Raw genomic sequence first — 52,986 nt, 5'->3', positions numbered from 1 at the left:
ATCAAGGCCCTGTCCTCGGAAGCCATCGCCTCGTCCTTCATCATCGGCAGCCTGCCGCCCGGCGTCGTCACCCTGATCAGCGTCACCTCGCCCAAATACATGGTGCCGATGTTCACCGATCCGCGCGGCAACATGATGCTGATGGGGGCGGTGTTCTGGATGAGCTGCGGCATCTTCGTGATGCGCAAAATGATCAACTTCAAGTTCTGATGGCCGCGCCCCGATGAGCATCGTCGACGTCGTCACCAGCCCGGACAACATCCTGACCGCCTTCGTGGCGGCGGTCAGCTTCGCCACCATCGTCACGGTGGCGGGGCCGGCCCTGAAGGGCAACAATCTGGAGGGCCGGCTCAAGTCGGTGGCCAACCGGCGCGAAGAGCTGCGCAAGCGCTCGCGCGAGGCCCTGGCCAAGAAGTCGACCACCGCCGGCTCGCTGCGCCATGTCGACGAGGGGATGTACAAGAAGGTCGTCGACCGCCTGCAGCTGTCGCGCCTGCTCGAGGACCCGCAGGTGGCCGACAAGCTGGCCCAGGCCGGCTATCGCGGCCCCCGGCCGATCTCGACCTTCTACTTCTTCCGCTTCGTCAGCCCCTTCGTGCTGGCGGCGACGGTGGCCTTCTACCTCTATGTGATCAACGACTTCGGCCTGCCGGCCATGACCCGGCTCAGCGCCTGTTTCGCCGCTCTTCTGTTGGGATATTACGCCCCCAACCTCTACATCTCCAACGCCGCCACCAAGCGGCGGGAATCGATCGTCGGCGCCTTCCCCGACGCCCTCGACCTGCTGCTGATCTGCGTGGAAAGCGGCATGTCGATCGAGGCGGCCATCCAGAAGGTCAGCGCCGAAATCGGCGGCACCTCCATTGAGCTCGCCGAGGAACTGGGCCTGCTGACCGCCGAACTCAGCTATCTGCCCGAGCGCCGCCAGGCCTATGAGGGCCTGGCCAAGCGGACCAACCATCCGGGCATCAAGTCGGTGGCCACCGCCATGATCCAGGCCGAGCGCTACGGCACGCCGCTGGGCGCCGCATTGCGGGTCATGGCCAAGGAAAACCGCGAACTGCGCCTCTCCGCCGCCGAGAAGAAGGCGGCAGCCCTGCCGGCCAAGCTGACCGTGCCGATGATCCTGTTCTTCCTGCCGGTGCTGTTCGTGGTCATCCTGGGCCCGGCCATCATCAAGGTGCAGGACATCCTCAGCCACAAGACCAACTAGGCTCCTGAGCGCGCGCGCCGGGCGGGACTTTACACCGTAAGAATTTTATCTCATAACCTTACGACGTAAGAATGGGGTTGTGCGGTGACTCAAGCGACAACGGCCGATCTCGAGGCGATCGAACGCGACGCCTGGCTGGACATGTTCGACGCGGCGCCGGCGCCGTTCGCCACGGCGGCGGGCCTGGCCTGCCGACGGTTTGGCGAAGCGTCCGGGTTCGCGATCCGCCTGGCGCCGACCGTGCAGTTCAACCGGGTGCAGGGCGAGGGCGTGGCGGCGGCCCCGGATGACCGCCTTGACGCCATGCTGACCTGGCTGCGGGAGAGCTGCGGTCCGGTCTGGGCGCTGCAGGTCGTGGCCCAGGCCGGAGAGGCGGTCGCCACGTCCAGGCTGGCCGAGCGCGGCCTGGTCCCGAACGGCTCCTGGACCAAGTTCGTCCGGCCCGCCGGTCCGGCAGCGGCGAAGACATCCCTCACCATTCTCAGGATCGGCGCGGACCGGGCCCAGGACTTCGGGGGCATGGTCCAGGCCGGCTTTGGCGCGCCGCCGCCGTTCGCCCCTTGGGCGGCGGCCCTGGCGGGACGGTCACGATGGACCACCTACGTCGCCTATGACGGCGAGACGCCGGTCGGGGCGGCCGCCATGTTTGTCGATCGGGGCCTGGCCTGGCTGGGTCTCGGCTGCTGCCTGCCCAGCCATCGCGGCCGGGGCGCGCAGCCGGCCATGCTCGCCGCCCGCATCGCCGACGCCCAGGCGCTGGGCGCCCGGGCCGTGGTCACCGAAACCGGCACGCCGCCCCCGGGCGAGGAGGAGGAGCACCCTTCGTTCCGCAATATCGTTCGCGCGGGTTTCGAGCCCGTCTATCGGCGGATCAACTACCGGCCCTCCTAGGGTCCGTACACAATACCGCTCATCCCCGCGAAAGCGGGGACCCAGGCTTTTTGCCGTTGAGGGCAATGCCGACCGGTCTAGGCGGCTGTAAGTCCGCTACGAAAAACACCTGGGTCCCCGCTTTCGCGGGGATGAGCGGATTGGGGAGAGTGCCGGCCTAGCGCCCGCCGCCGGCCCGCACGCTGTCCCAGCTGCGCCCGCCCGGAGGGGGGGTCTGGCCGGTGGCGGCCTTGAGCCAGGCGATGTTGTTGGCGACCATTTCGGGCGGCAGGTCCTGGCGGGCCAGGGCCTCGGCCTCGGACATCCGGCCCTGGAGGCCAACCACCAGGGCGAGGTCCTGGCGGGTCTGGATGCCCGAGCCGGGCAGGCTGGCGGCGCGGCGCAGCAGGCGTTCGGCCTGGGGCAGGTCGCCATGGCCGGCCCAGTACATGGCCATGTTGGTCAGCACGGCCGGCTCGTTGGGGGCCAGGCTCAGGGCCTGTTTGTAGGCGGCCAGGGCTTCGCCATCGCGCTCGGCCTGCTCATAGGCCACGGCCAGCAGCGACAGGGGCCGCCAGTCGCGCGGGGCGACGGCCTGGGCCTGGCGGGCCGGTTCGATGGCGTAGAAGCCCTTGCCCTGGGCGATCCGGATCCGGGCCAGCTCCAGCAGGGCGTCGAGATTGCCGGGCTGGCTGATCAGCACCCGCTGGGCGGCGTCGGCGGCGTCGTCGAACTGGTTCATGGCCCGCAGCGACTGGGCCAGGCCCAGATTGGCCTGCACGTCGGTGGGATCGATCTGCACCTCGCGGGCCCAGAAGGTGGCGCGGCCCAGGGGGTCCAGCCGGGCGGCCTCGGCGCGCTGGGTCGGGGTGGCCTTGGCCGGCATCGGCAGGCCGGCGGTCTGCATCGTCGGGCGGTCGGCGGGGGTCATGGCGCCAGCGACCGGCGCGGCCGGCTTGGGCTTGGAGCCGGGCCACGCCAGGGCAGGCGTCGACAGGCCCGCCAGCAGGGTCAGCAGGGTTGCGGCCAGGAGCGGCTTGCGACACATGGACATTACAGACCTCCGGGAGCGTCGCCGCACCATGCCGCCCCGGGGTTCAAGGAATCGTTAAGCATAATTTTCGCGAGGCCCCCGCCCATGCCTGACTCCCTGATCGCAACGGCCGCCGGCGCGGTGGTCCAGGTCCTGGCCGTGACGCCGGAGGGGCTGGAGGCGGCCCTGGCGGCGGGTGGCGACTTCCTGCGCGGCTTCGCGGGCCTGGGCGAGTTCAAGGCCAAGGCCGGCCAGGTGCTGGCGGTCCCCGGCGAGGACGGCCAGCTTTCCAAGGTGCTGTTCGGCCTGGGCGACAGGCCCGAGGCGGCCGCCTTCCGCGCCCTGCCGGGCAAGCTGCCGGCCGGCGAATACGCCATCGCGGCGGAGGGCCTGGACCCCGCCGCCGTCGCCCTCAGCTTCGCCCTGGGCGGCTATCGCTTCGACCGCTATCGCAAGGCCCGCGAGCCGGGCGCCCGGCTGGTGGTGGCGGACGGGGTCGACCTGGCCGAGGTCCGCAGCCTGGCCCACGCCTGCGCCCTGGCCCGCGACATGGTCAACACGCCCGCCAACGACCTGGGGCCGCTGCAGATCGAGACCATCGCCCGCGAGATCGCCGAGCAGTATGACGCGACCATCGCGGTGGTGACCGGCGACGCCCTGCTCGACGAGAACTACCCGGCCGTCCATGCGGTCGGCAGAGCCGCCCATCCCGACCGCGCGCCGCGGATGATCGAGATTACCTGGGGCGATCCGGCCCATCCCGTCGTCGCCATCGTCGGCAAGGGCGTGGTGTTCGACACCGGCGGGCTGGATATCAAGCCCTCGGCCGGCATGCGGCTGATGAAGAAGGACATGGGCGGCGCCGCCCACGCCCTGGCCCTGGGCCGGATGGTGATGGCCGCCGGGCTGAAGGTGCGGCTCTCGGTGCTGGTCCCGGCCGTGGAGAACGCCATCAGCGGCGACGCCATGCGACCGGGCGATGTGCTGAACTCGCGCAAGGGCCTGACCATCGAGGTCGGCAACACCGACGCGGAAGGCCGGCTGATCCTGGCCGACGCCCTGACCCGGGCCGAAGAACTGAACCCCGTCCTGACCATCGACATGGCCACTCTGACCGGCGCGGCGCGGGTGGCGCTGGGGCCGCAGGTCATCCCCTTCTACACCGCCAGCGACGCCCTGGCCGGGGAGATCGCGGCGGCCTCGGCCGAGGTCGCCGATCCGCTGTGGCGCATGCCGCTCTGGGCCGGCTACGAGGACGCCCTGGACGGCGACATCGCCGATGTGAAGAACGATCCCGACGGCTGGGCCCAGGCCGGCTCGGTCACCGCCGCCCTCTTCCTGCAGCGCTTCGCCCCGGCCATGGGGGAATGGGCGCACCTGGACATCTTCGCCTGGAACCCCAAGGGCCGGCCGGGACACCCGGTTGGCGGCGAGGCGCAGGCGATTCGGGCGCTGTATGCGGTGTTGAAGAAGCGGTTCGGCTGATTGAACTCCCTTCCTCCTCGATGGAGGAAGGGTTGGGGATGGTGGTGGGGGCACAGCGTGTCCGGAAGCACGCGGGGAGGCGACCACGCCACCCTGAGCCCATCACCCAAATTCCGAGTGCACACCACCAACCCTGCCCTTCCTCCATCGAGGAGGAAGGGTTCTCAGAGGCGTCCTACTTCTTCACCGGCGCCGGGGCGGCGGTGGCCGAAGGCGTGGCGGCCGGGGCGCCAGGGGTTCCCGGCGTGGCCGAGGCGGCGCCGGCGGCGGTTCCGGCCGCGGCCGGTGCGGCGGCTGCGGGCGCGGCTGCGGCGGGCTTGGGCGCGGGGATCGGCAGGGTCGAGCCCAGGCTGTGCAGGTAGGCGATCATGGCGATCCGCTCTTCCGGCTTCTTCAGGCCCACGAAGGTCATCTTGGTGCCCGAGACGTCCTTGCCCGGCGCCTTGAGGAACAGATAGAGGCGGTCGTAGTCCCATACCGGGTTCTTGGCCCCGAAGTCGGTCATCGGGGCCGAATAGGCAAAGCCGCCGTGCGAGCCGGGCTTGCGGCCGACCACGCCGAACAGGTTGGGGCCGGTGCCGTTGGCCCCGCCCTGGGTGAAGGTGTGGCAGCCGGCGCACTTGGCGCTGATCGCCTGGCCGGCGGCGATGTCGGCGGTCGGCAGGACCGTGCCCCAGTCGGGCGGGGTGTCGGCGACTTCGCCGCCGCCGCCAGTGTCCTCGACCACGGCGATGGCGTAGCCGGGCTTTTCCGGGGGCTCGCTCTCGAAGAGGATGCCGGTCAGCTGGCCCAGGCCCAGGATCACCAGCCCGGTCGCCAGCCCGGCGCCCAGAATCTTGTTCAACTGCAGATCGCTCATGTCCGCCCTTAACAGCCCTCGATGGGCTCGCCGGCCGGGTTCGGAGGAGGCGAGCCGAGTCAGGAGCGAAATGGTCGCCCCGTGTTGCGCAGGCGTCTCTTACACGCTACCGCCCCCGGTGCAAGACGGGCGCCTGCCCGAAATGGAGCCTCGCGCCGAACAGTCCGTCATGAAGCCGCTTGTCCTCATTCCCGCCCGCCTCGCGGCCACCCGGCTGCCGAACAAGCCGCTGGCCGATATTGGCGGCGTGCCGATGATCGTCCGTGTGCTGCGCCAGGCCGAAAAGGCCGGGGTCGGACCGGTGGCGGTGGCGGCGGGCGACCCGGAAATCGTCGAGGCGGTGGAAGCGGCGGGCGGCCGGGCCGTGCTGACCGACCCGGGCCTGCCGTCCGGCTCGGACCGGGTGCTGGCGGCGGCCGACCAGCTCGACCCCGCCGGCGAGCACGACGTGATCGTCAATCTGCAGGGCGATGTGCCCTTCTTCGACCTGGCCATGCTGCGCGACTGCGTCGGCCTGCTGGAACAGCGGCCGGACTGCGACATCGCCACCGTGGTGGTGCCCGAAGCCGGGCCCGCCGACCGCGCCGACCCCGACAAGGTCAAGGCGGTGCTGGCCCTGCAGCCGGACGGCCGTTCGGGCCGGGCCCTCTATTTCACCCGCTCCACCCTCTACGGCGACGCCCCGATCTGGTGGCATATCGGCTTCTACGCCTATCGCCGCGCCGCGCTGCGCGCCTTCACCGCCGCCCCGCCCTCGCCGCTGGAAAGGCGCGAGAAGCTCGAGCAGCTGCGGGGCATGGAGCTGGGCATGACGATCTGGGCCGCGGTCAGCGACGCCGCCCCGGTCGAGGTCAACAACCCGGCCGACCTCGAATTCGCCCGCGCCTACGCGAAAGCCCATCCCCAATGAGTCCTCGATGACTGTCCTCAAGAAGATCGCCTTCCAGGGCGAACCCGGCGCCAACAGCCATGAGGCCTGCCGCGACTATTTTCCGGGCTACGTGGCCCAGCCCTGCCCGACCTTCGAGGAGGCCTTCGAGGCGGTGAAGTCGGGCGACTGCGAGCTGGGCATGATCCCGGTCGAGAACTCCATCGCCGGCCGGGTCGCGGACGTGCACCACCTGCTGCCCAGCTCGGGCCTGAGGATCATCGGCGAGAAGTTCAAGCCGATCCGCTTCCAGCTGATGGCCAACAAGGGCGCCAGGTTGGCGGACATCAAGACCGTTTCCAGCATGGCCATCGCGCTGGGCCAGACCCGCAGGTCGCTCAAGAAGCTGGGCGTCGCCACCGAGGCGGTCGGCGACACGGCCGGCGCGGCCAAAGCCCTGGCGCTCAATCCCGACCCGACCCGCGCCGCCGTGGCCCCGGCCCTGGCGGCCGAGATCTACGGCCTCGACATCCTGATGCGCGACATCGAGGACGAGCGGCACAACACCACCCGCTTCCTGGTGATGACCGCCGACCCCAACCCGGCCCGCCCGCCCTTCACCAGCAAATGCATCACCAGCTTCGCCTTTAGGGTGAAGAACCTGCCGGCGGCCCTCTACAAGGCCCTGGGCGGCTTCGCGACCAACGGCGTCAACATGACCAAGCTGGAAAGCTACATGGAGGGCGGCGCCTTCACGGCCACCTTCTTCTACGCCGAGGTCGACGGCCGGCCCGAGGACCGCGGCCTGGCCCTGGCCCTGGAGGAGCTGGCCTTCTTCACCGACCAGATCGAGATCCTGGGCGTCTTCCCGGCTGATCCGTTCCGGGAGCGGGTGTGATTCTTGAACCCTTCCTCCTCGATGGAGGAAGGGCAGGGTTGGTGGTGTGCGCTCGGAGCCTGGGCGAAAAGCTCAGGGTGGCGTGGGCGCCTCCCCGCGTGCTTCCGGAAACGCTGTGCCACCACCACCATCCCCGCCCTTCCTCCATCGAGGAGGAAGGGGGAAGAGAAGACTTCACACCCCCACGTCACCTTCTCTAGACTCCCCGTAATCAACGCCGGGGAGGGCGCGATGAATTTCCTGAATGAGCCGAACGTGCTGGCGCCGGTGCTGGCGCTGATCCTGTGGTCGCTGGTGGTCTGGGTGTGGATGTACGCCACCCGCATCCCGGCCATGCTCAAGGCGAAAATCCCGCCGCAGGACGCGCGGTTTCCAGGCTCGCTCGACGTGTTGCCCGACAACGTCCGGCAGGTGGCCGACAACTACAACCACCTGTTCGAGCAGCCGACCATCTTCTACGCCCTGGCCGTCTACACCTATCTGACCGCCGGGGTGGGCCCGCTGACCTGCGGCCTGGCCTGGGCCTATGTCGGCCTGCGGGTGATCCACAGCCTGGTGCAGGGCACGGTCAATATCGTCAATCTGCGCTTCCTGGTCTTCGCCGCCTCGACCCTGGTGCTGATCGCCTGGGCGCTGATCGAGGCCTGCGCGCTGCTCAATCGATAGCGAGTTTCACCTTGCCGCGCGCCGCCGCGCCGCCTAGGCGGGAGGCGAAACGGAGCGGGTGATGGCGAGATCGCTGGGCATTATCGGGATCGGGGCGTTCGGGGAGTTCATGCTCAAGCATGTGACGCCCTATTTCGACGTCGTCATCCATGATCCCTTCCGCGACCTTTCCCCGCTGGAAGACCGCTACCGCGTCCGCGCCGGCTCGCTGGAGGAGACCGCGGCTCAGGACATCGTGGTGCTGGCCGTGCCGGTTCAGAAGCTGGCCGCCGTCGTCCAGGAGGTCGCGCCCTTCCTGCGGCCCGACGCCCTGTTGATGGACGTCTGCTCGGTCAAGGTGAAGCCGACCGCCGCCCTGCTGAAATACGCCCCCCCGGGGATGGACATCGTCTCCATCCACCCGCTGTTCGGGCCCAACTCCGGCGCCAAGGGCATCCATGGCCTGGTGGTCTCGGTGCTCAACATCCGGGGCCGGCGGATGGCCGAGGTGGCCCTGTTCCTGCGCCGCGAGCTGGGGTTGAAGGCGGTCGTCACCAACCCCGAGCGCCATGACCGCGAGATGGCCTATGTCCAGGGCCTGACCCACCTGATCGGCCGCTCGATCGTGGGGCTGAAACTGCCCGAACGCATGCGCCAGACGACGCCGACCTTCGACCACCTGATGAACATGGTGAATGTCATCAAGGACGACTCCGACGACCTGTTCCGCGCAATCGAGGCGGAAAACCCCTTCGCGCGGGATGTGAAGGACGCCTTCCTGGAGCGGCTGCAGGCGATGGTCAGTTCGACGAAGCCGGAGGACTAACCCTCTTCCGCCCAGGCCTTCAGCAGCTGGTGGGCGATCGCCAGCTTCGGCGGGCAGAACAGGCCGGGGAGCGAGCCGGCCAGCAGGGCCTTGGCCTCGTCACGGGTGAACCAGCGCACGGCCTCCAGCTCGGTGTCGCTGGGCGTGGCGTCGTCGTTCTCGACCTCGGCGATCAGCCCGATCATCAGCGAGGACGGATAGGGCCAGGGCTGGGTCGAGTGATAGCGGACGCTGGCGGTGGAGAGGCCGGCCTCTTCCTTCAGTTCGCGGGCGCAGGCCTCCTCGATGCTCTCGCCGGGCTCCAGGAAGCCGGCCAGGGCCGAATACATGCCCTTGGGCCAGATGGCCTGGCGGCCCAGCAGGCACTTCTCGCCCTTGGCCGGCAGCATGATCACCACCGGGTCGGTGCGCGGGAAGTGCTCGACCTTGCAGGTGTCGCACACTCTCTTCCAGCCGCCTTCGGCCGGATGGCTGGGCTGGCCGCAGTTGGCGCAATAGCGGTGGCGGCGGCGCCACTCGAACATGCCCTTGGCGGTGGCGATGATGGCGGCGTCGGCAGGGGGGAGGGCGGTGGCCACCCCGCGCAGGTCGACGAACCTGCCCAGGCCATCCAGCGGCCCGCCATCGGCCGGGTCGGTCCCGTCGGCCAGGTCGACGGCGAAGACGGCGGTGTCCTTCCACAGGCCCAGGAACAGCAGGGCCTCGCCATTGCCAGACAGCTCGCCGGCCAGGCTGGCGCGGATATAGGCGATGCGCGGTTCGTCCTTGCCGCCCTCCACCATGGGCTGGCCGTTCCAGATGGCGATGGCCAGGCTGTCGGGATCGGCCAGCTTCTCGCCCAGCCACTGGACGTCGCCGCGCTTGTCGCTGGCGCGGTCCAGGGGGTTGCCGGCGAAGGTGTTGGTGAAGGCGGTCAGAGGCATGGACGCTTCATGGCCGGGCTAAGGGAAGCTGGCAAGCATCGCTTGACGCCGACGCCGGCCGCACACAAATCCAGGGCCAGATAAAGCAGTCGGGGCGAGGCAGGCGAAAATCATGAGCGACTATCCCGAGGACATCTTCACCGAGCAGGACGACCTCGATGTCGACACCCTGGCCAACCTGGGGCCCCTGCGCCGGCTGGCGGGGGTGTGGGAAGGGACCAAGGGCCTGGACGTCAACCCGTTCACCGACGGCCAGCGCCGGCAGGTCTATGTCGAGCGCATCGACCTGCAGCCCATCGACCCGCAGTCGAACGGACCGCAGGTGCTCTACGGCCTTCGCTACCACACCCACATCGTCAAGCCGGGCGAGGTCGAGACCTATCACGACCAGGTCGGCTACTGGCTCTGGGACCGGGCGAGCGGCGACATCTTTCACAGCCTGACCATCCCGCGCGGCCAGGTCGTGCTGGCCAAGGGCAATGCGGGCGCCGACGCCGACACCTTCGAGGTGAACGCCACGCGCGGCTCGACCGAGGCCGGCATCTGTTCGACGCCCTTCCTGGAACACGCCTTCCGCACCGACAGCTTCCACATGCGGGTGACCTTCAACGACGACGGGACCTGGTCCTATTTCGAGGACACCGTCCTGCAGGTGCTGGGCCGCGATGGCCCCTTCCACCACACCGACCGCAACACCCTGCACAGGGTCGCCGAGCCGAAGCCCAATCCGCTGGCGCTCGCCGAAGCTTGACGGGCGGCCCGCCAGCCAGCAATCTCAACTCGATTGACCCCCCGCCGGCCGCCGGCGGGGGGTTTCCTTTGGCCCAGGCCCAAGGAGAACCCTCATGTCCCACCCCGTGAATGAAGCCGGCTTCGTCACCCTCAACGGCGCCCAGCAGTGGGTGACCCTGCGCGGCGATGACACCGCCAATCCCGTCCTGCTGGTGCTGTCCGGTCCCGGCGTGGCGTTCAGCGCGCTGGCCGAGCTGTTCGCGCCCTGGGAGCGGCGGTTCACCCTGGCCCATTGGGACCAGCCCGGCGCCGGCCGCACCGCCGATCGCCACGGCGAGGACGATCCGCTGTCGCTGGAACGGCTGATCGCCGATGGCCTGGCCCTGGCCCTTCAGTTGCGCGGCCGGCTGCCCGCCGCGCCGCTGATTCCGCTGGGCATTTCGGGCGGCTCCATCATCGGCCTGTCGATGCTGGCCCGCCGGCCCGACCTGTTCGCCGCCTATGCCGGCCAGGGCCAGATCTTCCACTGGCCGCGCCAGCAGGCCGCCAGCTATGGCCTGACCCTGGACCGCCTGCGCGCCGCCGGGGACGCGGCGGCGGTGGCCGAGCTGCTGGCCCTGGGGCCGCCGCCCTGGCCGGATGTCGCCGCCGACGCGGTCTGGTCCCGCCATGCCGGGACGCTCACCGCCGCCGAGCTGGCGGTGCTGACCCGCCTGCCGCCCCCGCCGGCCGGCCAGGACCCCCGCGTGCGGGCCATGACGGCCTTCGCGCGGCTGCGGGCCGATATCGCCGGCTTCGACGCCGATGACCTGGGGCGGCGGTTCGAGCGGCCGTTGCTGTTCCTGCAAGGGGAGGCCGACCTCTACACGCCGACCACGGCCCTGGAGACCTGGCTGGCGGACCTTTCGGCGCCCCGTCAGCGGCTGGCGATCCTGCCGGGGGGCGGCCATTCCGCCGTCTTTCTCACGGACGCCATGGGCGCGGGGCTGGCGACCCTGCTGGCCGACCTCTGACCGGGCCGCGATGCCCCCTTTTCTTGGGTCGCAGCCCGCCCGCAAATGCGGCACATTCATGGCCGACCTTGCCGAACTGAGTTGAGTTGGAGACTAAGCGCGCCTTGCAACGCGCGAATATTCTGGACCTCCCGTCAAACGCGGGCGATCCTTCGAAATACGGAACAGGGGGGCTTAGGAGGGACATCCTGCTTCCTGCATGTCTTGGGGATCATGCGGACCAATCCCCACCGTTGTAGGGGTCATCGACCATGAACATTATGCGTACCCGGTTTAGCCGCGCCGCCGCCGCGGCCGTTCTCGCCCTGGCCTTCCTGGCGCCCGCCCTGCCGGCGTCGGCCCGTGAAGACCGCATCTTCTATCTCTATAATTCCAATGGCTCGGTCTCGATCCAGCGCGTCTGGACGGCCCTGGCGGGCGACAAGAACGACGCCTGGACGCCGGCCACGCTCAACTCGCCGGTCGACCCGGGCGAGACGACCAGCTTCTCGCTGGGCGAGGGCGCCAGCTGCTTCTATGACGTGAAGGTCCAGTTCAGCGACAGCTACGAACAGACCTTCGCCAACGTCAACGTCTGCCGCGCCGACAAGGTCACCGCCACCTGATGTGACGGAGGCGCGGCCCTGGACCGGCCGCGCGCAAAGGACCTCTACGCAAACGACCGGCCCGCGCCTGGCGACAGGCGCGGGTTCGGGTCGTTTCGTTTGAACTTCATCTGGCCCGCGCGGCCATCCTGCGCGACAGTCAGGCCATGAGCATCACCCGCCTGGCCCACAACGCCATCCGCACGCCCGACCTGGAAGGCTCGCGCCGGTTCTTCGTCGAGGTGCTGGGCCTGCGCGCCGGCTATCGGCCGCCGTTCGACTTCCCGGGCCTGTGGATTTATCCGGCGGGCAGCGACGACAACCCCGACAACGCCTTCATCCATCTGATCGGGGTCGATCCGGCCGACAAGGCGGGCCTTGTCCGCTATCTGGGCGACCGGGCCGAGGCCGCCCTGAACGGCAGCGGGGCCATCGACCACATCGCCCTGGAAGCGGACGACTGGCCCGCGCTCAAGGCCCGCTGCGAGGCGACCGGGACGGCCTGGACCGAGCGGACCGTGCCGGGGCTGGGCCTGTTGCAGGTGTTCGTGGTCGATCCGTCGGGCGTGACGTTCGAGATCAATTTTCCGGCGGGGCGGTCCGGCGTTCCGTGACGGCTCGCGCCGGGGGCCGGCGCTCGGGCCAGCAGGCGGTGACGATCGCCGCGGCGGCGGCCTGGCGGCGGCGGCGCTGGCTGGCGCGGCGTTCGGCCCAGCGGCGCTTGAGGGCGGTCCACCAGGACTCGGGTCGAGGAAGATAGACTGAGGCCATGTGCGATCTGCCCCGACGCCACGGTCTGTGGCCCATGAACAAAGCCTAGATCACTCGCCCGTTGCGAGAAATTCCGGGATTTCTCCTAGGGGAGACTACTTAGTCGCGCATCGCCTGGCATGGCCCGCCCTTGCTTCTGGCCGCGCAATCCCCGATATACCCGCTCGGAGATCGGCGATGGGCGGACGCCTCGCCAACCTGGTCAGGTCCGGAAGGAAGCAGCCACAACGAGTTTCGCTCCGGGTCGTTGCCGGTCTCCACCCTTCCCCACAGTTTAAAGTGATGCGCCGGCCGGTCGGCGGGCTTTTGCCCGTTGCCAGGGTGTTCTAGGTTGCGAGTCCATGGCCGACGAAGACGACCTCGCGCTCGACGAAGACCCGCCGGAGCGCGACACCGCCACCGATGACATGTTCGGCGCGCCCGCCGAGCCGCTCGCGCCCGTCCCCGTGGCGGGGGCGGCCTATACCGTGCTGGCCCGCAAATACCGGCCGCGCACTTTCGAGGACCTGATCGGCCAGGAGGCCATGGTCCGGACCCTGACCAACGCCTTCGCCTCGGGGCGGATCGCCCACGCCTTCATGCTGACCGGGGTGCGCGGGGTGGGCAAGACCACCACCGCCCGCCTGCTGGCCCGGGCCCTGAACTACGAGACCGAGGTCGTCCACCAGCCCAGCCTGGAGCTGGGCAAGGAGGGCCGCCACTGCGCGGCCATCATCGACGGGCGGCACATGGACGTGCTGGAACTGGACGCCGCCAGCCGCACCAAGGTCGACGAGATGCGCGAGTTGCTGGACGGGGTGCGCTATGCCCCGACCGAGGCGCGCTACAAGGTCTATGTCATCGACGAAGTGCACATGCTCTCGACCGCGGCGTTCAATGCGCTGCTCAAGACCCTGGAAGAGCCGCCGCCGCACGCCAAGTTCATCTTCGCCACCACCGAGATCCGCAAGGTGCCGGTGACCATCCTGTCGCGCTGCCAGCGCTTCGACCTGCGGCGCGTCGAGCCCGACATCCTCGCGGCCCACCTGGACAAGATCGCCTCCCTCGAAGGCGCGCGGATCGACCAGGACGGCCTGGCCTTGCTGGCCCGGGCGGCCGAAGGCTCGGTGCGCGATGGGCTGTCGCTGCTCGACCAGGCCATCGTCCAGGCGGATGCGGGCCAGATCGTCTCGGCCGCCGTGGTGCGCGACATGCTGGGCCTGGCCGACCGGGCCCAGACCATCGCCCTGTTCGAACAGGTCATGCGCGGCGAGACCGCCAACGCCCTGGCCAGCTTCAAGGCCCTGTGGGGGTTCGGCGCCGACCCGGCCCAGGTCATGCTCGACCTGTTGGAACACTGCCACGGCTCGTCGGTCGCCAAGGCGCTGGGACCGGAAGCCCTGACCCTGCCCAAGGACCAGGCCGCGCGCCTGGCCGGGGTCGGGGCCCTGGCCTCGGCGGGCACGCTGTCGCGGCTCTGGCAGATGCTGCTCAAGGCCCATGACGAGGTGCGCCGCGCGCCCGATCCGTCGGCGGCGGCCGAGATGGCCATCATCCGGCTCTGCTACGCGGCCGACCTGCCGGGGCCCGAGGAGGCGCTGAAGGCGCTGCGCGACGGCGAACCCGTCGGCGGCGGCGGGGGCGGACAGTCCCCGGCGCCGTCCAGCGGCGGCGGCGGTGTTGGCGCGGGCGGCGGCTTCGCCCAGGCCCGCATGGTGCAGCCCACGCCGCGTCCGGCCCAGGAGACCACGCCCGTCCTGGCCAGCTTCGACGACGTCCTCAAGCTCATCGAGGCCCGCCGCGATATCGGCCTCAAGCTGGACGTCGACCGCTACATGCGCCCGATCAGTTTCCGGCCCGGCGCCATCACCTTCGAGCCGGCCCCCGGCGCGCCCTCGAACCTGGCCGGGCGGCTGGTCAAGGCGCTGAAGACCTGGACCGGCCAGCCCTGGCTGGTGGCGGCCGAGGGCGGCGGCGGGGCCGAGACGGCCTGGGAGCGCCAGAAGCGCGAGGGCCGCGAGATGCGGGCCGAGATCGAGGCGGACCCCTTCGTGCGCACGGTCATGGACGCCTTCCCCGGGGCCGAGATCGTCGAAATCCGCCATGCCCCGGCCGTCGAGGTCGAAGCGGCCCCTGAAGAAGCAGATACGGAAACCGACGAGTGAGCGAACCGCGCAAGGCCATCTTCATCACTGGCGCCGCCTCGGGCATGGGCCTGGAAACCGCCCGCCTGTTCCACGCCAACGGCTGGTTCGTCGGCGGGGTCGACGTCAATGTCGAGGGGCTTAAAAGCCTGGAACAGGAACTGGGCAGCCAGAACAGCTATATCCGCACCCTCGATGTCACCGACCGCGAGGCCTATCGCGGCACGCTGGAGGGTTTCGTCGAGGCCAGCGGCGGGCGGCTGGACATCATGTTCAACAACGCCGGCATCGGCCGGGGCGGGCCCTTCTCGGACATGCCCTGGGAAGAGGCCATGGCGGTGGTCAACATCAACCTGGTGGCGGTGCTCTCGGGCGTCCACCTGGCCATCCCCTATCTGAAGGCGACGCCCGGCTCGCTGTGCTTTTCGACCTCGTCCTCGTCGGCCATCTTCGGCATGGCCAATATCGCCGTCTATTCGGCCACCAAGCATGCGGTGAAGGGCTTCACCGAGGCGCTGTCGGTCGAGTTGAAGGCGCATGGCGTGCGGGTCGCCGACACCCTGCCGGGCCTGATCGACACCCCCATCCTGCCGCCGGAAGCCAAGGTGAACGCGCCGACCGAGGGCATGTGGCGCCTGACCCCGCCCCGCGCCGTGGCCGAGGCGGTCTGGTCCGCCTATCACACCGACAAGATCCACTGGTATGTGCCGTCCGAGCTGGAGGCCTTCGACCAGTTCATCACCGCCAACCCCGAGCAGGCGCGGGACATGATGGCCTCGGCCGGTTTGTTCAATCGAGACAGCGAGTAGCGTGATGAAGGATCTGGGCGGCCTGATGAAACAGGCCCAGGCGATGCAGCAGAAACTGGCCGAGGCTCAGGAACGGCTGGCTGACCTCCGCGTCGAGGGGACCTCCGGCGGCGGCATGGTCAAGGTCACGCTGAAGGGGACGGGCGAACTCGTCTCGGTCGAGCTGGACGAGAGCCTGCTGGTTCCCGGCGAAGGCGAGGTGATTTCGGACCTGCTGGTCGCCGCCCATGCCGACGCCAAGAAGAAGCTGGACGCGGAATCGGCCGAGATGATGCGCCAGGCGGCCGGGCCGCTGGCCGGGATGAAGATCCCGGGCATGCCGTTCTGAGGGACAAATCGATGATTAAGCTCCTGGCGACCCTCGCCCTGCTGGCGCTCGCGCCCGCCGCCTACGCGGCCGATACCCTGCCGCCGGACCTGGCGGCGGTCTCCGACGCCTTCGACAAGGCCCAGATCGACGGGGACGGCGCGGCGCTGGGGCGTATCCTGGCCGACGACTACCGGCTGATCGGCGGCGGGGCCAATGTCGAGGACAAGGCCCAGTTCATCGCCGACTTCACCGCCCCGGGCTTCAAGCTCGACCCGTTCACCGTGCGTGAGAAGATCGACAAGGTCTGGGCCGATGGGGCCATCACCGGCGGGCTGGTCGATTTCTGCGGGACCGACGGCGGCAAGCATTTCTGCCAGACCTTTCGCTTCTCCGACGTCTGGGCCAGGCGCGATGGGACCTGGAAGCTGGTCTACAGCCAGGTGACCCGCGTTCCGCCTCCCGCCCCGACGCCGGCGACCCCCTGACGCATGGCCGCGTCCGCCGGACCTGAGATCGAACGGTTGATCAGCCTGCTGGCCAAGCTGCCGGGACTGGGACCGCGTTCGGCCAGGCGGGCGGCGCTCACCCTGCTCAAGAAGCGCGAGCAGCTGCTGAATCCGCTGGCCGTGGCCATCGCCGAGGCGCGCGACCGGGTGCGGACCTGCTCGGTCTGCGGCTCTCTGGACACCTCCGACCCCTGCGCCATCTGCTCGGACAACACCCGCGACCAGAGCCTGATCTGCGTGGTCGAGGAAGTCGGCTCGATCTGGGCCATGGAGCGGGCCAGCGCCTTCCGCGGCCGCTACCACGTGCTGGGCGGGCTGCTCTCGGCGCTCGATGGGATCGGTCCCGAACGGTTGCGGGTCGAAGACCTGCTGCGCCGGGCCGGCAACGGTGAGGTCCGCGAGGTCATCCTGGCCCTGCCGGCCACCGTCGACGGCCAGACCACCGCCCACTACCTGGCCGAACGGCTGGGACCTTCGGGGGTGTCGGTGACGATGCTGGCGCGAGGGGTGCCGGTGGGAGGGGATCTCGACTGGCTGGACGACGGGACCATTGCGCAGGCGCTTAGGGCGAGACGGCCGGCGTAGTTGAGGCACTAATTGTTCTCCGCTTCCCCAGCGAAAGCTGGGGCCCATGAGCGCAGAAACGCTTCCACAGACCGAGCAGAATTTCCCCTCCCTCATGGGCCCCAGCTTTCGCTGGGGAAGCGCGGTTAGGGTTCTGGTATCGGCTTGTCGGTCAACACGAGCGGCGCCTGTTCTGGCGGCAGGCTGTTCAATTCCTCATACAGGTCCCGCCAGGTCGGGTTCTCGGCCTCGATCAGTTCGATCTTCCAGCGCCGCTTCCAGGCCTTGATCTGCCGTTCCCTTAGGCAGGCGCTTTCGCGGGTGTCGTGGACTTCGTACCAAACCAGGCGCGTGACATCGTAGCGCTTGGTGAAGCCCGGCATGCCCTTTTCGCGATGCTGCCAGGCGCGACGCGAAATGTCGTCGGTCTGGCCGGTGTAGAGCGTCCCATGCGGACGGCTGGCCATGATGTAGGCGTAGAAGGCCATCTATCTCTCCCCTCCCTCCCGCGTCCCCAGCGAAAGCTGGGGTCCATGAGAGCAGATCAGCCTGCGCCGCCGAGGCTCGTCCTCGCACTCATGGGCCCCAGCTTTCGCTGGGGAAGCGGGTTTTGGTTACATCATGAGCTCATACGGATGCTTCCACCCCGGAAGCGCCTTGATCCGCTCCAGCCAGGCCGCCACGGCGGGCCAGTCCCCTAGATCCACCCCCGCCTGATCCGCGAAGAACATGTAGCCACAGCAACTGAGATCGGCGGCGCTGACGGCGTCTCCCAGCAGGAAGGGCCGCTCGGCGAATTCGCCCTCCAGCCGCGCCAGGTCGGCCAGCATCCGCTGCCGCAGCCAGCCCAGCACGCGCGGCTCGGTGTCCGGCTCCCACATCAGCGCATAGCGCAGGTTGGGCAGGGAGATGCCGATGCGGTTGGCCTCCCAGAACAGCCATTCGGTCAGGCGGTCGGGATCGACCTCCCAGCCCAGCGCCCCGTGGGTGCGGGCCAGGTGCAGCAGGATGGCGTTGGACTGCACGATGGCCTTGCCGCCGGCGACCAGCACCGGGATCTCGCCGAACTTACTGACCGCCCGCCAGTCGGCGCGGCGCTCTTCGCGGGGCAGGAAGACCTCGACCTCGCGGTAGTCATGGGGAAGGCCCAGCAGGGTCAGGGCCAGGCGGGCCTTGTAGGAATGGCCGCTCTCGCGGTGGCCGTAGAGAATGTAGTCGGTCATGGCTTTTGCCTAGCACGCCGATTCCGCCTATGGAACGGAGCATGAACCCCGCCTTGATCGCCGCCATCCTCTTCGCCGCCCTGGCCCTCGGCTGGGCCGTGTTCGAGCGGCTGCGCTCGGGAAGGGTCGAGCGGCGGGCCTATGCCGCCGAGGCGCGGCTGGAGGCGGCCCAGGCCAACCAGGCGATGCTGCAGATCCAGGCCGAGCAGTCGGCGGGCGCGGTGGCCGAGGCGGTGCTCAAGCGCAACGAGGAAGCCATCCATAACCGCGAGATGCTGGTCCAGCAGCGGCTCGAAGCCCAGCTCAAGCCCGTCGCCGAGACCCTGGCCAAGTTCGAGGCCCAGGTGCAGGCCATCGAGAAGTCCCGCGCCGAGGACAGCGGCGGCCTGAAGGCCCAGATCGCCGCCCTGATGCAGGCCTCGGCCGACACCCAGGTCGAGGCGCGCAAGCTCTCCACCGCCCTGCGGCGCGGAGCGGGGGTGCAGGGCCGCTGGGGCGAGCAGGCGCTGAAGAACGTGCTGGAGACCGCCGGCCTCAACGCCCATTTCGACTTCACCGAACAGGTCAGCCTGGACACCGAGGAGGGCCGCCGCCGGCCCGACGTCACCGTCCGCATGCCGGGCGGGGCGGTGTTCGTCATCGACGCCAAATGTTCGCTGACCGCCTGGATGGAGGCCCAGGACGCCGTCGACGACGTCGCCCGCGAGGCGGCCCTGGTCCGCCACGCCCAGAGCGTGCGCGGCCACATGCAGGGCCTGGCCGGCAAGGCCTACTGGGACCAGTTCGTCACCAACCGCTCGCCCGACTTCGTGGCCATGTTCATCGCCGGCGACGGTTTCCTGGCCGCCGCCCTGGAGCGCATGCCCGATCTGCTGACCGAGGGCATGGGCCGGCGGGTGCTGATCGTCACCCCCACGACCCTGTTCGCCCTCTGCAAGGCCGTCGCCTATGGCTGGCGGGTCGAGGAGCAGGCCAAGAACGCCGACGAGGTCGCCGAGTTGGGCCGCGATCTCTACAAGCGGCTCTCGGTGATGGGCGGCCATGTGGCCGGCATGGGCAAGGCGCTGGAGAGCGCCGTGGGCCGCTACAACCAGTTCGTCGGTTCGCTGGAAACCCAGGTGATGACCCAGGCCCGCCGCTTCGAGGACCTCAAGGTCGACCATGAGGGCCGGGAGCTGCCGCAGCTTGAACCGGTGGAAGTGGCGGCGCGCACGCTGAACAAGCTGGCGCCGCCGGAACCGGAAGGCTAGCCTGACGCCATGATATGGATAATCGCCGCGCTCGGGGCCCTGCTGGCCGGTCTGTTCATGTGGCTCCGTCAGGGGCCGGAGCTGATCAGGGCCCGCCGCACGGGCGTGCTGATCGGCAAGTCGGCCAGCGCCCCGCGCATCGAGCGGGCGGCCGATCCTGAGCGGTTCGAGGCCCTGCTGCGCCAGCGAGGCAAGGCGCTGCTTAGCGCCTACTGGCTGATGATCGTCGGCGGGACGCTGCTGGCCTGGCAGCTGCTCGGTGTCTATCTGATCGTCAACGGCTACGGCTGAGGGCGGCAATCTCCCACCTTGACGGTCGGGATTAGCTCACCTACCTCCCCGCTCATGGCTACCCGTCGCATCCTCACCGTCGATAACGCCGCCGATCTGGCGGTGCTCAAGCGTGTTTCCCAGCCCGTTCCCGCCGTCACCGACGACCTGCGGGCGCTGATGGATGACATGCTGGAGACCATGTACGCGGCCCCCGGCATCGGCCTGGCCGCCGTCCAGATCGGCGAGCCGGTCTCGGTGATCGTCATGGACATCAGCCGCGAGGAAGACGCCAAGGCCCCGCGCTATTTCGTCAATCCCGAGATCGTCTGGGCCTCGGACGAATTGGCCGTCTACGAGGAGGGCTGCCTGTCGGTCCCCGAAATCTATGACGAGGTCGAGCGGCCAGCGAAGGTGAAGCTGAAATACCTCAACTATGCCGGCGAGGCGGTGGAAGAGGACGCCGAAGGCCTGTTCGCCGTCTGCATCCAGCACGAGATGGACCACCTCAAGGGCGTGCTGTTCATCGACCACCTCTCGCGGCTGAAACGCGAGCGGGCGGTGAACAAGGTCAAGAAGGCCGCCCGGGACAAGGCGGCCTGATCCTTCCCCGAAAGCCTATTTCTTAGCCGCGTCCCTGGCCTTGTCCGCGTCAGCCTTGGCCTTGGCGTCGGCCGCGGCCTTGTCCGCCGCTTCGGAGGTCTTGTCGGCCGCGTCGCCGACCGCGTCCTTGACCGCCGTGGCGTCGTCCTTGGCGGCGTCGGCGATGGCCGAGCCGGCCTGTTTGACCTCGGGGTCGCTGGCGATGTCCTTGGCGGCGTCGCCGATCTTGGTCGCCGCGGCGCTGGCGCCCTCGCTGACTTCCTTCTGGTGTTCCTTGGAACAGGCGGTCAGGCTGACCCCCGCCACCGCCAGACCGATAAGGATGATGTGACGCATGATGGGTTCCTCCAAACTTCGCCATATCAACGATCTGTGATCGTCCGGGTTCCCGCCGGACCCGGGCCAGGATAAACCCCCGCCCATGCGTCTCGCCTTCCTCGGCACCCCCGATTTCGCCGTCCCCAGCCTGGCCGCCCTGATCGAGGCCGGACACCAGATCGCCTGTGTCTACAGCCAGCCCCCCGCGCCGCGCGGCCGGGGTCAACAGCTGACCCCGTCGCCGGTGCACGCCTTCGCCGAGAAGCATGGCCTGATGGTGCGCACGCCGGTCTCGATGAAGGCGCCCGAGGAGATCGCCGCCTTCGCCGCCCTGGAGCTCGACGCCGCCGTGGTGGTGGCCTTCGGCCAGATACTTTTGCGCGAAGTGCTCGACGCCCCGCGCCTGGGCTGTTTCAACCTGCACGCCTCGCTGCTGCCCCGCTGGCGCGGCGCCGCCCCGATCCAGCGGGCGGTGATGGCCGGCGACACGGTCACGGGCGTCCAGGTCATGCGGATGAGCGAGGGTCTGGACGAGGGCGCCATCCTGCTCTCCGAGAGCGTCCGCATCGGCCCGCTCGACACCTCCGGGACGATGCATGACCGGCTGGCCGCCGTGGGCGCGCGGCTGTTGCCGCAGGCGCTGGCGCAGCTGGAGGCCGGGATCGCCGTCGAAACGCCCCAGGCGGCCGAGGGCATGACCTATGCCCGCAAGATCAAGCCCGCCGAGGCCCGCATCGATTGGTCCCGCCCGGCCGTCGAGGTGGACCGCCAGATCCGGGGCCTCTCGCCCTTTCCCGGCGCCTGGACCATGGCCGGCGATGTGCGGGTCAAGGCGCTGCTGTCGCGGGTGGAGGACGGCGAGGGCGATCCCGGCGACGTGCTGGACGATAATCTGCTGATCGCCTGCGGGGAGGGGGCCGTGCGGCTGCTGCGGGCCCAGCGCGAGGGCAAGGCGGCCCAGGACGCCGGCGACTTCGTGCGCGGCTTCCCGCTGACCCCCGGCGCGGCCCTGGTCTGATGCCCCGCTACCGCCTGACCATCGAGTATGACGGCCGGCCCTATCGCGGCTACCAGGCCCAGGCCGACCTGCCGAGCGTCCAGGCCTCGATCGAGCGGGCGGTGAAAGGCTTCTGCGGCCAGGACCTGCGGCTGCAGGCGGCCGGCCGCACCGATACCGGGGTCCACGCCACCGGCCAGGTCATCCATATGGACCTGGACAAGGACTGGCCGCCCGAGGTGGTCCGCGATGCGCTGAACGCCCATCTGGTCCCCGAGCCGATCAGCATTCTCGAGGCCGAGGTGGCGGTGGGCGACTGGCACGCCCGCTTCTCGGCCAAGGAGCGGCGCTACCTCTACCGCATCCTCAACCGCAAGAGCCCGCCGGCGCTCGATCAGGGCCGGGTCTGGCATGTGAAGAACCCGCTGGACGCGGAGGCCATGCACACCGCGGCCCAGCGGCTGGTCGGCCACCACGATTTCACGACCTTCCGCGACATGCAGTGCCAGGCCAAGAGCCCGCTGAAGACGCTGGACCTGGCGGCGGTCCGGCGCGAGGGCGACTATGTGCTGCTGGACTTCGCCTCGCGGTCGTTCCTGCATCGGCAGGTCCGGTCGATGACCGGGACCTTGGCCGAGGTCGGGGCCGGGCGCTGGACGGGCGAGGATGTCACGGCGGCGCTGGAGGCGCGGGACCGCAAGGCCTGCGGGCCGGTGGCGCCGGCGGAGGGGTTGTACCTGACGGGGGTCAGCTACTAACTCCTCACCCGTAGGGGGAGGACGACCGCGCCAGAGCGCGGTCAGGAGGGGGTCTTCGGGCAAGGGCTGCGGACGTAACCGTTGGCGCTCGGGGGTCTTGCAGCCCGCCCAAGCGAAGCCGGCAATTTCGCCGTCCCCGCCCAAACACCCCCACCGGGCCGGCCACGGGCGCGCTGCAGGCGCGCCTCGGGCGGGCCGTCCGCCCCCTACGTGGGCGGAGTTAGGAGAACCGCTCGAAATACCGTTCGATCAGCGTGCGATAGATCGCCGTCAGCTGCCGGATCTCCTCGACCGGCGCGCACTCGTTGACCATGTGCATGGTCGCCCCGACCAGGCCGAACTCGACCACGGGACACAGCGAGCGGATGAACCGCGCGTCCGAGGTGCCGCCGGTCGTCGACAGTTCCGGTTCGCGGCCGGTCACGGCCCTGGCCGCCTCGGCCACCAGGCTGGTGAAGTCGCCGCGCGGGGTCAGGAAGGCCTCGCCGCTGAGCAGCATCCGCACCGATACCTTCCCCTTGAAGGCCGCGTCGGCCTTGGCGACCTCGTCCTCGATCCAGGCCATCAGGTCGGCGCCCTTGTGGGCCGGGTTGAAGCGGATGTTGAGGCGGGCCACGGCCTGGGCCGGGATGACGTTGGTGGCGGTGTTGCCGACGTCGAAATTGGTGACTTCCAGGTTGGAGGGCTGGAAGCTCTCATAGCCCTCGTCCAGCACCCGGCCCTTCAGCCGGGCCAAGAGGTCGATCATCACCGGGATCGGGTTGGCCGCCCGATGCGGATAGGCGACGTGGCCCTGCTGGCCGTCGACGGTCAGCCAGGCGTTGAGGCTGCCCCGCCGGCCGATCTTGATCATGTCGCCCAGCTCGGCGGAGGACGACGGCTCGCCCACCACGCAATGGTCGATGACCTCGTCCTTGGAGGCCAGGAGCTGAACCACTTTGGCCGTGCCGTCCAGCGCCACGCCCTCTTCGTCGCCGGTGATCAGGAAGCTAAGCGAGCCGGGCACATCCCCCACCGCCGCCACGGCGCTGGCGAAGGCGGCGATGGCGCTCTTCATGTCCACGGCGCCACGGCCATAGAGCAGGCCGTCGATGACCTGGGCCTCGAACGGCCCCTGCTTCCAGGCGCCCGCGTCGCCGACCGGCACCACGTCGGTATGGCCGGCGAAGCAGAGATTGGGCCGCGCCGTCCCCCGGCGGGCGTAGAGGTTCTCGATCTCGCCGAACTTCATCCGGCGGCAGCGGAAGCCCAGTCCCTCCAGAGTGCGCTGCAGGATGTCCATGGCCCCCTCGTCGGCGGGGGTCACCGAGGGGCAGCGGATCAGGGCTTGCGCCAGGGCGATGGGATCGAGGACGCTGGTCATGACACACGCCTTAGCCGGAAACCCCGTCATGCCCAAGATCGACATCGCCGCCCTCCCGGTCCGCAAGGGCAGCACCTATCCCTCGCCGTTCGATGAACCCTGCCGGGGCCGCGCGCGCCAGGCGCTGGGCAATGCGGTGGGCCTCGACCAGTTCGGCGTCAACCTGATGCGGTTGGAGCCCGGCGCCTGGACCAGCCAGCGCCACTGGCACACCGCCGAGGACGAGTTCGTCTGGATCCTCGAGGGCGAGGTGGTGCTGGTCGAGAACGAGGGCGAGACGGTGCTGAGGGCCGGCGACTGCGCGGCCTTCAAGAGCGGTGTCGCCAACGGCCACCACCTCCAGAACCGCTCGGACAGGGTGGCGCTGATGCTCGAGGTCGGCACCCGCGACGACGTCAACGACGGCTGCGACTATCCCGACATCGACATGATCATCCGCCCGGGCGAGGACGGCCTCTGCCGGCATCGGGACGGAACGCCGTATCCGGACTAGCTACTCCCGCAGCAGGTCGTTGATCGAGGTCTTCGACCGGGTGCGGGCGTCCACCGTCTTGACGATCACCGCGCAGTAGAGGCTGGGCCCCATGCCGTGCGGGTCCGGCAGGCTGCCGGAGACCACCACCGAATAGGGCGGCACCTGGCCGGTGTAGGTTGTCCCGGTCTTGCGGTCGACGATCTTGGTGGTGGCGGTGATGAAGACGCCCATCGAGAGGACCGAGCCCTCGCCGACGATGACGCCCTCGGCCACCTCGGCCCGGGCGCCGATAAAGCAGCCGTCCTCGATGATGGTCGGGTTGGCCTGCAGGGGCTCGAAGACGCCGCCGATGCCGGCCCCGCCGGAGATGTGCACGTTCTTGCCGATCTGGGCGCAGGAGCCGACCGTCGCCCAGGTGTCGACCATGGTCCCCTCATCGACATAGGCGCCGATGTTGAGGAAGGACGGCATCAGCACCACGTTGCGGGCCACGAACGCCCCGCGCCGCACGATGCAGCCCGGCACGGCGCGGAACCCCGCCGCCTCGAAGCGACCGGCGTCCCAGCCGTCGAACTTGCTGGGGACCTTGTCCCACCAGGGCCCGACCGCCCCGCCCATGGCTCCGGCGTGCATGACGGTGTTGGGGTTGAGGCGGAAGGAGAGCAGGGCGGCCTTCTTCAGCCACTGGTGCGTCACCCATTCGCCGTCGATCTTCTCGGCCACCCGGACCTCGCCGGCGTCGAGCTTGAGCAGCGCCTCGTCCACGGCGGTGCGGACCGGCCCTTTGGTCTCGGTCGTCAGGCTCTCGCGGACATCCCAGGCGGCCTCGATCTCGGTCTTGATGTCGTCCAGGGTGCTCATGCGGCGGCGTCCTGCACCCGGGCGCCGGCCAGGAAGCCGGCCAGGTCGTCGGTGCGATGGTTGACGAAGGGGGCGGTCGAGGCGGCGGCGTGGGCGCCGACCAGGATGGTGGTCATGTGCAGGTCGTGGGCGGGGGCGAGGTTCTTCTCGCTGTCCTCGAAGAAGGCGGCGCCGGGCGCATGCACGGCATGGTCGGCGATCATCTTGGCGAAGGTCTCCGGGGCGGGCTTGGGCAGGAAGTCCGCCGCCTCGATATGGAAGGTCGCCTCGAAGAGGTGATCCAGTTCCAGCGTCTGCAGCACCCGCTCGGCGTGGCTGGCCGAGCCGTTGGTGAAGATCAGCCGCCGGCCCGGCAGGCGCTTCAGCGCCGCCTTCAGCGCGGGATCGGGGACCAGCCGGTCCATCGGCACGTCGTGGACGAAGTCCAGGAAATCGGCCGGATCGACGTCGTGGTTGGCCATCAGCCCGGCCAGGGTGGTGCCGTGGGCGTGGTAATACTTCTTCTGCAGGGTCCGGGCGTCATCGCGCGGGAAGCCGGTGAGCCTCTCCACGAAGTCGGTCATCCGCTCCTCGACCAGCCGCATGTGCAGCGATTCGGCCGGGTAGAGGGTGTTGTCCAGGTCGAACAGCCAGGTGTCGATATGTCTGAGGTCGGCGCTCATGCCCGGATCAACGTCCCCGCCCCGTGCTCGGTGAACAGCTCGACCAGCATGGCGTGCGGCCGGCGGCCGTCGAGGATGACCACCGCCTCGACCCCGGCGTCGACCGCGGCGATGGCGGTTTCCAGCTTGGGGATCATGCCGCCGGTGGCGACGCCCGTCTTGATGGCGTCGAAGGCCTCGGCGACGGTCAGCTGGCGGATCAGATTGCCGTTCTTGTCGAGCACGCCCTTGACGTCGGTCAGCAGCAGCATGCGCTTGGCCTTCAGGGCCCCGGCCACCGCCCCGGCCACCGTGTCGGCGTTGACGTTAAAGGTCTGGCCGGCCTCGGAGACGCCGATCGGGGCGATCACCGGCACATAGTCCTGCTCGGCATGGATCAGAGCCTGGATCAGCATCGGGTCGACCTTCTTGGGCTCGCCGACGAAGCCCAGGTCGACGACCTGCTCCATCTGGCTGCCCGGGTCCCGCGTGGTGCGCCGCGCCTTGGTGACGGTCAGCAGGCGGGCGTCCTTGCCCGAGAGGCCCACGCCCCGCACGTCGGCCTCGCGGCCGGCGATGGTGATCCAGTTGGCGATCTCCTTGTTGATCGCCCCGGAGAGGACCATCTCGGCCACCTCCATGGTCGCCTCGTCGGTGACCCGCAGGCCATCGATGAAGGTCGACTTGACCCCGGCCCGATCCAGCATGGCCGAAATCTGCGGCCCGCCGCCATGCACCACGACGGGGTGGACGCCCAGCAGCTTGAGCAGCACCGCGTCGGCGGCGAACAGGCGCGCCACGGCCTCCTCGCCCATGGCGTGGCCGCCGTATTTGATGACCACGATCTCGCGGTCGTAGCGCTGGATGAAGGGCAGGGCCTCGGCCAGGGTCTTCGCCGTGGCCCAGCCGGCCTCTTCGGTCTTGTCGCTCACGGCTTTCGACGGCCTCCTGGAATAGAGGGGACCCGATAGCGGACCCAGGCCCCCCTGTCACCCGCCGCCGCAACCGGCTAGCCTTCCGCCACTGATTTGGGGAGAGCGTCATGCGTCGTCTGATCCTGGCCATAGGCCTGGCCATAGCAACCCTGGCCGCAGGCGCGGCCCAGGCCGAGACCGTGGCGGTCACCGCCGCCCGGCTGCTGGACGTGGCCAGCGGCAAGTATGTCGACAATCCCGTGGTGGTGATCGTCGATGGCCGCATCACCGCCGTCGGCCGCCAGGGCGATGTCGCCATCCCCACCGGCGCGACCCGCAAGGACCTGCCGGGCCTGACCCTGCTGCCCGGCCTGATCGACATGCATGTCCACCTGGATTCATCGCCCCTCTATGGCGGCTACAACGACCTGCGCTTCACCGACAGCTTCTGGGCGGTGGTGGGGACCAAGAACGCCGAGCGCACCCTGCTGGCCGGCTTCACCACCGTGCGCAACGTCGGCTCGGACGACTATAACGACGTGGCCCTGATGGAGGCCGTCGACGAGGGCATCATCCAGGGCCCGCGCATCATTCCGGCCACCTATCTGATCGGGGCCACCGGCGGCCACTGCGACACCACCTACTTCCCGCCCTCGCTGAACCAGACCGCCCAGGGCGTCATCGATGGGCCCGAGGAAGGCCGCAAGATGGTCCGCAAGCTCAAGAAATACGGGGCGAAAGTCATCAAGATCTGCGCCACCGGCGGGGTGTTCTCCAACGACGCGGTGGGGGTCCAGCAGCTGGACCTGGACGAGATCAAGGCCATCGTCTCCGAGGCCCATATGCTGGGCCTGAAGGTCGCCGCCCACGCCCATGGTCCGGAGGGCATCAAGGCCGCCATCCTGGGCGGGGTCGACACCATCGAGCATGCCAGCCTCGTCGATGACGAAGGCATCAAGCTGGCCGTGAAATACGGGACGTATTTCGGCATGGACATCTACAACACCGACTACACCCAGGCCGAGGGGGCGAAGAACGGGGTCCGCGAGAGCGAGCTGAAGAAGGACCGCGACATCGGCGAGATCCAGCGCCAGAACTTCTGCAAGTCGATCAAGGCCGGGGTGAAGCAGATCTTCTCCACCGACGCCGGCATCTATCCGCACGGCGACAACGCCAAACAGTTCGCGGTGATGGTCCGCTATTGCGCCACGCCCCTGCAGGCCATCCAGGCGGCCACGCTCAACGCCGCGGCGGCGCTGGGCCAGGAAGGCGATGTCGGCCAGATCGCGGTCGGCCGTTACGGCGACCTGATCGGGGTGGCGGGCGATCCGCTGAAGGACGTCACGGTGCTGGAGAAGGTGGCCTTCGTGATGAAGGGCGGAGTGACGGTGAAGGGGCCGTAGAGGCTGTGGGAGAGAATTGAGGCCGCCCTACGCAAATCCTCCCCCGGAGGGGGAGGGGGACCATGCGGAGCATGGTGGAGGGGGTCTGAGCTACATCCAGGCGTCAGGAAAGAACGCGGCGGGTCGGCTGAGATTCGCTGGACAGAGGTGGTTGTAGCGGCAACCCCCTCCACCACGCCTTCGGCGCGGTCCCCCTCCCCCTCCGGGTGAGGATTTGCGGAGAGGCGTTTAGAGTGTCAGCCCGCAGGCGAAGACGATCTCGGCCCGCAGCTCCGGCATGCCCGTCCCCTTCTCGGACGACGTGGCCAGCACCCGCGGAAACGCCGCCGGGCGTTTGCGGATCGCCGCCTCGCTGCGCTCGACCACGGCGGCGACTTCGGCCGGCTTGATCTTGTCGGCCTTGGTCAGGACGATCTGGTAGGAGACCGCCGCGGTGTCCAGGGCGTCCATGGCCTCGCCGTCGACGTCTTTGAGGCCGTGGCGGGCGTCGATCAGCAGGTAGACGCGCTTGAGGTTGGGTCGGCCGCGCAGGTAGGCGCGGCCCAGGTTCTGGAAGTCCTGGACCTTGCTCTTGGAGGCGCGGGCGAAGCCGTAGCCGGGCAGGTCGACCAGCCGCAGCACCTCGTCCAGCACGAAGAAGTTCACCTCGCGGGTCCGGCCCGGCTCGTTGGACGCGCGGGCCAGCTTCTTGTGGCCCACCAGGCCGTTGATCAGGCTGGACTTGCCGACATTGGAGCGGCCGGCGAAGGCCACCTCCGGCAGGTCGCCCGGCGGCAGGCCGTCCATCGCCACCGCCCCCATCATGAAGTGGACGGGATGGGAGAACAGGACCCGGGCGGCCTCGATGTCGTCTTCGGTAAAGCTCACCCTGGGGCTGCTTCCGACCTGCCCCGGATGCGGGCGATGAAGTCGTCAATGGGGTTGTCGACCTTCAGCCGGTGCATGATCACATACTGCTGCAGGATCGAGAGCACGTTGGACCAGGTCCAGTAGAGCAGCAGCCCGACCGGATAGCCGGTCATGATGAAGGTGAAGATCAGCGGCATCAGCTGGAACATGCGCTGCTGCATGGGGTCGGGGGCCGGCGGGTTCATCGCCGTGGTCAGCCACATGGTGAAGCCGTAGAGCAGGGCCAGTACGCCCAGATGCAGCGGGCCGTCCAGGAAGCCGCCGATCAGCGGCGTCGCGGCGGGATCCCAGGGGATCAGGCCGAACAGGTTGAGCACGGTGGTGCTGTCACGCGCCGACAGGTCGTTGATCCAGCCGTAGAAGGGCGCGTGGCGCATCTCGATGGTGGTCGACAGCACCTTGAAGAAGGCCAGGAAGACCGGGATCTGCACCAGGATCGGCAGGCAGCCGACCATCGGATTGACCTTCTCGCGCTGGTACAGCGCCATGGTTTCCTGCTGCTGCTTGGCCGGGTCGTCCTTGTACTTCTCCTTGATGGCGTTCATCGGCTCCTGGAGCTTGCGCATCTTGGACATCGACTCGTAGCTCTTGTTGGCCAGCGGGAAGAGGGCCAGGCGCACGAGGACGGTCATGATCAGGATGGCGACGCCGAAATTCTTCACCAGGTGGAAGAGGTAGTCCAACACCTGGAAGAAGGGCTGGGTCAGGAAGAACAGCCGGCCCCAGTCCACCGCGAAGGTGAAGCGCGGCAGGCGCCAGTTCTTCTGGTAGGTCTCCAGGTCCTTCAGGGTCTTGGCCCCGGCGAAGAAGCTGGTGGTCTCCTCGATCTGGCGGCCAGGCGGCAGCAGCCGGGCGCGGCCGATCAGGGTGGTGTTGTAGACGTCCACGCCCGTGAGCGTCTTGCTGTAGGCGAAGCGGCTGGTGATCGGCTCCTTCTGGTCGGGGGCCAGGGCGGTCAGCCAGTATTTGTCGGTCAGCCCGGTCCAGCCGCCCGTGCTCTGGTGCTCGAGCTTGTCGGCGTCCTCCTTGGTCTGGGCGGTCTGCCAGGGCTTGAAGTAGCGAAGGGTCGCCGTCTCGTAGTGCTTGCCGTCGCCGAAGGTGCCGATGGCGCCTTGGTGGGTGCCGGAACCGGCCTTCTCCAGGTCGGCGGGCAGGCCCTGGCGCTCGACCTTGGAATAGGGGGTCAGGGTCTGGGGGGCCGCGCCGTAGTTGGCCACCACGTCATGGATGGTGAACATGTAGCGGTGGTCGAGCGAGATGGTCCGGGTGAACAGCAGACCCTCGGGCGAGCGGTAGGTCAGCACGACGGGCTTGCCGGGGCTGAGGACGTCGCCGGACTGCTTCTGCCAGACGGTCAGGCCGCTGGGCGCGCCGGGAACACCGCTCCAGCCGAACTCGGCGAACCAGGAATTGTCCGCGCCGAGCGGACGCAGGAGTTCGACCAGATCGGGGCTGTTCAGGGTCTTGCGGTAGCCCTTGAGGAACAGGTCGTCGATCCGGCCGCCCGTCAGGCTCAGGGAGCCGGTCAGCGTGCCGCCCTTGGCGGTGTCGATGTTGGGCTCGGTGACGATGGCGATGCGCGGGCTCTGGGCCAGGGCCTCGGCGCGAGTCTTGATCACCACCGGCGCCGTGGCTTGCGGGCCCTTGGCTGCCTGGGCCGCCTGCGCCTTCTGAGCGACGGCGGCCTTCTGGGCCTCGGCCTCGCGCAGGCGGGTCTGGGGGCCCATGACGAAGACGTCGTAGCCAATCAGCACCACCACGGCGATCGCGATGAAGATGATCCAGTTGCGGGTTTCGTCTTGCATACGAACAATCAGCCGATGTCAGAAGGCGCCGCGTCAGCGGCGGGAGTAGAGCGGGCCGGGTCTGGCGCGGCGGCGAGGCTTAACAGCGCGTTTTTCACGTCGTCAAGCAGACGGCCCCAGTCCCGCGACGGGGTTCCGACGCGGGCGATGAACACATAGTCGCAGCCAGGGGCCGCATGAAGGGGCAAAAGCGCGCGGGCGGCCTCTCGCAGGCGCCGTTTGGCTCTATTTCGCACGACCGAGCCGCCAACCCGCTTGGTGGCGGTGAATCCGGCCCGCACCAGAGGCTCGCCGTCGGCCCGGTCGCGGGCCTGGACGACCACCGCGCCGCGGGCGCAGCTGGGCGCGCGGGCGGCGGCCAGGAAGTCGGCCCGCTTGCGGATTCGTTCGATGGGAAAGGCGGCCTCGGTCAAGGCCGGAGCCTGAACGCCTTTAGGCAGTCAGGCGCTTGCGGCCGCGGGCGCGGCGGCGCTGGATGACCTTGCGGCCATTCTTGGTGGCCATGCGCGAGCGCCAGCCGTGACGGCGCTTGCGCACGAGTCGGGACGGCTGGAAGGTCCGCTTCACGATGTCGCTCCAAAACAGAGTGCCGCCAGCCCGGTTGGGGCGGCGAAATGAGCGGCGGTGGATAAGGGAAGGGGCGGGCGGTGTCAACCGGAGTCGGGGGCCGGCGGCTAATTCGACAGATGGGGAATGCCCAGGACAAGCGCCGCCACGAACAGCAGCCAACTCAGGATGCTGATGATTCCCGCCCAGCGGTACTGGACGACCAGGCGGGTAAGCCTGGGGTCGCCCAGCTGGCGGTGCTCGCCGCTGTAGACGAATTTCAGCACGATATTCTGGGCGAACCAGACCTTGCGCGACCATCTGAGCCAGACGTCTGGGTGGGATGTCGCCAGGCGGCGCTGGATCATCACGGCGAACACGAAATGCAGCAGGACGCAGACCAGGAACACCGCGAGCAGCGACAGGATCACTGCCAGTGGCGCCATGTCCTTCATGGCACGATCACCGCCTTGCCGATCACCTGGCGGCCCGCCAGCAGCTCGAAGGCCTCGCGCCAGTTTTCCAGCGGGACCTCCGCATGCACGCGGGGCTTCACCGTCCCGGCCTCGGCCATGGCCCAGATGGCGGCCTGATTCTCCCGGCCGCGTTCGGGGAACCGGCGGCCGTATTCGCCGGCGCGCACGCCCACCACCGAGAAGCCCTTGATCAGCGGCATGTTGACCGAGACCGTCGGAATCCGCCCTGACGTAAACCCGATGACCAGCAGCCGGCCGTCAAAGGCGATGCAGCGGACGCTCTCGTCGAAGACATCGCCCCCGACCGGGTCATAGATGATGTCGGCCCCGCGCCCGCCGGTGATCGCCTTGACCCGCTCCCGGAAGCCGTTGGTGACGTTGAGCACCGCGTCGGGCGCGTACTCGTCGGCCAGGACTTTCAGCTTGGCGTCGCTGGCCGAGGTGGCGATCACGCGGGCGCCCAGGCTCTTGGCCATGTCGACCGCCGCCAGGCCCACCCCGCCGGCCGCGCCATGGACCAGCACCCAGTCGCCGGGCTGCAGCATCCCGCGCCTCACGAGGCCGACATAGGCTGTGATGTAGGCCGCGCCATAGCCGGCGGCCTGGGCGAAACTGAGATTGGCTGGCTTGGCCTTCAGCGCGGCGGCCGGCAGGATGGCATAGTCGGCGAACCCGCCCAGCTTGGCGCCGCCGACGATGGCGTCGCCCTCTGACCAGCCCTCGACGCCCGGACCCAGCCCGGCGATCTCGCCGGCCAGCTCCATGCCCAGGCCAAACGGCAGCGGCGGCTTCAGCTGGTATTCGCCCCGGGTCATCAGCAGGTCGGGGAAGTTGACCCCGGCGGCCTTGACCTTGACCAGCACCTCGCCGGGACCCGGCGTCGGGATCGGGACCTCGCGCAGGCTGACGCCTTCGTAGTCCGGCCCCAGCCGGTCGACGATCAGCGCCCGCATGCTCACCTGGCGGCCGCCGCCTCATAGGCGGCCCGCACCAGGCCGGCGATCTCGCGGCAGGCGGCGTCGGCGGCGGGGACGGCGCCGGTCATGGCGGTGAAGGCGTGGGCCAGGCTGTCATAGCGGCGGTAAGTGGCCGCCACGCCCGCCTCGCGCAGCCGCCTGGCGTAGGCCTCGCCCTGGTCGACCAGCGGATCGAAGCCGGCGGTGGCGATGACGGCGGGGGCCAGGCCCTTGAGGTCGGCCGCCTTGATCGGCGACAGGCGCGGGTCCGCCGGGTCGTCGCCGGGGCCCATATAGTGGCCCATGAACCAGTCCATGGTGTCGCGCGACAGCGGCCAGGTCTCGCCATAGGTGGTCATGGACGGCGTCTCGGACGCCACGTCGACGGCCGGATAGATCAGCAGCTGTAGGGCCGGCTGCGGCTCGCCCGCCGCCTTGAGGTCCTGGGCGACGATGGCTGAGAAGTTGCCGCCCATGGAATCGCCGCCGATGGCCGCCACGCCCGCCGCGGCGCCGAAGCGCTCGGCATGGTCCCGGGCCCAGCGATAGGCGAACAGCACGTCGTCCACACCGGCCGGGAAGCGCCATTCCGGGGCCAGGCGATAGTCGACCGACAGCACCGGGCAGCGGACGATGCGGGCCAGGATCGAACAGAAGGCCTCGCACATGTCGAGATCGCCGATCACCCCGCCGCCCATATGGGCATAGACCAGGATGGGGGCCGCCGGGTCCTGGTCGGCGGGCCGATAGGCGCGGGCCTTCAGGTCTCCGGCCGGGCCGTCGATGGTGACGGCCTCGATCTTGACGCCCGGCTCCAGCCTGCCCGAGACGGCCACCAGGCCGGCGGCGCTGCCGGCCCGGGCGACTTCAGGGCTGAGCGTGGACATGGCCGGCGCGCTGCGGGCGCCGGCGGCCAGGAACTGCAGGCGAGGGTCCAGGGTGCGGCCGCCGATATAGACCGCCGCGCCGCCGGACAGGGCCCGCAGGATGGGCGTCGGCAGGGAGAGCAGGCGCCTGACGATGAAGCGCTGGACCGAGGGAGAGGCCATGGACCTTAAGGCGCCAGCCGGGGCAGGGCCGGCAGGCCGCCCAGGATCAGGCTGACCGCGAAGGCGGCGGCCTGGGCGGTGTCGACCGGCCGGCGCAGCAGCATGCGCTCGCCGACCTCGCGGGCGATGGCGATGGCGGCGGTGGCCAGGTAGTCGGCGTCGACCCGGGGCGCGTCGCCCCGCGCCATGGCGGCCAGGAAGGCGCCATGCACCTCCTCATAGACCCGCTCCATCTCCGGGGTCTGGACCTGCATGTGCGGCTGGCGCTCGGCCGGCGGCCGGCGGGCCTGCCAGCTTTCGTGCTCGTCGGCGATGAAGTCGAAATAGGCCTGGATGGCGGCGCGCAGATAGCTTTCGAAGCTGTCGGAGGTCTCGAAACAGGCCCGCAGGATCGGCCGGAAGCGATGGGCGCCGTCGTCGGCCAGGGCCTCGAACACCTCCTCCTTGGAGCGGTAGTAGTTGTAGAAGGTGCCGGCCGCCAGGCCGGTGCGGCGGATGATGTCGCGCACGGTGGCGACCTCGTAGCCCAGCTCTCCGAACACCTCGCGGGCCGCGTCCAGTATGGCGCGCCGGTTGGCCAGCTTGGTCTGCTCGCGTTTGCCGGCGGAAAGGGCGATCACCTGACTCATCGGCGGCACGCTAGCAGGTGACAGGGCTGTAATAAAAGGGGCGTGACCCCTCACGTCGTCGCGGCCTCCCGCGCCCGCGCCGCCACCGGCAGGACATAGCCCGCCGCCCGGGCCCGCTTTTCGCCCGCCGCGATCTCCTTCTTCAGGTCGACGCAGTAATGGTTGAAGTCGACCTGGATGGTGTGGCGCGCGGCCTTGTAATAGCCGCCCAGATAGAAGGCCTCGTCCTTGGCGGTGACCTTCTCCATCGTCGCCTTCTCGGGCGGGCGGTAGCGGCCGGTCAGGTAGGCGGCGACCAGCTTGGACTGCTGTTCGGCGAAATTGACCAGGGTCGGCAGCGGCTGGGCCAGGGCCATGAAGAACAGGTTGTCGATCCCGGCCTTCATCATCCGCTTGTAGAGCGGGAAGCGGTGCTCGGCGTCGGGCTTCAGCGCCGGGTCGCTGAAGAAGGGAAAGCGCATATCGTAGCCGGTGGCGAAGACGATGGCGTCGACGTCCTCGACGCTGTCGTCGGCGAAGCGGACCTGTTTGCCCTCCAGCGCCTTGATGGCCGGCTTGAATTTGATGTCGCCGCAGCCGGCCCGGGTCAGGAACTCGCCGCTGACCGAGGGGTGGGCGGCCAGGGGCTCGTGGTCGGGCTTGGGCAGGCCGTAGTCTTCCATCCTGCCCAGGGTCTTCTTGATGACGCTGCGGGCCATGGCCGTGCCGATGGCGCGGGGCATCCAGGCCGGCATGGCGCTTTTGTCGGCCGGCTTGCCGTTCATGTATTTGGGCAGCACCCAGACCCCGCGCCGGGCCGAGACCCAGAGGTTCTTGGCGATCGGCCGCTGGGCCAGTTCGCTGGCGATATCCATGGCCGAGTTGCCCATGCCGACCACCACGACATTCTTGCCGCGCATGTCGACCGGATCGAAGGGGTCGCTGTAGGCGTGGCTGTGGAAGGCCGGGCCATCGAACGTCCCTTCATAGTCGGGGATGCGCGGGCTCCAGTGGTGGCCGTTGGCGACGATCAGCACGTCGTAGAGGCGGGTCTCTCCGGTCGACAGCGTGACCGACCACAGGCCGTCAGTGGTGCGCTCGGCGCGCTCGACGCGGGTGTTGAAGGTGATGGTGGGACGCAGGCCGAAGTGGTCGACATAGTCCTTGAAATACTGGTGCAGCTGGGCGTGGTGCGGGAAGTCGGGCCAGTCGCTTGGAACCGGGAAATCCTCGAAGGCCAGGCGCCATTTGCTGGTGTCGATATGCAGGCTTTCGTAGCAGGCCGAGAGGCCATTGGGGTTCTTGTAGTACCAGTTGCCCCCGACCTCGTCCGACATCTCGAAACAGTCGTAGGGGACGCCGGCGTCCTTCAGCCGCTTGGCGGTGGTGAACCCCGAGCAGCCGGCCCCGATGATGCAGACCTTCGGCAGGGCGGGCATGACGCGCTTCCTCACATGATCACTGTTCAGGAAATCCTGGCAGGCCCTTCCGTGCGCGTAAAGCGTGCCGTTGGGTCAGGGCTGCTGGGGCGAGATGCAGCTGTTGACGCACTGGCCCCAGCGGACGGGGCACTGGTCGTCAGCGCCGGAAAGGCAGAAGTAGTAGCGCTGGGCGCAGGCGGTGCGGCAGGCGCTGGAATCGACCGGCGGCGCAGCGGGAACGGTCGGGACGATGAGCGGCGGTGGCGCTTCAGGCTGGGGCGCCGGCTGGGCGGGCCCGCGCAGGCCCGCCTTGGCCGCATCCGGGGCGACGATGGTGATGCGCTTTTCCTGCGCCATGGCCGAGCCGGCCAGGGCCAGGACCATCAGGGTGACGATGAGACCACGCATGGCCGACAGGGTGGCTTGGGGCGGTTAATGTCTCGTTAACCACGTTTCAAAGCGAGCCTTCGAGCCGGTCGATCCACCAATTCCAGCCCTTGGCGGTCTCGCGCATCCCTTCCTCGTCGTGGCCCTCGCCGCCCCAGCCGTGGGTCAGGGTGAGGCGGGTGCGGTCGCCCTGCAGCGGCTCCAGGTCGATGATCACGTGCTGGTCCACATAGGGACTGCCCGTCTCCGGATCGTCGCTTGGTCCCGCCGAGAAGGTGAAGATGATCCGCTTGCCCGGGACCAGGGCCAGATAGGTCCCGACCATCATGGTGTAGCGATCATCGCCGGTGTCGGTGCGGATGGCGTAGCGGCCGCCCGGCTCGACCTGGGCCTCCACCGCTTGGCCCATCCAGCGGCGCATGGTCTCCAGATCGGTGAATGCGATGTAGACCTCGTCCGGCGTGGCGTCGAGGTCGCGGGTGACCACCACCTTGTGGCGGGGCGGCAGGGCGACCATCAGGCCGTTGAACATCAGCGTCCAGCCATGGCGCAGCGGTTCGCGGGTCTCGAGCGGGATGCCCTCCTGGATCAGGGTCATGATCGCGCCGTCGCCGTCCGGCTCGATCAGCACGGTCACCGTGTTAAAGCCCGGATCGAACTGCGGCATGCCGAAGGTGAAGACCAGCTTGCGCGGCGGGTCGAGTTCGAGGAACTCGCCGATGGCCACATAGTCGGTCCCGTCCCGGCGGTCGCGGATGGTCCATTTGCCGCCGACCCGAAGGTCCGTCTCGTGATGGTGGGCCTCGCTGTTCGGCGAGGTCATCAGCCACTGGCCGGCGATGGCCGGATCGGTCCAGGCCGCGAACACCTCCTCGGGCGAATTGTCGAACCGGCGAGTGATCTCGATGAAGCCGAGCTGGGTCACGGGGTCTCCTTGCGGGCCTTGAGCACGGCCTTCAGGGCGTCGAGCTTGCGGTTCCAGAAGCCCTCGAAGAAGCTCAGCCAGGCCTCGGCCTTGCTCAGCGGCTCGGCCTGCAGGGCGCAGACATGGTTGCGCCCCTCCACCCGCCGCGCCACGAGCCCGGCCCCCTCCAGCACCCGCACATGCTTGGACGCGGCGGCGAAGGACATGGCGTGCGGGGCGGCCAGCTCGCCGATGTTGCGCTCGCCCAGGGTGAGGGTGGCAAGCATCGCCCGGCGGGCCGGGTGGGAGAGGGCGTGGAAGACGTGGTCGAGCGGTTCTTGAACCATATGGTTTAATAACAGTGTGATGGAAAATATTCAACCGGATGGTTTAATTATCTCTGGAAAGGCGGTCAGACCGTCCGCTTGGCCCGGTCCTTCTCGTTGGTGGCGCGGATCATCTGGGTCACCTGCTCCCACCGCGCGTCGTCCCACTCGGTCAGCCGCGAGAAGTTGCCGCCGCTGGCGTTGTAGGCGGCGCCGTCGATGGCGATGGTCTGGCCGTTCACGTAAGCGGACAGCGGGTGCAGCAGATAGACCGCCAGGTTGGCCAGTTCGCGCATCTCGCCGACCCGGTTCATCGGGTTGCCGCGCATGTCGCCATAGGCCGAGCCGCCCTCCTGCGCCTGTTCCGGGTTCAGCCGGGCGCTCATCCCCTCGGTGGGGAAGGGCCCCGGGGCGATGGCGTTGAAGCGGATGCCCTTGCCGCCCCACTCGACGGCCAGGGACTGGGTCATGGCGTTGAGGCCGGCCTTGGACATGGCCGAGGGCACGGTGAACGGCCCGCCGTTCCACACCCAGGTGGTCAGGATGGAGATGACCGAGGCGCTTTTGCCCTCCTCGATCCAGCGCTTGCCGCAGTCCAGGGTGACGAAGAAGCTGCCGCGAAAGACGATGTTGGCGATGGCGTCGAAGCCGCGGGGCGACAGGTCCTCGGTGCGGCTGATGAAGTTGCCGGCGGCGTTGTTGACCAGGCCCGTCAGGGCCCCGCCGTCGGACCAGACCCTGTCCAGCATCTCGCCGATGGCTTCCGGCACCCGGATATCGCAGGCGTGGGGGACGACCTTGCCGCCGTGGGCGGCCATCAGCTCCTTGGCGGTCTCCTCCAGCACCCCGCCGCGCCGGCCGCAGATATAGACGGTCGCGCCCAGCATCAGGCAGGCCTCGGCCATGACCTTGCCCAGGCCCGTGCCGCCGCCGGTGATCAGGATGCGGTGGCCGTCCATCAGGCCAGGGCGGAACATCAGGTCGTCGGGGGTGAAGCTCATGGGTCGCCTCCTCTTTGCTTTGCCGCCGATTGCGCCGGGCTTCCCGTAGGTCGGTCAAGCCCGCTATAGGGGCGCGTGAACATAGACCTCCCCACAGCCGTGTACGGCCAGCCGCCCCGCGATGTCGTCGAGACGCCGGCGGGGGCGATGCAGCTCTCGCCCCTCGTCCCTGGTTCGAGCGCCCTCGAAGACCTGCCGGACGGCAGCCTGTCGGCCGTCGTCATCCTGGCCCCGCCCGGCACGGTCGAGCGGCGCTATGTCATCGCCCAGGCCCTGCGGGCCCTGGCGCCCGAGGGCCGGCTGACCGTGGCGGCGATGAAGGACCGGGGCGGCTCGCGCCTGCGCAAGGAGCTGGAGGCGTTCGGCTGCCCCGGCGTCGAGGACGCCCGCCGCCATCACCGCATCCTGACCTGCCGCCGGCCCGCCGCGCCGGTCGGGCTGGAAGCGGCCATCGCCGATGGCGCCCCGCGCCTGCATGAGGGCCTGGGCCTGTGGACCTGGCCCGGGGTGTTCAGCTGGGATCGCATCGATCCGGGCAGCGCCCTGCTGGTCCAGAAGCTGCCGCCCATGGCCGGCAAGGGCGCGGACCTCGGGGCCGGCATCGGCTTTTTGGCCCACGCCATCCTGGCCTCGCCCAAGGTCGAGAGCCTGGCCCTGGTCGATCTGGACCGCCGCGCCGTCGAGACCGCCAGGCGCAACATCACCGACCCCCGCGTGAGCTTCCAATGGGCCGATGTCCGTTCGACGGGGATCGAGGCGGGGAGCCTGGACTTCGTGGTGATGAACCCGCCCTTCCATGACGGCGGGGCCGAGGACCGGCTGCTGGGCCAAACCTTCATCCGCCAGGCGGCCATCATGCTGCGCCGGGGCGGATTGCTGTGGGTGGTGGCCAACCGCCACCTGCCCTACGAGGCGGTGCTGGCCGAGCTGTTCCGCACCGCCACGCCGCAGGGCGACACCGGCGCCTACAAGGTGTTCGAGGCCCGCAAGTGAGCAAGGCTCCAACGCTGCGGCTGGACCGGCTGCTGGCCAATATGGGCTATGGCTCGCGCCGCGAGATGACCGCCCTGGCCAAGGCCGGCCGGGTCATCCTGGACGGGACGCCGATCCGCGACGCCGACCAGAAGATCGCCCTGACCCGCGACCTGCCCCTGCGCATGACCGTCGATGGCCTGGCGCTGGACCCGCCGCCGGGCATGGTGCTGATGTTGCACAAGCCGCTGGGCGTCACCTGTTCGCACAAGGAGACAGGGCCGCTGGTCTATGACCTGCTCCCCGGCCGCTGGCTGAACCGCGACCCGATCCTCTCGACCATCGGCCGGCTGGACAAGGAGACGTCGGGCCTGCTGCTGCTGACCGACGACGGCGCCTTCCTGCACCGGGTGATCAGCCCCAAGGCCCATGTCGCCAAGCGCTATCACGTCACGCTGGACCGGCCGCTGGACGGGACCGAGGCGGGGGTGTTCGCCGAGGGCGGGCTGATGCTGGAGGGTGAGCTCAAGCCCCTGCTGCCGGCCGCCATGGAAACCGTGTCGCCCACCGAGGCCTATCTGACCCTGACCGAGGGCCGCTACCATCAGGTCCGCCGGATGTTCGCGGCGGTGGGCAACCACGTGACGGCGCTCCACCGCGACCGGATGGGCGGGCTGAGTTTGCCCGCCGACCTGGAGCCGGGGGATTTCCGCCTGCTGGACGAGGCCGACATCGCGGCGATCTTCCAGTAACACGGCTCTCCTCCTCGCCTGCGAGGGGGAGCGAGGGACACGCCGAAGGCGGTGTCCCCGGAGGGGGAGCCTCGCGGCGGTTCAGCATTCCGCAAGCGCAGGGTGTTTCCCCCGATGCGTGGCTGCTGGTTTGTCTCCTCACCCGCTCTTCGCGCTGGCGCGCTCAGAGTCGACCTCTCCTCGAGGAGGAGAGGAGCCGCGTAATGGCTACCCCTTCAGCTTTTCAATCAGCGCCTGCGCCGCCGCCGGGTTGCGCACCTTGGCTCCGGCGATGAAGTAGGCGAACACGTCGCCGCGCCCCGCCCAGGCCCGGCACTGCGCCGCGTACCCGTCCAGCTCGGCGTCGGTGACGCCCGTCTCCAGGTCCTCGCGGCTGGACATCAGCCGGGCGTAGGTGAAGTCGGCGGTCGGCTCGTCGATTTCCGGGAAGTCCTCGTCCTTGGCGTAGCAGATGGCGACGCCGTATTTGCGCGCCAGATCGTAGAACTGGGCCGTGCAGAAGGTTGGGCTGCGCACCTCCATCACATGCCGCAGCTTCACCCCGTCCTTCTCGGGCGGCAGCAGCTTCAGGAAACCCTCGAAGTCCTCCGGGTCGAACTTCTTGGTCGCCATGAACTGCCAGTTGATGACCCCCAGCTTGGGCCCCAGCTCGGTCAGCCCCTGGTTCAGGAACTTGTCCAGCGACTCCCCGCCCTCGGCCAGCACCTTGCGGTTGGTGCAGAAGCGCGAGGCCTTGAGTGAGAAGACGAAGCCGTCCGGCGTCTCGTCCCGCCATTTGCGGAAGGTGTCGGGCTTGAAGCCCCCGTAATAGGTGGCGTTGATCTCGATGGAGGTCACATGCCGGCTGGCATATTCCAGCTCGCGCTTCTGGCTCAGCGTGTCGGGATAGAAGACCCCGCGCCACGGCTCGAAATTCCAGCCGCCGATGCCGACATAGATCTGGCCGCTCATGCGAAGCTCTCCGTTCGTTCTTGTTTTGATCCTGCCCTATCTGGCGGGAGGATCAAGGGGCTTCACCCTTCGCGCACCCGCAGGATCATCGACTGGCTGGCGGTGGCCATCAGCTGGCCGTCCTGGGAGAACAGCCGCATCGAGCCGTGGGCGATCCCGCGCGCCACCCCGATGATGGCGACCTCGCACAGCACCCAGTCGGTGGGCACGATGGTCAGGAAGCGGATGGTGTTGTCCAGGCTGTTGCCGCCGGCGTTGAGGCCCAGGGCCGGGCCGACGCCCGAGGGGACATGGTCGGCCATGATGGCCAGCATGGCCGCGTCGACCGGGTGGCCTTCCGGCGGGCGCAGCCACATGGCCATGGTCCCGTCGACGCTGGGGCCGTCCGGATCGGATGAGGCGCTGTGGCGGCCCCTCGCGATACGCACCTCGACATGGTTGTGCAGGTTGTCGGTGTCCGAGCGCCAGCGGTCGCTGCGGGGGCAGTCCTCGGGGGGCGGGACCTCGGGGGGGCTGGCCCATTGATGGCTGATCTCGCTGGGCCGCTCGCCCAGGGCGGCGTTGACGGTCAGGATCTCGCGGTCCTCGACGTGGGCGATCACCCGCGCCTGGCTGGTGTATTTGCCGTCGACCGGGGTGCGGACGTCCAGGTCGACGATCGAGGGCGGCCGGGCGTAGCTTAGATACTGCGCCGTCGCCCAGATCACCGGCCGTCCCGTGGCCCCCTCCAGCGCCCCCAGCGCCGCCGCCATGCCGACCCCGCCGAACATGAACTGCTGGCCCGGCGGGCCGACGCAGAGGCTGTCCTTGAGGGGCAGGTACCAGCGATAGGGGTTGTGGGTGGCCTGGAGGTCGAAGAAGGGCTGCTTCATGGCGGGAGCGGTAGGATCAAGCCGCCGGGTGGCGCAAGCAAAAACGGCCCGTGGCGCGTCGCGAGTCGGGGGTCGGGTAAATTGCATTGGTTCCCACGGCCGTCGGATTCTACAGTCGACACTCAACCGGGCGCGCGTCGCCAAAGGAGCAGGCCGTTGAATCGCCTCCATAGACTGGCCGCCCTGGCCCTAGCCGCCGCCCTGGCCCTGCCTCATGCCGCCCTGGCCGCGCCGGGCGACAGCGAATGCATCTGGCGCAATCTGCAGGGGGATGGGCTGAACGCCTACCTGGCCGCGGCGGAGTCGAATTCGGCCACGCCAAATCCCACCGACTTCATTTCGATCGAACAGCTGTCCACAGCCCTGGACACCTGCAAGATCGCCGATAAGGACGTCGGCGCCGCCGGCGGCGCGTTCGGCGCCTTCACCCAGCGCAAGGTGGCCGAGAGCGCGCTCCTCAAATCCAGCGGCGCCTCGCCGACCGTGCTGGACAAGGCCTGGAAACGCATCGACCCCGCGCTGGCTCGGCAGGTTGGCGTGGCCATCGCCCAGTCGAAATTCGACCCTGCGGCGCAGAAACAGCTCGAGCAGGCTGTCGCCCAGTTCCAGGCCGATTTCACTCAGCCGCTCGAAGAGAAGATGGCCGCCCGCTACGTGCTGGCGCGCGCCGATCAGGAGTATCTGGAAACCCTGTTCTAGGGCGCCGATCGCGGGAGAGGCAGGATGGGCGAGATCATCAGCGGCGAGCGCCGGCGGTCGTCGGCGGCTCTGAATGAGCGGGCTTCCCGCGCCGCCTCGGGCCTGGCCTCGCTGGGCGTGGGGCCCGGCGACCTGATCGCCATCTATCTGCGCAACGACCTGCCCTTCCTGGAGGCCACCTTCGCCGCCGGCCTGCTGGGCGCCTATCCGACCCCGGTCAACTGGCATTATTCCGAGACCGAGGCGCGCTATCTGTTCGAGAACTCCGGGGCGCGGGCCATCGTCATCCATGCCGACCTGATCGACGGCGTCCGCGCCGCCCTGCCGGCGGGCGTGCCGGTCCTGGTCGTCGCCACCCCGCCCGAGATCGCCCAGGCCTACGGCATCGACGCGGCGCCGGTCCCGGCCGGCATGATCGACTGGTCCAGCTGGCTGGAAGGTTTCGCGCCGTTCGAGCAGCCCGTGGCCGACGGCCCCGGCACGATCATCTACACCTCCGGCACCACCGGCCATCCCAAGGGCGTGCGGCGCCGCCAGCCGACCGCCGAGCAGGCGGCCGTCTCCGCCGGCATGCTGGCCATGGCCTTCGGGTTCGCCGACTGGCTGGAGCGGCCGGACGAGATCGTCACGGTGATCACAGGGCCGATGTATCATTCGGCCCCCAACGCCTACGGCGCCTTCAGCGCCCGGCTGGGGGCCCACGTGATCCTGGAGCCGCGCTTCGACCCGGAGGAACTGCTGGCGCTGATCGAGCGCCACCGGGTGACGCACATCCACATGGTGCCGATCATGTTCAACCGGCTGCTGCGGCTGCCGGAGGCGGTGAAGGCCCGCTACGACCTCTCCAGCCTGAAGTTCGTGGTCCACGCCGCCGCCCCGTGCCCGGCGCCGATCAAGCGGGCGATGATCGAGTGGTGGGGTCCTGTGATCAACGAATACTACGGCTCCACCGAGACCGGGGCGGTGGTGTTCTGTTCGTCGCAAGAGTGGCTGGCGCACCCGGGCACGGTGGGCCGGGCCATGCCGGGTTCGGACGTGCGGGTCATCGACGCCGAGGGAAACAGCCTGCCGGCCGGCGAGATCGGCGAGGTGGTCGCCCGCACGGCGGGCCTGGCGGACTTCACCTATCACGGCGACGACGCCAAGCGGGCGGCGAGCGAAAAGGCCGGGCTGATCGCGCCGGGCGACATCGGCTATCTCGACGCCGACGGCTTCCTCTATCTGTGCGACCGGGCCAAGGACATGATCATCTCCGGCGGCGCCAACATCTATCCCGCCGAGATCGAGGCCGAACTGCACAAGATGCCCGGCGTCGCCGACTGCGGGGTGTTCGGCATCCCCGACGAGGAGTTCGGCGAGGCGGTCTGCGCCGTGGTCCAGCCGATGCCGGGGGCCGAACTGACGGAAGCCGAGGTGCGGGCCTACCTGCGCGGTCTGATGGCCGGCTACAAGGTGCCCAAGCGGGTCGATTTCCACGCCGAACTGCCGCGCGAGGACTCGGGGAAGATCTTCAAGCGCAAGCTGCGGGAGCCGTTTTGGGAGGGGCTGGACCGGCGGATCTAGACGTAGCCTACGAACGCCTATTTCGCGAGAACCATCGCGTAATCATGTGAGAGCTGGCATCGCGCACCATGGATTCCATGGCGGCGAAAGCCTGAGGGAATTCAATGCTGTCAAAGGTAGTAAGACTCTCGAACTCCTCTATTGGGGTTGCGGGAGCTTGTGCGAGAGGCAACCTCTTAAATCCATAACCGGCATCTTTGACAATAACGTACAATTCTGGAGGATGCTCCCACTTCTCGATATTGACTTTGATCCGTTCAATTACGGTCGGCGGGCAATTCAAACCAAAGATGATTTCTCTTATGCTGGATTTTTCCAAGGCAAATAGACACAGTTCCGACCCGCTAGGCAGGCGCTTGCGAAGCGTGGCATCGTCGGGTGTGCCGAAAAATCGCCACTCCTGCTCATAAGACCAATCTTCCATCTTGATCGAAAGAAAGTCTGCGATTTCCAACGATCCTGAGCGGACAGTCGGTGTGTCTCGCTGATACGAAACTATTCGAGGTTTCGAAAACTCCTCGCCATTTTTGCCTTTTCTCTTCAACCGAAACGCGCAGCTAGGATCTATCCCGAAAGCGAAACCGGTATGATTCCCAGCATAATGGGCCCACATGGGGACGTTGTTCCATATCGCGCTACAGCTAAATATTAATACCAAACCTCGCCGGGACTCATTGATTACTACTTTCGCGAAATCGTCGACGGCGGCCGTGACGATCGATCTCATTTGCTTTAGAAAGAACGGTGATCCAATTAAAATTAGGATGAATAGTATTGGCGCAACAATGATAATTACTAAGATTCTAGGTATGATTGGAAGGGCCGCTAACTGGGGATTGTCTCGTGGCAGCTTAGCAAGCTGACTTAATCCCATCTGGGCTACGGCTAGCGGGTTCGCCGTAGCCCAAGCGACCTTCTTAGCGCCCTGATGAAAATCTTCAGGACTGGCGTCGAGCAAGAACTCGAATGGGTCGTTCAGCGCCGAAAGTTGAGAAAATCTGACAAGCAGCGAGTCAAATACATCCTCTCGATCACTGCCGTAGTACTTATATAACAGCTCTGGAGTTGGCGCTTTCTTCCGCTGACGGCGTCCCATGAATCTCCCAAGAGTCGTGGTCCCTACAGCTGGTGCCTAGCAGAAGTGGCGAGGGTGATAAATTCCCTCAGCACTCAACCCGGTTCACCGGCATCCCCGCCGCCAATCCACCCAGCGAGGTCTCCTTGTAGATCTCGTTCATGTCCTCGCCGGTCCGCTTCATGGTGGCGATGACCTTGTCCAGGCTGACGCTGTGCTCGCCGTCGCCCAGCAGGGCCAGGCGGGCGGCGTCGATGGCCTTGATGGCGCCCATGGCGTTGCGCTCGATGCAGGGGATCTGGACCAGGCCGCCGATGGGGTCGCAGGTGAGGCCCAGGTTGTGCTCCATGGCGATCTCGGCGGCGTTCTCGATCTGGGCGTTGGAGCCGCCCATGGCCGCCGCCAGCCCACCGGCCGCCATCGAGCAGGCCACGCCCACCTCGCCCTGGCAGCCGACCTCGGCGCCGCTGATCGAGGCGTTCTTCTTGTAGAGGGCGCCGATGGCCGCCGCGGTCAGCAGGAACATCCGCCGGGTATCGGCCGTGCCCTGGTAGAAGCGGTTGTGGAAGCGCAGCACCGCCGGGATGATGCCGGCCGCGCCGTTGGTCGGGGCGGTGACCACCTTGCCGCCGGCGGCGTTCTCCTCGTTGACCGCCAGGGCCCAGAGGTTGACGAAGTCCATGGCCGCCAGCGGGTCGCTGATCTGTTTCTCGACCTTGGCCATGATGGCGGTGAACACCTGGTTGGCCCGCCGCTTGACGCTGAGGCCCCCCGGCAGGATGCCGCCCTGGCGCACCCCGCGGTCGATGCAGGCCTCCATGGCGTCGACGATGCGGTCCAGGCCCGCCTCGATCTCGGCCTGGGGGGTGCGGGCGGTCTCGTTGGCCATCATCAGCTCGGCGATGGTCAGGCCCGCTTCGTCGGCCTTGATCAGCAGTTCGGCCGAGGATTCGAACGGGTAGGGGACGTCCGGGCCCGGCTCGTCGGCGCTGTTGCGGGTGATCTCCTCCTCGTCGCGGACGAAGCCGCCGCCGATGGAGAAGTAGGTGCGCTGGTCCAGGGTCTCGCCGTCGGCGGCGAAGGCGGTGAAGGTCAGGGCGTTGGGATGCTGCGGCATCCGCTCGCGGCCGGCCCAGACCAGGTCCTTGGCCTCGTCGAAGGCGATGGCCGGGCCGTCGTCGCCCAGCTTCATCGTCCCGGAGGCCTTCAGCGCCGCCAGGTCGGCGTCGCCCTGGTCGGGGTCGAGCTCGGCCGGCTCATGGCCCATCAGCCCCAGCAGCACCGCCCGGTCGGTGGCGTGGCCCCGGCCGGTCAGGGCCAGGGAGGCGTAGAGCTTGATCTCGACCCGCGCGACCGAGGCCAGCCGGCCGCCCGACCGCAGCCTTTGCAGGAAGCGGCAGGCGGCCGTCATCGGTCCCATGGTGTGGGAGCTGGAGGGGCCGACCCCCAGCTTGAAGAGGTCGAAGACGCTGACGGTCATCCGGCTACTTGCGCTGGCCCTTGGTTTCGTCGCGCGCGGCCTTGAACTCCGAGCCGGCGGCCCACTCCGGCCACTCGCGGGAATTGGCCAGCTTCCAGCCCAGGTCGTGCAGCAGGGTCAGGTCCTCGACCACGCCGCTCCAGTCCCAGTCGGCCGACCATTCGTCGGCGGGCTGGTGGTAGCGGTCCTTGACATAGGCGTCGGCCAGCGCCTTGCCCCGGGTCACGCCGCCCTCAAGCAGGTTCTGGCCCGAGCCGAACGAGATGGCCGGCACGCCGCGCTTGGCGAACGGGAAGTGGTCCGAGCGGAAGAAGGAGCCGGCCTCGGGCCGGGGATCGGGCGAGTAGGTCCGCCCGCGGGTGGCGGCCAGGGCGGTCAGGTCGTCCAGCAGGGCCAGCTTGGCGCTGCCCGAGATGGTGAAGTCATGGGCGCGGCCATTGATCCCCGCGCCGTCCATGTTGATGTCGCCGACCGTGGTGGCCAGCGGATAGAGCGGGTTGGCGGCATAGTATTCGCTGCCCAGCAGGCCCTTCTCCTCGGCGGTCACGGCCAGGAAGAGGATGGAACGCTCGGGCTTGGGGCCCTGGCCGAACACCCGGGCCAGCTCCAGCAGGCAGGCGATGCCCGAGGCGTTGTCCAGGGCGCCGTTATAGATCTTGTCGCCCTTGGCGTCCGGCCGGCCGACGCCCAGGTGGTCCCAGTGGGCCGTGTAGACGAGCAGTTCGTCCGGATGCTTGGTCCCGGGCAGGATGCCGGCGACGTTCTTGGAGACGATGACCTTGTGGTCGACGTCGTATTTGGCGGTGAAGGTCTCGCCGGTCAGCACCACCGGCTTGAAGTCGCGGGTCTGGGCCAGCTTCTTCAGGGCTTCGTAGTCGAGACCGGCCTTCTGCAGCATGGCGGCGGCCTGGTCGCGCTGGATCCAGGCCTCCATCAGCGGATGGGCCTCCAGCGGCTTCTTGCGGACGATGTCGAACTGGACGTTGGTGTTGGAGTTCTTGACGGTGGCCCAGCCGTAGCTGGCGGGGGCGGTCTCATGGACGATGATCAGCCCGGCCAGGCCCTGGCGGGCGGCTTCCTCGTACTTGTAGGTCCAGCGGCCGTAATAGGTCATGGCCTTGCCGCCGAAGTCGCCGGATCCGGTCTCGAAGTCCGGGTCGTTGATCAGCACGATGCCGACCTTGCCCTTCAGGTCCATGCCCTTGAAGTCGTCCCAGTTCTTCTCCCGCGCCTTGACGCCGTAGCCCAGGAAGACGAGCGGGGCGTTCTCGATATCGACCCTGTCGACATTGGTCATGCTGGCGCGGACGGCGATGTCGTCGCCCTGGGCCAGGGCCTGGGTTGCTCCGCCGATGGCGTAGGAGAAGCTCGGGGTTCCGGTGATCTCGAAGCGGCCCAGCGGCACGTCCTGGGTCCAGGCGCGGGTCCCGTCGGGCTGCTTGTCGCCGCCGGGCTGCAGGCCGTCGGCCTTCATCTGGGCGATGATGTAGGCGACGGTCTTGACCTCGCCGGGTGTGGCGGGGCCGCGGCCCTCGTATTCGTCCGAGGCGATGGTCTTGACCGTGTCGGACAGACGCTGGGCGTCGATGCCCGCCGGGCCGGCGGCAATCGCCAGCAGGGGGATGGCCGTCAGGGCGACGGCGGCAAGCAGCAGCTTTTTCATGGAGAAGGTTACCCGCGAAACCAGTTCAGGGCGCGGACCCTAGAGGCTTTCGGCGGGGAGAAAAAGCCGCCACGCCGCGGAGAATCGCGGCTTCGAGCCATGGTCGAGGGTCTCCAAGGCTATCACCTGAAGTTGAATGTGGTTAACGCGACCAATCCCGAGGGGGTGCGTTGTTGAGACCTACAAGTGTGTCCTCCTGGTCGCGTGACAGTCCTTCCCGGCGCCAGGCTTCCGCCCTCTCCACAGATCGGCAGGTCCATCCTGTGACGAAGATCGCCCTCAAGTCACCGCGCCAGATGCAGGCGGAGGCTACCGTCGAGGGCTTCCAGCGGGACCTTGGCCCCTTCGTCGTGGCGGCGCAGACCACGCGGATGCCCATGGTGTTCACCGACGCCAAGGCGCCGGGCCATCCGATCGTTTTCGCCAATGACAGCTTCCTGCGCCTGACCGGCTATGCCCGGGAGGAACTTCTGGGCCAGCGTTTCGATTTCCTGGTGGCCCGGGGGCCCGGCTCGGCGGACGCCCTCCAGATCGAGAGCTCCTTCGCCGTGGACTCCGAGGACGACACGGAAAGCCACTATCGCAACAAGGATGGCGGGGTGTTCCGGGCCCAGCTGTTCATCAGCGTCGTGCGCGATCATGAGGGCGAGGTCATCCAGCATTTCATCTCGCTGGTGGATCTTTCCCGGCACGAGCGCGAGGAGGAGCGGCTGCGGTTCCTGCTCGATGAGCTGAACCACCGCTGCCAGAACACCCTCACCACGGTCCAGTCCATCGTCCTGCAGACCCTGCGCGGCGAGGCCGACGGGGGGCTGATCGACACGCTGGAGCGGCGCATCCTGGCGCTGTCCAAGGCGCATGGCCTGCTGGGGCTCGAGAACTGGGACGCGGTGTCCCTGCGCGATGTCCTGGACGAAATCCTGCGGCCCCTCGCCCTGAACGGCCCTCAGGGGCAGCATCAGGCTTTCCGCGTCTCGGGCGAGGGACCCAATGTCCGGCTGTCGTCGAAGGCGGCCCTTACCCTGGCCCTGGTGCTGCATGAAATGGCGATCAATGCCACGCGCCACGGCGCGCTTTCCAACGGCGGCGGCGGACAGGTGGATATCGGCTGGGCCATGACGCCGACGCCCAACGGCGAGCGGATGCGGCTGGAGTGGCGGGAAAGCGGCGGTCCGCCGGTGCTGCCGCCGACCCGGCAGGGCTTTGGGTCTCGCCTGCTCAAGAGCGCCCTGGCGCAGGAACTGCACGGCGAGGTCAGCCTGGACTACGCGCCGGCGGGCGTCGTCTGCACTATCGTCATGCCGGTGTCAGCGCCGCTCAAGGCGCTTCATCATGCCTAGTCCCCTCGCCGGCCGCCGCATCCTGGTGGTCGAGGACGAGATGATGGTGGCCCTGCTGCTCGAGGACATGCTCGCCGACCTCGGCTGCCTGGTGGTGGGCTCGGTCGTCTGCGTCGAGGACGCCCTGGCGATGATCGACATCCTGTTCCTCGACGCCGCCGTGCTCGACGTCAATCTCGGCGGACAGATGAGCTATCCGATCGCCGACGCGCTGATCGCCGCCGGCGTGCCCTTCATCTTTTCCACCGGCTATGCCGCCAACCGTCTGCAAGAGGGCTATCGCACCCTGCCCATGCTGCAGAAACCCTACCACCGGTCGGAACTGGCCGACGCCCTGGCCGCAATCCTGGCGCTGGCGCCGCCGGCGGCTGCGACCGGCGACCTGGCGGCCTGAACGCGGTCACTCGGGCAGGCCGTAGCTTTCCACCAGGGTCAGCCCCATCCGCGTCGCCTCGGGCGGCGCCTCGCAGCGCGCCGCTATGCCTTCGGAGAAGGCCTTGAAGCTGGGCAGCTCGGTGATGGCCGCCGAGTCGTCCTCGGCCGTGTTGATGAACAGGTGGAGGAAATCCACCCCGTCGCGGAACAGGCCATAGGCCACATGCCCCGGGGCGACGGCCCGGGCTTCGTCGAACACCGCCCGCGACAGCGCCTCGTTGGCGTCGGCCTGATCGGGTTTGCAGCGGTAGCGGACCAGGGTGACACGTTGCATGATCGCTTCTCCTTGTTGATCGCTGACAGGGACGGCTGGCCCGGGATGAAGGATTCGGTCCGCGAATCTTTTTCGGCCGGCGAATCCTTTCCGGCCTCGCCGACGTCATGAGGGTGTGGATGGAGCGGCGCATGGCGGACGGCAGTCTTGAACCCGAAGCCTTCGAGCGGATGCTGGCCGACCTGCGCCCGAAGCTGCACCGCTACTGCGCCCGCATGGTCGGTTCGGCCATCGAGGGCGAGGACGTGGTGCAGGACGCCATGGTCAAGGCCGCCCAGGCCTTTCCCGCCGCCGGCGACATCGGCCGCCCCGACGCCTGGCTGTTCCGCATCGCCCATAACACCGCCCTGGACGCCCTGCGCAGCCGCAAGCGCCGTCCGACCGCCGAACTGACCGTCGAACCGGCGGGGCCGGCCGATGCGGCCGAGTCGCGGGTGGCGGTCGCCTCCAGCCTGGCGGTGCTGATGGCCCTGCCGGTCAGCCAGCGGGCGGCGGTGGTGCTGATGGACGTGCTGGGCCATTCCAACGACGAGGCGGTGGAAATCCTCGGCGTCACGGCCGCCGCCGCCAAGGCCGCCCTGCACCGCGGCCGCGAACGGCTGAAGACCCTGAAGAGCGAACCCGCCGCGCCGCGCCTCGACCCGACCGAACGCAGCCGCCTGCAGGCCTATGCCGACCGCTTCAACGCCCGCGACTTCGACGCCCTGCGCGCGCTGCTGGCCGAAGAGGTGCGGCTGGACCTCGCGGGCCGCCTGCGCCTCGACGGCAAGGCGCCCGTGTCGGTCTATTTCACCCGCTACAGCGAAAGCCACGACTGGTGGTCGCAGCCCGGCCTGGTCGATGGCCGCCCGGCGCTGCTGATCAGCGACCCGGCCGATCCGGGCAGGATTACCTACGTCGTGTTGCTGGACTGGCAGGACGGCGAGATCGCCCGGATACGCGACTACCGCTACGCGACGTATGTCCTGGAGAGCATGGACCTGACCCGGCTCTAGAGCGTCAGCCCCCCATCCACGATAATCGTCTGCCCCGTGATGTAGCCGGCCAGCGGCGAGGCCAGGAACATCACCGCCCCGGCCATGTCCTCGGGCGTTCCCAGCCGGTGCATCGGAATTCCGGCCAGCGCGCCCTTCAGGCGGTCGGGGTGGTCGGTGGTGACCTTGGTCAGCTTGGTGTCGACCAGGCCGGGCGCCACGCCATTGACCCGCACGCCCTCGGCCGCCCAGGCCTGGCCCAGGGTGCGGGTCAGGGCCACCGCCCCGGCCTTGGAGGCGTTGTAGGCCGGGTTGCCGCGGGTGGCGTGATAGGCGCTGGTCGAGGAGATGGTGACGATGTTGCCGCCGGTCTCTTTCAGCTTGTCGTGGAAGGCCATGATGCAGGCCATCAGGCTGTCGAGATTGACCCCGGTCACCTGCCGGAAACCGTCCATCTCGAACTCGCCCCGCCGGTAGATGACCGTGCCCTGAGCCAGGACCAGCACGTCCAGGGTCGGCATGCGCTCGGCCGCCTTGACGATGGCGTCATCGTCCGAGACATCGACCTGGGCATAGGCCAGGCCGGAAAGGTCGCTGCCCTCGGCGGCGCTGTAGTCCTGGCTGGAATTGCGGGTGCCCCAGACGGTGACCGTGGCGCCGCGGGCCCGGAAGCCCTGGGCGATGCCGTTGCCGATGCCGCTGGAGCCGCCGACCACCAGCACCGTCTTGCCGGTGAAATCCAGGTCGCTCATGGGTCTCTCCCCTTAGCTCACGCGGCGCGCATCCACCGCCCAGCGTTCGAATGACCCGTCTTCCGCCACGACATGCAAGGCGTCGTAGAGATTGATGGTCGGATCGCAGTGGCCGGGCTGCAGCCAGACCAGGCCGCCGGCCTTGGGCGCATCGGCCGGCCAGGGGACGGAAGCGTCGCGGTCGGCCTTTTCCACCGCCTCGACGAAGTTGCCGCCGCGCAGCAGCGCCAGGCCGTCGGGGTGGATGATCATCCCATGCTCGTCGCCCATCGGCCGCCAGAGCGAGCCGGCCGCGGCGCCGCTGGCGACCCTGGCCGGCGGGCCGTCCATCGACATGGCCTTGAAGCCGGCGTCGACGGTGACATGGCTCTTGTGGTTGGCCGAGACGACGGACGCCGCCACGAACAGCGACGCCTGGAACGGCCAGGACCCGCCGCCAGGCGCGGCGCAGTCGGCGTATTCGACGTCCATCACCGCATAGCTGCCGGCCTGCAGCTCGTTGAAGAGGCCCGAGGCCAGGGCGAAGCTGTGGGTCCCGGTGCCGCCGCCGGTGACCACTTCCGGGGCCAGGTTGGCGTTGGTCAGGGCCGCCACCATGGCCGCCAGCTGCGCGCAGACGGCGTGGTCGGCGACGCGGCGCTCCTCCAGCCCGACGATATGCTGCAGATGCCCGGCATAGGCCTGGACG

The 52,986-nt window shown here is 68.7% G+C and carries 63 protein-coding genes and 1 other RNA gene (2 of these 64 only partly in view); 32 read left to right on the top strand and 32 right to left on the bottom strand.

Annotation, left to right across the window (positions count from 1 at the left end; translation table 11 throughout):
* The 3 genes from QO010_RS21105 to QO010_RS21095 form a co-directional block, all read left to right on the top strand.
* Positions 1-210: the 3' end of a type II secretion system F family protein gene (locus tag QO010_RS21105; protein ID WP_307352535.1), read on the top strand. It extends 777 nt beyond the left edge of the window; 210 of the gene's 987 nt are visible here — the last part of the coding sequence; its start codon lies beyond the left edge, outside the window; the stop codon is at positions 208-210.
* 13 nt (positions 211-223) lie between these two features.
* Positions 224-1,213, top strand: a complete 990-nt coding sequence (locus tag QO010_RS21100) for a type II secretion system F family protein (RefSeq protein WP_307352534.1) — start codon at positions 224-226, stop codon at positions 1,211-1,213.
* Between the two features lie 84 nt (positions 1,214-1,297).
* Complete coding sequence (locus tag QO010_RS21095) at positions 1,298-2,104, top strand: GNAT family N-acetyltransferase (protein WP_307352533.1); 807 nt, start codon at positions 1,298-1,300, stop codon at positions 2,102-2,104.
* Positions 2,105-2,261: 157 nt separating this feature from the next.
* Here the strand turns inward: QO010_RS21095 and QO010_RS21090 are convergent, their stop codons facing one another.
* The gene (locus tag QO010_RS21090; RefSeq protein ID WP_307352532.1) at positions 2,262-3,137 is read right to left on the bottom strand and encodes a tetratricopeptide repeat protein; all 876 of its coding nucleotides are present in this window, start codon (positions 3,135-3,137) and stop codon (positions 2,262-2,264) included.
* A gap of 84 nt (positions 3,138-3,221) precedes the next feature.
* Between QO010_RS21090 and QO010_RS21085 the strand changes: the two genes are divergently transcribed.
* Positions 3,222-4,601 (top strand): leucyl aminopeptidase family protein, encoded by a 1,380-nt coding sequence (locus QO010_RS21085; protein WP_307352531.1) that lies wholly within the window; start codon positions 3,222-3,224, stop codon positions 4,599-4,601.
* Between the two features lie 175 nt (positions 4,602-4,776).
* Here QO010_RS21085 and QO010_RS21080 read toward each other — a convergent pair whose 3' ends face one another.
* A complete protein-coding gene (locus QO010_RS21080; RefSeq protein ID WP_307352530.1) occupies positions 4,777-5,460 on the bottom strand; it encodes a c-type cytochrome in 684 nt (227 codons plus the stop codon).
* A 169-nt stretch (positions 5,461-5,629) separates the two neighbouring features.
* On the opposite strand from QO010_RS21080, the gene QO010_RS21075 reads away from it, so the two are divergent.
* The 4 genes from QO010_RS21075 to QO010_RS21060 all read left to right on the top strand — a co-directional run bounded on the left by QO010_RS21075 (position 5,630) and on the right by QO010_RS21060 (position 8,697).
* Entirely contained in the window at positions 5,630-6,370 is a 741-nt protein-coding gene (locus QO010_RS21075) for a 3-deoxy-manno-octulosonate cytidylyltransferase (protein ID WP_307352529.1), read from the top strand.
* Positions 6,371-6,377: 7 nt separating this feature from the next.
* Positions 6,378-7,226, top strand: a complete 849-nt coding sequence (locus QO010_RS21070) for a prephenate dehydratase (protein ID WP_307352528.1) — start codon at positions 6,378-6,380, stop codon at positions 7,224-7,226.
* 231 nt (positions 7,227-7,457) lie between these two features.
* A complete protein-coding gene (locus QO010_RS21065; protein ID WP_307352527.1) occupies positions 7,458-7,892 on the top strand; it encodes an MAPEG family protein in 435 nt (144 codons plus the stop codon).
* A gap of 61 nt (positions 7,893-7,953) precedes the next feature.
* Positions 7,954-8,697: a prephenate dehydrogenase/arogenate dehydrogenase family protein gene (locus QO010_RS21060; RefSeq protein ID WP_307352526.1), complete on the top strand. Its 744-nt coding sequence runs from the start codon at positions 7,954-7,956 to the stop codon at positions 8,695-8,697.
* Here the strand turns inward: QO010_RS21060 and nudC are convergent.
* A complete protein-coding gene (gene nudC, locus QO010_RS21055; protein ID WP_307352525.1) occupies positions 8,694-9,620 on the bottom strand; it encodes an NAD(+) diphosphatase in 927 nt (308 codons plus the stop codon). The two genes, QO010_RS21060 and nudC, sit on opposite strands and share 4 nt — an antisense overlap.
* A 112-nt stretch (positions 9,621-9,732) precedes the next feature.
* Here nudC and QO010_RS21050 point away from each other — a divergent pair, with 112 nt between their 5' ends.
* The 4 genes from QO010_RS21050 to QO010_RS21035 all read left to right on the top strand — a co-directional run bounded on the left by QO010_RS21050 (position 9,733) and on the right by QO010_RS21035 (position 12,563).
* On the top strand, positions 9,733-10,371 hold the full coding sequence (locus QO010_RS21050; RefSeq protein WP_307352524.1) for an FABP family protein: 639 nt from the start codon (positions 9,733-9,735) through the stop codon (positions 10,369-10,371).
* A 94-nt stretch (positions 10,372-10,465) separates the two neighbouring features.
* Complete coding sequence (locus QO010_RS21045) at positions 10,466-11,365, top strand: alpha/beta fold hydrolase (RefSeq protein WP_307352523.1); 900 nt, start codon at positions 10,466-10,468, stop codon at positions 11,363-11,365.
* Between the two features lie 260 nt (positions 11,366-11,625).
* The gene (locus QO010_RS21040) at positions 11,626-11,970 is read left to right on the top strand and encodes a hypothetical protein (protein ID WP_307352522.1); all 345 of its coding nucleotides are present in this window, start codon (positions 11,626-11,628) and stop codon (positions 11,968-11,970) included.
* Between the two features lie 146 nt (positions 11,971-12,116).
* Positions 12,117-12,563 (top strand): VOC family protein, encoded by a 447-nt coding sequence (locus tag QO010_RS21035; RefSeq protein ID WP_307352521.1) that lies wholly within the window; start codon positions 12,117-12,119, stop codon positions 12,561-12,563.
* Here QO010_RS21035 and QO010_RS21030 read toward each other — a convergent pair.
* Positions 12,529-12,720 (bottom strand): hypothetical protein, encoded by a 192-nt coding sequence (locus QO010_RS21030; RefSeq protein WP_307352520.1) that lies wholly within the window; start codon positions 12,718-12,720, stop codon positions 12,529-12,531. The genes QO010_RS21035 and QO010_RS21030 overlap by 35 nt on opposite strands.
* Before the next feature lie 166 nt (positions 12,721-12,886).
* On the opposite strand from QO010_RS21030, the gene ffs reads away from it, so the two are divergent.
* The 6 genes from ffs to recR all read left to right on the top strand — a co-directional run bounded on the left by ffs (position 12,887) and on the right by recR (position 17,053).
* Positions 12,887-12,982: signal recognition particle sRNA small type (gene ffs, locus QO010_RS21025), an RNA gene on the top strand.
* 79 nt (positions 12,983-13,061) lie between these two features.
* Positions 13,062-14,864 (top strand): DNA polymerase III subunit gamma/tau, encoded by a 1,803-nt coding sequence (locus tag QO010_RS21020; RefSeq protein WP_307352519.1) that lies wholly within the window; start codon positions 13,062-13,064, stop codon positions 14,862-14,864.
* Positions 14,861-15,652 (top strand): SDR family oxidoreductase, encoded by a 792-nt coding sequence (locus QO010_RS21015; RefSeq protein ID WP_307352518.1) that lies wholly within the window; start codon positions 14,861-14,863, stop codon positions 15,650-15,652. Before QO010_RS21020 ends, QO010_RS21015 begins: the two co-directional genes overlap by 4 nt.
* A 4-nt stretch (positions 15,653-15,656) precedes the next feature.
* The gene (locus QO010_RS21010) at positions 15,657-15,980 is read left to right on the top strand and encodes a YbaB/EbfC family nucleoid-associated protein (protein ID WP_307352517.1); all 324 of its coding nucleotides are present in this window, start codon (positions 15,657-15,659) and stop codon (positions 15,978-15,980) included.
* A gap of 11 nt (positions 15,981-15,991) precedes the next feature.
* Positions 15,992-16,447: a nuclear transport factor 2 family protein gene (locus QO010_RS21005; RefSeq protein ID WP_307352514.1), complete on the top strand. Its 456-nt coding sequence runs from the start codon at positions 15,992-15,994 to the stop codon at positions 16,445-16,447.
* A gap of 3 nt (positions 16,448-16,450) precedes the next feature.
* The gene (gene recR / locus QO010_RS21000; protein ID WP_307352511.1) at positions 16,451-17,053 is read left to right on the top strand and encodes a recombination mediator RecR; all 603 of its coding nucleotides are present in this window, start codon (positions 16,451-16,453) and stop codon (positions 17,051-17,053) included.
* A gap of 125 nt (positions 17,054-17,178) precedes the next feature.
* Here the strand turns inward: recR and QO010_RS20995 are convergent, their stop codons facing one another.
* On the bottom strand, positions 17,179-17,520 hold the full coding sequence (locus QO010_RS20995) for a GIY-YIG nuclease family protein (RefSeq protein ID WP_307352509.1): 342 nt from the start codon (positions 17,518-17,520) through the stop codon (positions 17,179-17,181).
* A gap of 126 nt (positions 17,521-17,646) precedes the next feature.
* On the bottom strand, positions 17,647-18,255 hold the full coding sequence (locus tag QO010_RS20990; RefSeq protein WP_307352505.1) for a glutathione S-transferase family protein: 609 nt from the start codon (positions 18,253-18,255) through the stop codon (positions 17,647-17,649).
* Between the two features lie 41 nt (positions 18,256-18,296).
* On the opposite strand from QO010_RS20990, the gene QO010_RS20985 reads away from it, so the two are divergent.
* The 3 genes from QO010_RS20985 to def are packed head-to-tail and all read left to right on the top strand — an operon-like array spanning position 18,297 to position 20,378.
* Positions 18,297-19,505, top strand: coding sequence for a DNA recombination protein RmuC (locus tag QO010_RS20985; RefSeq protein WP_307352502.1), 1,209 nt, complete (start codon positions 18,297-18,299; stop codon positions 19,503-19,505).
* Positions 19,506-19,514: 9 nt separating this feature from the next.
* The gene (locus QO010_RS20980; protein ID WP_307352499.1) at positions 19,515-19,796 is read left to right on the top strand and encodes a hypothetical protein; all 282 of its coding nucleotides are present in this window, start codon (positions 19,515-19,517) and stop codon (positions 19,794-19,796) included.
* A 54-nt stretch (positions 19,797-19,850) separates the two neighbouring features.
* The gene (gene def, locus QO010_RS20975) at positions 19,851-20,378 is read left to right on the top strand and encodes a peptide deformylase (protein WP_307352497.1); all 528 of its coding nucleotides are present in this window, start codon (positions 19,851-19,853) and stop codon (positions 20,376-20,378) included.
* Between the two features lie 15 nt (positions 20,379-20,393).
* Here def and QO010_RS20970 read toward each other — a convergent pair whose 3' ends face one another.
* Positions 20,394-20,714 (bottom strand): cell surface protein, encoded by a 321-nt coding sequence (locus QO010_RS20970; protein ID WP_307352495.1) that lies wholly within the window; start codon positions 20,712-20,714, stop codon positions 20,394-20,396.
* A gap of 85 nt (positions 20,715-20,799) precedes the next feature.
* Here QO010_RS20970 and fmt point away from each other — a divergent pair, with 85 nt between their 5' ends.
* Both fmt and truA read left to right on the top strand, forming a co-directional pair.
* A complete protein-coding gene (gene fmt, locus QO010_RS20965) occupies positions 20,800-21,714 on the top strand; it encodes a methionyl-tRNA formyltransferase (RefSeq protein WP_307352492.1) in 915 nt (304 codons plus the stop codon).
* A complete protein-coding gene (gene truA / locus QO010_RS20960; protein WP_307352490.1) occupies positions 21,714-22,451 on the top strand; it encodes a tRNA pseudouridine(38-40) synthase TruA in 738 nt (245 codons plus the stop codon). The genes fmt and truA overlap by 1 nt, the downstream gene beginning before the upstream one ends.
* 220 nt (positions 22,452-22,671) lie before the next feature.
* On the opposite strand, the gene dapE is transcribed toward truA, so the two are convergent.
* Positions 22,672-23,814, bottom strand: a complete 1,143-nt coding sequence (gene dapE / locus QO010_RS20955) for a succinyl-diaminopimelate desuccinylase (RefSeq protein ID WP_307352488.1) — start codon at positions 23,812-23,814, stop codon at positions 22,672-22,674.
* A 28-nt stretch (positions 23,815-23,842) separates the two neighbouring features.
* Here dapE and QO010_RS20950 point away from each other — a divergent pair, with 28 nt between their 5' ends.
* On the top strand, positions 23,843-24,307 hold the full coding sequence (locus QO010_RS20950) for a cupin domain-containing protein (RefSeq protein ID WP_307352485.1): 465 nt from the start codon (positions 23,843-23,845) through the stop codon (positions 24,305-24,307).
* On the opposite strand, the gene dapD is transcribed toward QO010_RS20950, so the two are convergent.
* From dapD to argB, 3 genes are read right to left on the bottom strand one after another with little or no spacing between them, the layout of a single operon-like run.
* Positions 24,308-25,150 carry a 2,3,4,5-tetrahydropyridine-2,6-dicarboxylate N-succinyltransferase gene (dapD, locus tag QO010_RS20945; protein WP_307352483.1) on the bottom strand — a complete coding sequence of 281 codons (843 nt, stop codon included), beginning with the start codon at positions 25,148-25,150 and terminating at the stop codon, positions 24,308-24,310.
* Complete coding sequence (locus QO010_RS20940; protein ID WP_307352481.1) at positions 25,147-25,812, bottom strand: pyrimidine 5'-nucleotidase; 666 nt, start codon at positions 25,810-25,812, stop codon at positions 25,147-25,149. The genes dapD and QO010_RS20940 overlap by 4 nt, the downstream gene beginning before the upstream one ends.
* The gene (argB, locus tag QO010_RS20935) at positions 25,809-26,723 is read right to left on the bottom strand and encodes an acetylglutamate kinase (protein ID WP_307352480.1); all 915 of its coding nucleotides are present in this window, start codon (positions 26,721-26,723) and stop codon (positions 25,809-25,811) included. The genes QO010_RS20940 and argB overlap by 4 nt, the downstream gene beginning before the upstream one ends.
* Before the next feature lie 110 nt (positions 26,724-26,833).
* On the opposite strand from argB, the gene QO010_RS20930 reads away from it, so the two are divergent.
* On the top strand, positions 26,834-28,108 hold the full coding sequence (locus QO010_RS20930) for a Xaa-Pro dipeptidase (protein ID WP_307352477.1): 1,275 nt from the start codon (positions 26,834-26,836) through the stop codon (positions 28,106-28,108).
* Positions 28,109-28,336: 228 nt separating this feature from the next.
* Here the strand turns inward: QO010_RS20930 and yihA are convergent, their stop codons facing one another.
* The 13 genes from yihA to QO010_RS20865 form a co-directional block, all read right to left on the bottom strand.
* On the bottom strand, positions 28,337-28,912 hold the full coding sequence (yihA, locus tag QO010_RS20925) for a ribosome biogenesis GTP-binding protein YihA/YsxC (RefSeq protein ID WP_307352576.1): 576 nt from the start codon (positions 28,910-28,912) through the stop codon (positions 28,337-28,339).
* Between the two features lie 59 nt (positions 28,913-28,971).
* A complete protein-coding gene (yidC, locus tag QO010_RS20920) occupies positions 28,972-30,822 on the bottom strand; it encodes a membrane protein insertase YidC (protein ID WP_307352474.1) in 1,851 nt (616 codons plus the stop codon).
* Between the two features lie 8 nt (positions 30,823-30,830).
* A complete protein-coding gene (locus QO010_RS20915; RefSeq protein ID WP_307352472.1) occupies positions 30,831-31,235 on the bottom strand; it encodes a ribonuclease P protein component in 405 nt (134 codons plus the stop codon).
* A gap of 19 nt (positions 31,236-31,254) precedes the next feature.
* Positions 31,255-31,389 carry a 50S ribosomal protein L34 gene (gene rpmH / locus QO010_RS20910; protein ID WP_307352470.1) on the bottom strand — a complete coding sequence of 45 codons (135 nt, stop codon included), beginning with the start codon at positions 31,387-31,389 and terminating at the stop codon, positions 31,255-31,257.
* A 107-nt stretch (positions 31,390-31,496) separates the two neighbouring features.
* A complete protein-coding gene (locus tag QO010_RS20905) occupies positions 31,497-31,814 on the bottom strand; it encodes a hypothetical protein (protein WP_307352469.1) in 318 nt (105 codons plus the stop codon).
* 5 nt (positions 31,815-31,819) lie between these two features.
* Positions 31,820-32,797, bottom strand: a complete 978-nt coding sequence (locus QO010_RS20900; RefSeq protein WP_307352575.1) for an NADPH:quinone oxidoreductase family protein — start codon at positions 32,795-32,797, stop codon at positions 31,820-31,822.
* 2 nt (positions 32,798-32,799) lie between these two features.
* Positions 32,800-33,849 (bottom strand): alpha/beta hydrolase, encoded by a 1,050-nt coding sequence (locus tag QO010_RS20895; protein ID WP_307352467.1) that lies wholly within the window; start codon positions 33,847-33,849, stop codon positions 32,800-32,802.
* A gap of 5 nt (positions 33,850-33,854) precedes the next feature.
* Positions 33,855-34,478, bottom strand: a complete 624-nt coding sequence (locus QO010_RS20890; protein ID WP_307352465.1) for a TetR/AcrR family transcriptional regulator — start codon at positions 34,476-34,478, stop codon at positions 33,855-33,857.
* Between the two features lie 50 nt (positions 34,479-34,528).
* Entirely contained in the window at positions 34,529-35,896 is a 1,368-nt protein-coding gene (locus QO010_RS20885) for a flavin-containing monooxygenase (protein WP_307352463.1), read from the bottom strand.
* 75 nt (positions 35,897-35,971) lie between these two features.
* On the bottom strand, positions 35,972-36,286 hold the full coding sequence (locus tag QO010_RS20880) for a hypothetical protein (protein WP_307352461.1): 315 nt from the start codon (positions 36,284-36,286) through the stop codon (positions 35,972-35,974).
* Positions 36,287-36,332: 46 nt separating this feature from the next.
* Positions 36,333-37,190, bottom strand: a complete 858-nt coding sequence (locus QO010_RS20875; RefSeq protein ID WP_307352458.1) for an SRPBCC family protein — start codon at positions 37,188-37,190, stop codon at positions 36,333-36,335.
* Positions 37,187-37,516: an ArsR/SmtB family transcription factor gene (locus QO010_RS20870; RefSeq protein WP_307352457.1), complete on the bottom strand. Its 330-nt coding sequence runs from the start codon at positions 37,514-37,516 to the stop codon at positions 37,187-37,189. The genes QO010_RS20875 and QO010_RS20870 overlap by 4 nt, the downstream gene beginning before the upstream one ends.
* A 65-nt stretch (positions 37,517-37,581) precedes the next feature.
* Positions 37,582-38,496: an SDR family oxidoreductase gene (locus QO010_RS20865; RefSeq protein ID WP_307352455.1), complete on the bottom strand. Its 915-nt coding sequence runs from the start codon at positions 38,494-38,496 to the stop codon at positions 37,582-37,584.
* A 75-nt stretch (positions 38,497-38,571) separates the two neighbouring features.
* On the opposite strand from QO010_RS20865, the gene QO010_RS20860 reads away from it, so the two are divergent.
* Both QO010_RS20860 and QO010_RS20855 read left to right on the top strand, forming a co-directional pair.
* A complete protein-coding gene (locus QO010_RS20860) occupies positions 38,572-39,489 on the top strand; it encodes a class I SAM-dependent methyltransferase (RefSeq protein WP_370873820.1) in 918 nt (305 codons plus the stop codon).
* Complete coding sequence (locus QO010_RS20855; protein WP_307352453.1) at positions 39,486-40,220, top strand: pseudouridine synthase; 735 nt, start codon at positions 39,486-39,488, stop codon at positions 40,218-40,220. The genes QO010_RS20860 and QO010_RS20855 overlap by 4 nt, the downstream gene beginning before the upstream one ends.
* Positions 40,221-40,427: 207 nt before the next feature.
* Here QO010_RS20855 and QO010_RS20850 read toward each other — a convergent pair whose 3' ends face one another.
* Positions 40,428-41,171: a DUF72 domain-containing protein gene (locus tag QO010_RS20850; RefSeq protein ID WP_307352451.1), complete on the bottom strand. Its 744-nt coding sequence runs from the start codon at positions 41,169-41,171 to the stop codon at positions 40,428-40,430.
* A gap of 62 nt (positions 41,172-41,233) precedes the next feature.
* The gene (locus QO010_RS20845; protein WP_307352449.1) at positions 41,234-42,043 is read right to left on the bottom strand and encodes an acyl-CoA thioesterase; all 810 of its coding nucleotides are present in this window, start codon (positions 42,041-42,043) and stop codon (positions 41,234-41,236) included.
* 156 nt (positions 42,044-42,199) lie between these two features.
* Between QO010_RS20845 and QO010_RS20840 the strand changes: the two genes are divergently transcribed.
* Positions 42,200-42,742, top strand: coding sequence for a hypothetical protein (locus QO010_RS20840; RefSeq protein WP_307352447.1), 543 nt, complete (start codon positions 42,200-42,202; stop codon positions 42,740-42,742).
* Positions 42,743-42,766: 24 nt separating this feature from the next.
* Positions 42,767-44,305 carry an acyl-CoA synthetase gene (locus tag QO010_RS20835; protein WP_307352445.1) on the top strand — a complete coding sequence of 513 codons (1,539 nt, stop codon included), beginning with the start codon at positions 42,767-42,769 and terminating at the stop codon, positions 44,303-44,305.
* Positions 44,306-44,312: 7 nt separating this feature from the next.
* On the opposite strand, the gene QO010_RS20830 is transcribed toward QO010_RS20835, so the two are convergent.
* The 3 genes from QO010_RS20830 to QO010_RS20820 all read right to left on the bottom strand — a co-directional run bounded on the left by QO010_RS20830 (position 44,313) and on the right by QO010_RS20820 (position 48,523).
* Positions 44,313-45,401: a DUF2971 domain-containing protein gene (locus QO010_RS20830; protein ID WP_307352443.1), complete on the bottom strand. Its 1,089-nt coding sequence runs from the start codon at positions 45,399-45,401 to the stop codon at positions 44,313-44,315.
* A 67-nt stretch (positions 45,402-45,468) separates the two neighbouring features.
* Positions 45,469-46,860: an L-serine ammonia-lyase gene (locus QO010_RS20825; protein WP_307352441.1), complete on the bottom strand. Its 1,392-nt coding sequence runs from the start codon at positions 46,858-46,860 to the stop codon at positions 45,469-45,471.
* 4 nt (positions 46,861-46,864) lie between these two features.
* Positions 46,865-48,523 (bottom strand): M28 family metallopeptidase, encoded by a 1,659-nt coding sequence (locus QO010_RS20820; RefSeq protein ID WP_307352439.1) that lies wholly within the window; start codon positions 48,521-48,523, stop codon positions 46,865-46,867.
* Between the two features lie 263 nt (positions 48,524-48,786).
* Here QO010_RS20820 and QO010_RS20815 point away from each other — a divergent pair, with 263 nt between their 5' ends.
* The gene (locus QO010_RS20815; RefSeq protein ID WP_307352436.1) at positions 48,787-49,863 is read left to right on the top strand and encodes an HWE histidine kinase domain-containing protein; all 1,077 of its coding nucleotides are present in this window, start codon (positions 48,787-48,789) and stop codon (positions 49,861-49,863) included.
* Positions 49,856-50,257 carry a response regulator gene (locus QO010_RS20810; protein ID WP_307352435.1) on the top strand — a complete coding sequence of 134 codons (402 nt, stop codon included), beginning with the start codon at positions 49,856-49,858 and terminating at the stop codon, positions 50,255-50,257. The genes QO010_RS20815 and QO010_RS20810 overlap by 8 nt, the downstream gene beginning before the upstream one ends.
* A gap of 6 nt (positions 50,258-50,263) precedes the next feature.
* Here the strand turns inward: QO010_RS20810 and QO010_RS20805 are convergent, their stop codons facing one another.
* Positions 50,264-50,572, bottom strand: a complete 309-nt coding sequence (locus QO010_RS20805) for an NIPSNAP family protein (protein ID WP_307352434.1) — start codon at positions 50,570-50,572, stop codon at positions 50,264-50,266.
* 131 nt (positions 50,573-50,703) lie between these two features.
* On the opposite strand from QO010_RS20805, the gene QO010_RS20800 reads away from it, so the two are divergent.
* On the top strand, positions 50,704-51,567 hold the full coding sequence (locus QO010_RS20800) for a sigma-70 family RNA polymerase sigma factor (protein WP_307352433.1): 864 nt from the start codon (positions 50,704-50,706) through the stop codon (positions 51,565-51,567).
* Here QO010_RS20800 and QO010_RS20795 read toward each other — a convergent pair.
* Together QO010_RS20795 and QO010_RS20790 are read right to left on the bottom strand one after the other, a co-directional pair.
* Positions 51,564-52,298 (bottom strand): SDR family NAD(P)-dependent oxidoreductase, encoded by a 735-nt coding sequence (locus QO010_RS20795; RefSeq protein ID WP_307352432.1) that lies wholly within the window; start codon positions 52,296-52,298, stop codon positions 51,564-51,566. The two genes, QO010_RS20800 and QO010_RS20795, sit on opposite strands and share 4 nt — an antisense overlap.
* A gap of 12 nt (positions 52,299-52,310) precedes the next feature.
* Positions 52,311-52,986 carry the 3' portion of a DSD1 family PLP-dependent enzyme gene (locus QO010_RS20790; protein ID WP_307352431.1) on the bottom strand. It continues 494 nt past the right edge of the window, so the window shows 676 of its 1,170 coding nt (coding positions 495-1,170); its start codon lies off the right edge, out of view; the stop codon is at positions 52,311-52,313.

The sequence above is a fragment of the Caulobacter ginsengisoli genome, from assembly GCF_030814835.1.
Lineage (GTDB): Bacteria > Pseudomonadota > Alphaproteobacteria > Caulobacterales > Caulobacteraceae > Caulobacter > Caulobacter ginsengisoli.
This window is presented reverse-complemented; position numbering and strand designations above follow the sequence as displayed.

Excerpts from the sequence above, each read along its gene's own strand:
- QO010_RS20805 (WP_307352434.1), bottom strand. The coding sequence starts at position 50,572 with ATGCAACGTGTCACCCTGGTCCGCTACCGCTGCAAACCCGATCAGGCC.
- QO010_RS20845 (WP_307352449.1), bottom strand. The coding sequence starts at position 42,043 with ATGAAGCAGCCCTTCTTCGACCTCCAGGCCACCCACAACCCCTATCGC.
- QO010_RS20865 (WP_307352455.1), bottom strand. The coding sequence starts at position 38,496 with ATGAGCTTCACCCCCGACGACCTGATGTTCCGCCCTGGCCTGATGGAC.
- QO010_RS20795 (WP_307352432.1), bottom strand. The coding sequence starts at position 52,298 with ATGAGCGACCTGGATTTCACCGGCAAGACGGTGCTGGTGGTCGGCGGC.
- truA (WP_307352490.1), top strand. The coding sequence starts at position 21,714 with ATGCCCCGCTACCGCCTGACCATCGAGTATGACGGCCGGCCCTATCGC.
- recR (WP_307352511.1), top strand. The coding sequence starts at position 16,451 with ATGGCCGCGTCCGCCGGACCTGAGATCGAACGGTTGATCAGCCTGCTG.
- QO010_RS21060 (WP_307352526.1), top strand. The coding sequence starts at position 7,954 with ATGGCGAGATCGCTGGGCATTATCGGGATCGGGGCGTTCGGGGAGTTC.
- QO010_RS21005 (WP_307352514.1), top strand. The coding sequence starts at position 15,992 with ATGATTAAGCTCCTGGCGACCCTCGCCCTGCTGGCGCTCGCGCCCGCC.
- QO010_RS20885 (WP_307352463.1), bottom strand. The coding sequence starts at position 35,896 with ATGCCCGCCCTGCCGAAGGTCTGCATCATCGGGGCCGGCTGCTCGGGG.
- dapE (WP_307352488.1), bottom strand. The coding sequence starts at position 23,814 with ATGACCAGCGTCCTCGATCCCATCGCCCTGGCGCAAGCCCTGATCCGC.
- QO010_RS20850 (WP_307352451.1), bottom strand. The coding sequence starts at position 41,171 with ATGAGCGGCCAGATCTATGTCGGCATCGGCGGCTGGAATTTCGAGCCG.
- QO010_RS21085 (WP_307352531.1), top strand. The coding sequence starts at position 3,222 with ATGCCTGACTCCCTGATCGCAACGGCCGCCGGCGCGGTGGTCCAGGTC.
- QO010_RS21090 (WP_307352532.1), bottom strand. The coding sequence starts at position 3,137 with ATGTCCATGTGTCGCAAGCCGCTCCTGGCCGCAACCCTGCTGACCCTG.
- fmt (WP_307352492.1), top strand. The coding sequence starts at position 20,800 with ATGCGTCTCGCCTTCCTCGGCACCCCCGATTTCGCCGTCCCCAGCCTG.
- QO010_RS21080 (WP_307352530.1), bottom strand. The coding sequence starts at position 5,460 with ATGAGCGATCTGCAGTTGAACAAGATTCTGGGCGCCGGGCTGGCGACC.
- QO010_RS21045 (WP_307352523.1), top strand. The coding sequence starts at position 10,466 with ATGTCCCACCCCGTGAATGAAGCCGGCTTCGTCACCCTCAACGGCGCC.
- QO010_RS20870 (WP_307352457.1), bottom strand. The coding sequence starts at position 37,516 with ATGGTTCAAGAACCGCTCGACCACGTCTTCCACGCCCTCTCCCACCCG.
- dapD (WP_307352483.1), bottom strand. The coding sequence starts at position 25,150 with ATGAGCACCCTGGACGACATCAAGACCGAGATCGAGGCCGCCTGGGAT.
- QO010_RS20900 (WP_307352575.1), bottom strand. The coding sequence starts at position 32,797 with ATGCGGGCGCTGATCGTCGACCGGCTGGGGCCGGACTACGAAGGCGTC.
- QO010_RS20895 (WP_307352467.1), bottom strand. The coding sequence starts at position 33,849 with ATGGCCTCTCCCTCGGTCCAGCGCTTCATCGTCAGGCGCCTGCTCTCC.
- QO010_RS20830 (WP_307352443.1), bottom strand. The coding sequence starts at position 45,401 with ATGGGACGCCGTCAGCGGAAGAAAGCGCCAACTCCAGAGCTGTTATAT.
- QO010_RS21050 (WP_307352524.1), top strand. The coding sequence starts at position 9,733 with ATGAGCGACTATCCCGAGGACATCTTCACCGAGCAGGACGACCTCGAT.
- QO010_RS21010 (WP_307352517.1), top strand. The coding sequence starts at position 15,657 with ATGAAGGATCTGGGCGGCCTGATGAAACAGGCCCAGGCGATGCAGCAG.
- QO010_RS20825 (WP_307352441.1), bottom strand. The coding sequence starts at position 46,860 with ATGACCGTCAGCGTCTTCGACCTCTTCAAGCTGGGGGTCGGCCCCTCC.
- QO010_RS21100 (WP_307352534.1), top strand. The coding sequence starts at position 224 with ATGAGCATCGTCGACGTCGTCACCAGCCCGGACAACATCCTGACCGCC.
- QO010_RS20970 (WP_307352495.1), bottom strand. The coding sequence starts at position 20,714 with ATGCGTCACATCATCCTTATCGGTCTGGCGGTGGCGGGGGTCAGCCTG.
- QO010_RS20820 (WP_307352439.1), bottom strand. The coding sequence starts at position 48,523 with ATGAAAAAGCTGCTGCTTGCCGCCGTCGCCCTGACGGCCATCCCCCTG.
- QO010_RS21075 (WP_307352529.1), top strand. The coding sequence starts at position 5,630 with ATGAAGCCGCTTGTCCTCATTCCCGCCCGCCTCGCGGCCACCCGGCTG.
- QO010_RS20995 (WP_307352509.1), bottom strand. The coding sequence starts at position 17,520 with ATGGCCTTCTACGCCTACATCATGGCCAGCCGTCCGCATGGGACGCTC.
- QO010_RS20905 (WP_307352469.1), bottom strand. The coding sequence starts at position 31,814 with ATGGCGCCACTGGCAGTGATCCTGTCGCTGCTCGCGGTGTTCCTGGTC.
- QO010_RS21035 (WP_307352521.1), top strand. The coding sequence starts at position 12,117 with ATGAGCATCACCCGCCTGGCCCACAACGCCATCCGCACGCCCGACCTG.
- QO010_RS21020 (WP_307352519.1), top strand. The coding sequence starts at position 13,062 with ATGGCCGACGAAGACGACCTCGCGCTCGACGAAGACCCGCCGGAGCGC.
- QO010_RS21070 (WP_307352528.1), top strand. The coding sequence starts at position 6,378 with ATGACTGTCCTCAAGAAGATCGCCTTCCAGGGCGAACCCGGCGCCAAC.
- QO010_RS20880 (WP_307352461.1), bottom strand. The coding sequence starts at position 36,286 with ATGCGTGGTCTCATCGTCACCCTGATGGTCCTGGCCCTGGCCGGCTCG.
- yidC (WP_307352474.1), bottom strand. The coding sequence starts at position 30,822 with ATGCAAGACGAAACCCGCAACTGGATCATCTTCATCGCGATCGCCGTG.
- QO010_RS20990 (WP_307352505.1), bottom strand. The coding sequence starts at position 18,255 with ATGACCGACTACATTCTCTACGGCCACCGCGAGAGCGGCCATTCCTAC.
- nudC (WP_307352525.1), bottom strand. The coding sequence starts at position 9,620 with ATGCCTCTGACCGCCTTCACCAACACCTTCGCCGGCAACCCCCTGGAC.
- QO010_RS21030 (WP_307352520.1), bottom strand. The coding sequence starts at position 12,720 with ATGGCCTCAGTCTATCTTCCTCGACCCGAGTCCTGGTGGACCGCCCTC.
- QO010_RS21040 (WP_307352522.1), top strand. The coding sequence starts at position 11,626 with ATGCGTACCCGGTTTAGCCGCGCCGCCGCCGCGGCCGTTCTCGCCCTG.
- QO010_RS20940 (WP_307352481.1), bottom strand. The coding sequence starts at position 25,812 with ATGAGCGCCGACCTCAGACATATCGACACCTGGCTGTTCGACCTGGAC.
- QO010_RS20930 (WP_307352477.1), top strand. The coding sequence starts at position 26,834 with ATGCGTCGTCTGATCCTGGCCATAGGCCTGGCCATAGCAACCCTGGCC.
- QO010_RS20985 (WP_307352502.1), top strand. The coding sequence starts at position 18,297 with ATGAACCCCGCCTTGATCGCCGCCATCCTCTTCGCCGCCCTGGCCCTC.
- QO010_RS20835 (WP_307352445.1), top strand. The coding sequence starts at position 42,767 with ATGGGCGAGATCATCAGCGGCGAGCGCCGGCGGTCGTCGGCGGCTCTG.
- QO010_RS20950 (WP_307352485.1), top strand. The coding sequence starts at position 23,843 with ATGCCCAAGATCGACATCGCCGCCCTCCCGGTCCGCAAGGGCAGCACC.
- yihA (WP_307352576.1), bottom strand. The coding sequence starts at position 28,912 with ATGATGGGGGCGGTGGCGATGGACGGCCTGCCGCCGGGCGACCTGCCG.
- def (WP_307352497.1), top strand. The coding sequence starts at position 19,851 with ATGGCTACCCGTCGCATCCTCACCGTCGATAACGCCGCCGATCTGGCG.
- QO010_RS20800 (WP_307352433.1), top strand. The coding sequence starts at position 50,704 with ATGGCGGACGGCAGTCTTGAACCCGAAGCCTTCGAGCGGATGCTGGCC.
- QO010_RS20890 (WP_307352465.1), bottom strand. The coding sequence starts at position 34,478 with ATGAGTCAGGTGATCGCCCTTTCCGCCGGCAAACGCGAGCAGACCAAG.
- QO010_RS20980 (WP_307352499.1), top strand. The coding sequence starts at position 19,515 with ATGATATGGATAATCGCCGCGCTCGGGGCCCTGCTGGCCGGTCTGTTC.
- QO010_RS21065 (WP_307352527.1), top strand. The coding sequence starts at position 7,458 with ATGAATTTCCTGAATGAGCCGAACGTGCTGGCGCCGGTGCTGGCGCTG.
- QO010_RS20810 (WP_307352435.1), top strand. The coding sequence starts at position 49,856 with ATGCCTAGTCCCCTCGCCGGCCGCCGCATCCTGGTGGTCGAGGACGAG.